This is a genomic window from Rhodoferax sp. SPJ21 (genome assembly GCF_058216335.1).
The window spans coordinates 1-56,909 of record NZ_JBYZMO010000003.1; the positions used below are offsets into that span (position 1 = coordinate 1).

A 56,909-nucleotide genomic window follows, 5' to 3' on the forward strand; every position below is an offset into this window, starting at 1 on the left:
AGAAGGCCCGAATCGGCTTCGAAGCGAGCAGTCTGACCTTCGTTGCGCGCCGAATCCTCAAAATTCCGGCAACGGCGGGGTCGGCGTGCATGTCGGTGGGCGGTATTTCAGCAGCCTGTTAAACCGCCCTATCAACACCTCAACCGGGCCAGCACCATGACCTTGTCCACCTACCTGCTCTACCTTGCCGCCGTGGCGGTGCTCGTGCTGTCTCCCGGCCCGACCATGTTGATGTGTATTACCCGCGCGCTACAGCACGGATGGGCGCGTGGCGTGGTGTCGGGTGTGGGCAGCATCACAGCGGCGCTGGGCATCATGTTGCTGTCGGCTATTGGCCTGGGTGCGGTGCTGGCAGCGTCTGAGGTCGCGTTTACCGTGCTCAAGGTCTGTGGCGCGGCCTACCTGATTTATCTGGGCATCAAGACCTGGCGCAGCCCGGCGCTGGCCTTCACGCCCGAGCGGGCCGGCTCTGTCGCCCTGCCCAGCCTGCGCGCCTGCTATGTGCAGGGCCTGATGGTGGGCGCCAGCAACCCCAAGGCGCTGCTGTTCTTCGCCGCTTTTTTCCCGCAGTTTCTGGACCCGGCAGCCGCCTGGGGCCCGCAAATGGCCATCCTGGCCAGCACCTTTATGGCGATGGAAATGTCGGTACTGACCCTGTGCTCACTGGGCACGGCGCGGGTAGCGCCATTTTTGGCATCCAGCAGCCACATCCGCTGGGTAAATCGTATCTGCGGCGGGCTGTTCGCCACCATGGGCGGCATTTTGCTGACCGTGCGTCGCCACGCCTGACGCTATACATTCAATAGCTGCCTGCGCAGGTAGTACCTGCGCCAGGGCCCTAAAACGCTTTAAATACCTGCGGGCTTCTGCATGGTGCTCATACGGTCCACGGCCTTGAGCACAATGGTCTTGATGTCGGCCCCCTGCAGCACCGTCAGCTCGATCGAGGCTTCGGGTTCGGCGTGTTCCCACAGCTTTTTGTAGAACGACTCCAGGGTCGTGACCTTGACGCCGTCCACCGCCAGTACTAGGTCCCCTGGCTGCAAGCCGGCTTGCTGGGCCGGACTTTCCTGGTTCACCCGCACGATCTGCACCCGGCCGGCTTGTTCGCTGGAACTCAACCCCACCCAGGGACGGTGGCTTTGCTGGCTGCTGCCGGTCTTTTCCATCTCGCCCAAAATAGGTTTGAGGAGGTCTACCGGCACAAACATATTGCCAGGCACGCCCCGGCTGCTGCCAAAGGCATCGCCCACAAACAGGCTGCCTATGCCCAGGAGCTCGCCCCTCTGGTTGAACACCGCCGCACCCGAGTGGTTGCTGATGGGCGGGCTGGTGAAAAGAGCCGCGTCAATGTGGTATTCCCAATAGCCGGAAAACGGCCGCTTGCTCACGGCCTGCACCATGGTGATGTCGCCACCATCGCCGCTGGGCTGCGGCCCGGTGACCGCCATCAGCGGCTCGCCGTTGCGCAATTCGCCCAAGCCGCCCAGCGGCACGGGCTGCACGCCACGCAGCGGCACCAGCGGCCGCACCAACCCGAAGCCGGTCGCCAGGTCATAGGCCACGGCCTGCGCCGGCAAGGTTTTGTTGTCCTGGGTGGTGATCTGGATGGTCTGCGCCTCCAGCATCAAATAGCCGATGGTGAGCACCAGGCCATCGTCGCCAATCACCACGCCCGAGCCGCTGCGCTGCTGCCCCAGGGTCTGGGCCGAGCGCGCGTTTTCTGCCACGCTGACCTGCACGCCCACCACGGCGGCATTCGCTTTGGTCAGCGCGGCCACCGCCGTCTGTGTGGCCGGTTGCGGCTGCTCTACCGCCGCCCATGCAGGGACCCAGAGCGCCAACAGAAGGCCCAGAGCGCACGGCGTCCGGATCAAAAACAAGTGCGTACCGATGGACATCGCGGACTCCTTGTAAACAGCCAATACTGACTTTGCAAAGAATGCGCTTAAATCAATACGGACACAACAATGGGGGTATTCACACCCCTCTTGATCCGTAAGTCAGCGGCTTGGCAGGCGCTGCTTGGCCTGGCTGGCCAGTGCTTCCAGGGCCTGCACATCGGCTGCATGGCTGAGCCGGTAGTCCCGCTCCTGCGCCTGCAGGGTGGCGATGTGGGCTTCCAGGTTGGCGGGCTGCATTTGCACGCCCCATGCCAGGTCGGGCGTGCCGTGCCCGAGTACACGGTCTAAAACTAGCCCACCCAGTGCACTCTTGAAATGGCCGGCCTCCCAGTACCACTGCATTTGGGACTTGCGGTCGCCACGCGGGGGGATGTCTTCGTTCGCATAGCGGTTGAAGCCGCTGAAGTCCCACAGTGGCACAGCCCGGCCCGGCGCGGAAGCCTGTTCCACAGTGCGCACCAACACGCGCTTCCAGTCTTCGAACACCGGCCAGTGTCCGCTGAGGCGCATGATCTGGAGCAAATGGGCGTGGTAGGGGTAGACCACCAGGTGCAGCTCTATGCCGTTCTGCTGGCACAGCTGTATGACGCGGCGCAAGTCCTCCAGCGCATAGGACGAGCGGCCACCCGCATCCAGAATGCTCTTGGGGCGGCGCAGATAGGCCTGCAGGTTGGCCACATCTTTTTGCCGGAACACGTTCCAGTAGCCCTCGTCCGCCGAGATCTTGACGTAATCCTGCATGGGGTTGAAGCCCAGCGGCGTGAGGTCGCTGGCATAGGCGTTGCGCTGGCTGGCCAGGGTCTGCACCGAGTCCAGCAAGGCGCCCATGGTCAGGGTCGATTCCGCGTAGTCGCGCAGCTGCTGGCGCCAGCGGGTCGGGTTGGCAGCGCCGTCGCCCTGCGTCAGCCAGCGCCCGCCCGAGCCCGCTCCGGCAGGGCTGGACGGCGGCGTGCGCGGGTCCACCAGGAAGTCCATGAAGTCAACGCCCCAGACCACCACCTTCGGGTGGGCACCGGGGCTGGCCAGCACATGCTGCAGGCTTTGTACGCTGGTGGAGGTGTCGGTGCCTGGCAGCGCCAGATTGAACACAGGTTGCGCGGCTGCCGGCCAGGCCGGATGCTGCGGGTCAAAGCCGACTTCGGCCCGCGAGTTGCCCAGGATCAGCGCGCCTGGCTGCACACGCAGCACCTGGTAGGCCTTGGCCATGGAGCCGTGGGCACCGGCTGCAGATTTTACCTGGTTGAACCCGGCCCGGTCCACGCCGCGAATGAGGCCGTAAGGGTCCACCACAGCATTGAATACGGCAACCACCAGCACCAGAACAGCGGTCAAGCCCAGCCAGCCGAAAAGATAACGCTTCATGGGTGCCGGGCCTTAAAACTGGAAGTACAAAAACTCGCTGGGCCGGGTCAGCAGCAGCAGGCCGCAGGCCAGTACCACCGCCATCAGCATGCCCCAGCGGCGGTTGGGCGCCCACAGCCAGCGGGTCTGCACGGCGTCGCCGCCCTGGTCCAACGCCGGTTTGAAGCGGCCCATGATCTGCTGGCTGTTGGGAGCGAAAAACACCATGGGCAGCAAAGCGATCACCCAGACAAAAGTCATCACGAAATCGCGCCCGCCGCCCGGGGTAAAGGCCACACCCTTCAGTGCCAGCCAGTTACCCAGCCCACCCAGCCGCAGGCCAATCGCGTCCGGCAAGCTGATGCCGTCGCGCCCCAGCATCGCGCCGAGCACGCGCAGCGCACCATCCAGGGTGCTGGCGCGGAAAAACACCCAGCCCACCACCACCGCCAGAAAGGTCAGCAGCACGGCCAGTGCATGGCCCGCCACCGTGCGGGGCCCGGCGTCCCAGCCGCGCTGGCGGCAAACAGCCTGCCAGCCCTGGTGCAGCACCAGATACATGCCGTGCAGGCCGCCCCAGATCACAAAGGTCCAGCCCGCGCCATGCCACAAGCCGCCCAGCAGCATGGTCGCCATCAGGTTCACGTAGCGCCAGGACACGCCCTTGCGGTTGCCGCCCAGCGGGATGTAGAGATAGTCGCGCAGAAAGCGCGACAGCGTCATGTGCCAGCGCCGCCAGAAGTCGGCAATATTGGCGGCCTTGTAGGGTGAATTGAAGTTCAGCGGCAGCCGCACGCCCAGCATGAAAGACAGGCCAATCGCCATGTCGCAATAGCCCGAAAAATCAAAATACAGCTGCAGCGTGTACGCCAGCGCACCGCCCCAGCTCTGCAGCAGGCCCAGAGCCTCGCCCTGCTCCGCCGCCTTGAACAGCAGGCTGGCGTAGGGGGCCACGCCATCGGCGAGCACCACTTTTTTGAACAGGCCCAGCGCAAACATGGTCAAGCCAGCGGTGAAATTCTCCGCGCTAAAACGGTAGGTGCTGGCCCGCGTGAACTGCGGCATCATTTCCTTGTGGTGCAGCACCGGCCCGGCGATAAGGTGCGGGAAATAGGTGACAAACAGGCTGTAGTGGATGAAGTTGAACTCCTTGGCCTTGCCCTGCGCCGCATCCACCAGAAACGCGATCTGCGTGAAGGTGAAGAACGAGATGCCCAGGGGCAACACGATGGCAGCCAGCGGGTAAGCCGTGCCCAGCGATGCATTCACGATGCCGATGCTGAAGTCTGCGTACTTGTAGTAGCCCAGCAGCGCCAGGTCGGCCCCCACCCCAAAGGCCAGCAACCACTTACGGCGGCGCGAACCGATGTCGTCGCCCTGCGCCAGGCGGTAGCCCACGGTGTAGTTGAAAACAATCGACGCCAGCAGCAGGCCCAAGTAGGCCGGGTTCCACCAAGCGTAGAAGAACAGCGAGCAAGCCGTCAGCCACGCCGCGCCAGCACGCAAGCTGTAGCGCCCCAGGCGGAAGAACACCAGCAATAAGACTGGCAGGAACAGAAACAGAAACTCGACCGAGTTAAATAGCATGGGGCACCCAGTGATTCAGACCGGCCACCGAACCAGACGGCAGCGGCAACATCATAGCTAGCAATTTAGGAGCTAGCTACGCATATTGCACCTGCGCGAGCGGCCATTTTTTCCTGAATATTTACATACCTCCGACCTATCACCACAACCGTTCGCCCTGAGCCAGTCGAAGGGCTTGCCGATAGAGCCCTTCGACAGGCTCAGGGCGAACGGGTTTTTTACATGTGTGCTTTTGATCTGAGGCATACATCTAATCAGCCATTTTTCCTCAAACTCAGACCACGCGGGTCAGCGCCTGGGCCCAGTGCCAGGCCATGGCGGGGGAATTCATACAGCTGGTGCGCTGGCCTGCGCTACACACGGCGCGCTCCATCAGCTGGATGTCGGCCTCATGCTGGCGGGCTACATGCGGGTCCTCAAAAAAGATCACCTTCTGGCAGGTGCCGTCCAGCACACGCTCGGCGATCTGCGCGTCGCCGCCCAGGGGGCCGCTGCGGTAGGGCGTGGCCCAGGGCTTGTCGCGCGGCCAGCCCCTGCTCCAGGCCAGGGCATTCAGCAGGCCGCCGGTGGTGCCGGTGGCCACGCGCTCCTGGTAGCGCGACAGCAAATCGAAATGCGTGCCGGCAAACTCCACCATCTGGGTCTTCAGTGCGTCGTGGGCGATCAGCGCCACCACCTGGGTCGGCATGGCGTCCAGCAGAGCCTTGCCGGACGTTTGGGCTGGTGCCAGGCTGGCGTGCAAACCCTCGATCTCCAGCCACTCCAGCGCGGCGGCTTCGGTGGCCAGGAACGGCTTGCCGTGGGTCACACACTGGCGCTTCAGGGCCAGAGCCTCGGGGTACATCGAGGACGGGTCTACCGGGTCGATCAGAAAAATCACGCCGTCCAGCGCATGCGCGGGGTTCACGCCGCCCACGATGTGTGAGACCAGGCGCGTCAGCCCGCCCTCAAAACCATTCGGGTAGCGCACCAGGCCGGGGAAGCTGTCCAGCAGGCCATAGCGCTCCACCGCGTCATAGGTGCCGCCGACGGCGTGCAAGCCCAGGTTGAGCCCGCGCACCGAGGGCTCGGCGGCGCGGAGCCAACGCAGCAGGCCGCTGTCGGAGCCCTGGCGGTGCAGGCGGTGGGCAATGAGTCCGAAACGCATGGTGGTCTCCTCAGATATTTTTGTAATTTACGCCAGTGTTTTACCTTGCGCGTCCAGGCGCTTGCGGGCGAAAGGCGGCAGCCCTTGCAGCAGGCGCTGGCCGTACGAAGTGTCGGACAGGCGCCGGTCGTAACAATAGACGAAGGATTTGTCCGTCTCGGTGCGGATGGCGCGGCCCGCCCACTGGGCCAGCTTGATGGCCGTGGCCGGCACCACCAGCTCCGAAAACGGGTCGCGGCCCACGCCGCGCAGCCATTCGGCCCGGGCTTCGCCCACCGGGTCGTCGGGCGGGGCGAAGGGCAGCTTGGCGATGAATACGGTCTCGCACAGCTGGCCGGGCAGGTCCAGGCCTTCGCCGAAGCTTTGCATGCCGAAGATGATGGACACCAGGCCGGCCTGCACGCGTTCACGGTGCTGCTGCATCAGGCGCATGCGCGGCAGGTCACCCTGCACCAGCACCAGGCTGCGCAGCTTATCGGGCAGGGCTAGCACCGCCTGGCGCATCTGGTCGCGCGACGTGAACAGGCACAGCGCGCCATGCTGCACGTCGGCCAGGTCGCGCACCAGGGCCAGCACCATCTCGGCGGTGAAGGCGCTGGCGTTGCGCGGGTCGGCCAGGGTCTGCACGGTGACAAACTGGCCCTGGCTGGCGTAGTCGAAGGGGCTGGCCACCTCCAGCGTGGTGGTGGCGTCGTCTTCTTTCAAACCGGTTTCGCGCAGGAAGAAATCAAACTCGCCGCAGCTGGTCAGCGTGGCCGATGTGACCACCGCCGCCCGCACGCCGGCCCACAGCTGGTTGCGCAGGGCCGAGCCGGGCAGGATGGGGCTGGCGTAGGCCTTGATATGCACCCGGCCGTCGTTGTTCGCTAGGGTGAACCATTTGGCTACTGGGGCGCGGGTGGGGCCTGAAGGGTTGGCCGGCACCTCCTGCAACAGCAGCTGCGCCGTGGCGTGCACCGATTCCAGCCGGGGCGACAGCGTGCCCAGCTGGGCATACAGCACCGATAGGCGGCGCGCCTCGTTGGGGTTGTCCTTCATCTCGGCGCGCAAGGCCTTGGCGATGGCATTCAGCACGTCCAGAAAGCTCTCGGCCAGCACGCTGACCATGCCCAGCGGCTCGACCAGCATCAGCGGCAGCTCGCCCTTGGGTAGGCGCACGCGCGGCGGGCCGTAGGCACCGGCCGGCTCGTTCAGCACCGGGGCATACAGCTCGGCCACGCTGCGGGCGATCTCCTCTAGCGTTTGCTTGAGCTGGGACGCATAGCGGCTGACTTCGGCCACCTCGGACACAGCCATCAGCGAGCCTATGCGCTTGGAGCGGCTGGCCAGGGTGTCGATCCAGCCGAGGCGGCTCAGGTCCATGGAGCAAGAGAATTTATCCAGCGCCACGGCGGGCAGGTGGTGGCCCTCGTCCAGTACCAGCAGGCAGTTGTCCAGCTCGGGCAGGGTACGCGTGCCCAGGGTGGACAGCAGCAGGTCGTGGTTGGCCACGATCACCTGGGCGCCGACCAGCTCCTTGCGTTTCTCAAAATACGTGCAGCCGTTGAACACCGGGCAATGTTTGCCGGTGCAGCTACTGGCTTCCGCGGCGATGGGCTGCCAGATGTCGGCATCGGGCTGCTGGGCCAGGTTGTCGCGGTCGCCGTCCCAGCGGGCGCTGGCCAGCTCGCGCGCAAGCTCCGAATACTGCAGCATGCGGGCCTCTTCGTCGTGGCGCACCAGCGGGGCGCCGGCGGCGGCCAGCTCATCCGCGAAAAAATCGTCTTCGTCCAGCGCGCCGCCCTCGCCTGCCAGGCGCGCCAGCTTGAGCTTGCACACATAGCGGCCCCGGCCCTTGGCCAGGCCAAAGCGAAAGGGCTCGGGCATCATGGCCGCCAACGCGGGCAGGTCCTTGGTGACCAACTGCTCCTGCAAAGCCACCGTGGCGGTGGAGATCAGCACCCGGGTCTTGCGCGACAGCGCCAGGGCAATGGCCGGCACGCAGTACGCCAGCGACTTGCCCACGCCGGTACCGGCCTGTATCACCGCGATGGAACGCTGCGGGATGGCGTCTTCGTCCTCCAGCTTGCCCAGCGTGGCCTCGGCAAAGGTCTGGGCCACGCGCTCGGCCATCAGCCGCTGGCCGGGCCGGCTGCGAAAGCTGCCCGCTGCGCCCACCACCTGGTCAAAAGCATCAAGAGCGGACTGGGCGAGGTTTTCGGGAGACATGGGCAGACAAATGCGGGGCTGTATGGGCTTACAGTTTAACGGAGCGGCTGCGCCAGCCCAGGTTTATATGAAAAATAGGGCTCTGGCGCAGGTACTACCTGCGCAAGTAGCTATCAAAATTGGAGCAATAAAAATCAGACCTGGGCCAGCTGCAGGGCCAGGCGGTTGTGCCGCTCCACCAGCGGCCCCAGGTCCACGGTGGTGAGCTGGCCCTGGCGCACCACGACGCGGCCATTGACCACGGTGTAAGCGGCCTGCGGGCTGGCGCACAGCAGCAGGCTGCCCAGCGGATCGTGCACGGCGCCACCGGCAAAGCCCAGGGTGCGCAGGTCAAACAGGGCCAGGTCCGCGCACATGCCGGGCGCCAGATGGCCGATGTCATTCCGGCCCAGCACCTGGGCACCGCCACGCGTGGCCATGGCCAGCGCGTCGCGGGCCGTCATCTCGGCCGGGCCCGTGTCACAACCGAAAGGTTCCAACGACTTGCCTACCCGCGCCAGCAGCAAGGCCTGGCGCGCTTCGGCCACCATGTGGGCACCGTCATTGCTGGCGCTGCCATCCACCCCCAGGCCTACCGGTACGCCCGCGTCCAGCAGCTTGCGGATAGGGGCGATGCCGCTGGCCAAACGCATATTGCTGCAAGGGCAATGGGCCACACCGGTACGGGTGGCGGCATACAGGCTGATGCCCTCGGCGTCCAGCTTTACGCAGTGGGCATGCCACACATCGTCGCCCAGCCAGCCCAGCTCTTGCGCATACTGGGCGGGCGTGCAGTTGAACTTTTCGCGGCTGTAGGCGATGTCGTGGTCGTTCTCGGCTAGGTGGGTGTGCATGCGCACGCCCAGGCTGCGCGCAAGAACGGCCGATTCGCGCATCAGGTCGCGGCTGACGCTGAACGGCGAGCACGGTGCCACCGCCACCTGCAGCATGGAGCCGTGGCTGGCATCGTGGTAGCGCTGCACCAGGCGCTGGGTGTCTTGCAGGATGGCGTCTTCATTTTCGACCACGCTGTCGGGCGGCAGGCCGCCCTGGGAGGCGCCCACGCTCATGCTGCCCCGGGTGGCGGTGAAGCGCATACCGATGTCAAAGGCCGCGTGGATGCTGTCGTCCAGGCGCACGCCATTCGGGTAAATGTAGAGATGGTCGCTACTGGTGGTGCAGCCGCTGAGCAGCAGCTCGGCCATGGCGACCTGGGTGGACACATGGACCATCTCGGGCGTCAGCCCGGCCCAGAGGGGGTACAGCCCGCGCAGCCAGCCAAATAACTCGGCGTTCTGCACCTGGGGAATGGCCCGCGTCAGGCTCTGGTACATGTGGTGGTGCGTGTTGACCAGGCCGGGCAGTACCAGGTGGCCGGTCGCGTCTATCACCTCATCGGCGCTGTCGGCCAAGCCGGGTGGCATGCTGGCCATGGGTCCGAGCGACTCAATGCGGCCGCCACGGATGAAAACATAGGCATTGCGCCATTCCTGGCCCTGGGCGTCCATGGTGGCCAAGCATTCGGCATTGCTTATCAGGAGAGTTTGCATAGGCCGAAGAGGATAAATGAGCGGGCAGAAAAAAACCCGCCAGAGGCGGGTTTTTTCCAAAGTCTACCCAAGAATTACTTGGCAACCGACTTCTTAGCTGGTTTCTTGCTGTGCTTTTTCTTTGCCATGATCTTCTTTCAAAGTGAAAAAATTAAAACGTCTGTCATTCAATTCACATTTACCTGCAGACACCTCTAGAACGCGGCGCTGTACGGGCGGTTGACAAGTCTTTGAAAAAACCTGCGCCTCCCCAGCGCCCTCTATTGGGTGGGAATTCTAAGGCTACGGCCTGTGGCTTTTGTGACGCCGTATGGATATATCCCGGACATGTACCATCGCCCTCCTCTATGCAAGCCCTTCTGACGCCCCGCTCCGCGCTGCCGCCCTACCAAAACCGTGACTTTTTGCGCTTTCTGGTCTGCGCTCCGTTCTTCTGGATGCTGCTGTTTCTGATGGCCGAGGCCGCACTGGCGGCCAGCACCACCTGGCTGATCATCGAAGCCGGGCGTGACGTGGTGGACAAGGTGTTTCTGGTGTCCGACTTCGTGTGGATCGTTGCCGTCCAGTCGGCGTCCTACGTGTTGGGCGCCAGCAGCTGGATTTTTGCCGAGCGCGCCGGCTTTGGCGCCTTTGGCCGCTACATGCTGCGCTTTGCGCGCGACAACCGGGGCCAGGCGAGCTTGCTGGGCGACAAGGACCAGCGTGAAGAGGTGGAGCCGTTCCTGACCAACGAGGCCTTCCACATCTTCTTCGAGCTGGTTTATGAATTGGAAGCGGACCTGAAGCTGCTGTTCGGCCTGCTGTTCAACGCCGCCGTGCTGGGCGTGGCCATTGATGGTGGGCTGCCGCTGGTCTACGCGGGGGTGTTTGCCATCTTGCTGCTAATGCAGTGGCTGCTGCGCAAACCGGTGGCATCTGCCTACCTGGCGCACCAGCGCAGCACCAACCGCATGACGGCGCACACCTACAGCGCCTGGGACAACATCTTCAGCGGCAACCGCTACAACTTTCGCCTGTGGCACGCGGGCTTCAAGACCCGGCTGCGCGACGCGCTGGCGGCGCAGATCCGGGCCATTCTGGCGCGTGAAGGCTTGGCCACCATCAATGGAATCGTCTCGCTGGCCGCCCTATTTGCCTACCTGGCCTGGGTGGCGGGCGACAACGCAGGCAATACCAGCCTGCTGGTGGCACTGGCGGCAACCCTGCCACGGCAAATCGCCCTGTCCAGCGATATGCACGACCTGGCCTCCGGCTGGAACGACCTGGCCGCCGTGTGGACGCGCATAGGCGGAGCCTGCAACGCCATGCGCCCGGCGCCCGATGCGGCCTTCACCCAGCGCATTGCCTATGACCAACTGCGCTTGCAATGGGCGACGGCCGGCGAGAGCATCGCCTGCACCACGCTGGACCAGGTACAGCAGACCGTGCAGTCCCAGCCCACCGGGCGGCTGATGGTGCGCGGTGGCAATGGCTCAGGCAAGTCCACCCTGCTGGCCGCGCTGAAAGTGGCGCTGGGCCAACAAGCCTTCTACTGGCCCACGCAGGACAAGCTAGCGTTTGCATTTACCCAGGGCAGCGAAGCAGACGATGCCGAAGAAGATGGCGATGGTGAAGAGGCGCCCAGCAGCAGCGGCTTCTCGTCCGGCGAACGCCAACTGCGCGCGCTGCAGGAGATCACAGACAAAACCCGTACCGCCGTCTACCTGCTGGACGAGTGGGACGCCAACCTGGATGCACGCAACCGCGCGGCCGCCGAAAGCCTGGTGCAGACCCTGGCCGCACGCGCTGTGGTGGTAGAGATCTCACACCGTGCCTGATGTGGCCAGCGCTACAGTTTAAATAGCTGCTTGCGCAGACGCCACCTGCGCTAGCGGCCGATTTCTTATAAACCTCAAACTTCCACGGCCACCGGCGCGTAACCCAGCCACTGGCTGGCCTCGTCCGCCGTCAGCGGCTGGGCGAACAAATAGCCCTGAAGCTCATGGCAGCCTGCGGCCCGCGCCACCACGGCCTGGGCCTCGGTTTCAATGCCTTCGGCCACCACGTTCAAGTCCAGTGCCACAGCCAGTTGGCAAACGGCACGCACCACGGCCGTGGCATCGGGTGCCGGCAGAGGTTCGATCAGGCCACGGTCTATCTTCACCGACTGCACTGGCAGACTGCGCAGCATGTTCAGTGACGAAAAGCCGGTGCCAAAGTCATCCAGCCCCACAGCCACACCCAGTGCACGCAGGCGCAAAATCTGCTCACGCACCTCGGCCGGGTTGGACACCGCCGCGCTCTCGGTCAGCTCCAGCAGCAGGGCCTTGGCCGGCAGACCATAGCTCTGCAGCAGGCCCTCCACCAGCGCAGGAAAGCCGCCACCCAGCATCTGCAGCGGCGACACATTAATGGCCACCGGCACCACATCGTCAAAGCGGTTGCGCCAGTCCGCCACTTGTGCGCAGGCCTGACCCAGCAGCAACTGGCCCAGGTCGTCGATCAAGCCGGTGCGCTCGGCCACGGCGATGAACTCCACGGGGCTGACCCAGCCGCGCGTGGGACTGTCCCAGCGGGCTAGTGCCTCGAAGCTGGTCAGCCGACCAGTGTGTGCGTCCACCTTGGGTTGGTAGAAGAGCTTGAACTCGCGCCGCTCAATGGCCGTTCGCAAAGTCTGCTCTTGCTCCAGCACATCGCTGGAGCCCTGCTCAAAGCGCGCCTCCGCCAGCGCCACCGAGGTGCCCGGCGTACGCTTGGCCACGTGCATGGCGGTGTTGGCGGCACGCAGCATGGATTCGGCGTCCTGCGCGTGCTCCGGGAAGAGAGCGATGCCCATGGACACGTCGATGAAAAAATCATGCTGCGACAGAACCAGCGGGCGCTGCAACAAAGCTTGCACCTGGCGCGCCACGGCCTGTGGGCGATTCGGATCGTCGTCGCAAGACACCACGAAGGCGAACTCGTCTGCCCCCAGGCGCATCAGGCCGCAGCCCTCGCCCATCTCGTGCAGCAGCATGGCGACCAGGACCTGCAACACCTCGTCCCCCACCGTCAGGCCATGGGCTTCGTTGAACAGCTTGAAACGGTCTATGCCCAGCAGCACCAGGCCAAAAGAAGGGCTGGTGAGGCCGCTCTGCGGCTGGTTGCCACAACGCTCACGCAGCGCCTGCAGCAGGGCCCGCCGATTCGGCAAGCCCGTCAGGTCGTCGTACATAGCTTGCAGCTGCAAGGCCTGGGTGACCTCGCGGCGCCGGGTCTGGTCTGTCACCAGAAACTGGATGGCCTTCACGTCGTCCCAGCGCGTGAGCCAGGCGGAAAAGCGCAGCCACACCGCCGAGCCATCCTGCCGGTACCGCAGGCCTTCCCACTGCACATGGTCGGCACGGCCGGAATTCAGCTGGCGCAGATGGCCGTGCACCTGCTCTACCTCGTTCGCCGGAATGCCTTGCAGCAGCGATGCGGGTGCCACTTTGGCTAGATCGGTAAAGCCGTAGATGGCCATCAAGGCGGGGTTGGCAAACAGCACACGCGGGCCGGCGCACACCATGATGCCCTGGTGCGATCGCTCCACCAGACGCTGGAAACGGTTGTGCAGACGGCGCGACTCCAGGATGGAGTGCTCCAGCGCGATATAGACGAGCACCAGACCCAGGGCCAAACGCAGCACCGAGGCCAGATTCATTTGCAGAACTGCCATACCGCCCTGCACCCATAGCGCCTGGCCTATGCCCAGAACACCCACTACCAGCATCAAGGGTCCGACGGCTCTTTCGGTGCTAGCGCTGCGGCGCAGGCCGCGACTGACCAGCAAGCCAGCCCACACTAGAAATGCCGGTACCAGCCAAGCCAGAGCCAGCTGCTGCTGGAACCCCAGCACCGCCATGTCCACCAAAAGAAATAAGGAAAGGAATATCTGCCATTCACGGCGGCTGAGCTTCCATCCGGCAAACCGCGTGCTGCCACGCAGCATCAATAGGATGTTGGCCGTCTGGCCGATAACTACCAGCGCCAAACTGGCGCCCGCCCAGGCGGGCTGGCCTCTTTGGCCAAAGATGTAGCCCCAGGGCACGAGGACCTGGGCCAACTGCGCTGCACCCATGTCACGCGCGAAAAGCTGGTTGCGATGACCCAGCCATACCCATAACAGGGCCAGGCCCATCATCAGGTTCACAGCTGCATTCACCAGAAGCGAATAAAGAACAACGTCACTGGTGTATGGCAACATGAATCGTATACAAAATAACCTTGGAAAATAGATTGCCCGCTATCGTAACCGGATGTGCTGTGTAAACCGTATCGATTTGCAATAACCCGAATTCGCGGAATAAGCAAAGCCACTTGGGCTTCTTTGTTACATTTCAGACTGGGAAATCGTCAAAATGTGGGACAGAAATACCCTGCAGCCCCACCCGCTACCACCGCCCTGCGCCCGCCCCGGCAGGGGTGTACATTGCCCCTAACGCCATGCCGCAAGACCGCCCGCCTGAGGACCACCCACTGCCGCAAGTTGTGAGCGACCTGCGCGCCTACCAGGCAGAACTGGAAAGCCAGAACAAGGTACTGCGATTCAGCCAGGCCGCAGCCGAAGCCGCGTCCGAGCGTTTTGAAACCCTGTTCTCCGGCGTACCTCTGGCCCTGATGGTGGTGGACGACCATGACATGGTGGTGCAAAGCAATGCCATGGCGCAGCGCCTGTTCCAGCCTACCGAACGCGACCGTCCGCTGCATTTTTTGATGCCCTTCGTCAGCCCCGGCTGTACCGAGCAGGTGCGCCAGGCCTTCCGCGAAGCGCGGGTGGACGGCCACTGCGAGGCCACCGAGGTGGTGTTCAACATCGGCCCCACGGGCACCATGTCGGGTGACCTGCATATTGCCCGCCTGGAAAGCGCCCAGGAATCCCTGGTCCATTACATCTGCGCGGTGGTGGACCAGGGCCCGCTGCTGGCCGAGCGCCGCGCACTGCAGCTCAGCGCCACCGCCCTGCGCCAACGCAACGGGCAGTTGCGCATGAGCGAAAGCCGGCTGGAGGCGGTGATCAACTCCGCGCTGGACGCCATCATCTGCATCGACAAAGACCAGCGCATCACCGTCTTCAACCCCACGGCGGCAGCGCTGTTTCAGTGCCCGTCCGAGCAGGCCCTGGGCAGCGCGCTGGCGCGCTTCTTCCCGGATGCCGAGCACGCCCTGGCGCTGAACCAAATTTCCACCCAGGCATTTCTGGGCGAAATGCAGGCCCTGACGGCCAGTGGCCGCACCCTGTCGGTCGAGGTCAGCGTGTCGTTCGAGCGCCATCCTACCGGTGAGACCACCACCGTTTTCGCCCGTGACCTCACCAGCCGCAAGCGCGCCGAAGCCCAGCGCGGCGTGCTCGAAGCCCAGCTGCGCGAATCGCAAAAAATGCAGGCTGTCGGCACCATGGCCGGGGGCATTGCCCACGACTTCAACAACATCCTGAGCGCCATCCTCGGCAACGTAGAGCTGGCCAAGGAAGACGCTGGCCCGAACTCACCGGCCCAGGTCAGCCTGCACGAGATCGAGAAAGCCGGTCGCCGCGCGCGCGACCTGGTGCGCCAGATTCTCACCTTCAGCCGCAATGAAGCCCCCCGGCGCAGCCCGGTGTCTCTGGCCGAGGTGGTGGTGGAAACCGAACGCCTGCTGCGCGTGACCCTGCCACCCGCAGTAGAACTGCACATGCACATCAACCCCGACACCCCGGTGGTGCTGGCCGATCCGGTGCAGGTGCAGCAGGCGGTGCTGAACCTGTGTACCAACGCCATCCAGGCATCTGTGGAACCGCGCGGCGTGGTCAGCATCGAGCTGTCCGGCGTGGTGCCCGACGCGCGGCTGTGCACACGGCTGGGGCTTACGCCCGGTCCGCACGCCGTGCTGGCCGTGCTGGACAGCGGCAAAGGCATGGACGATGTCACCCTAAGGCGCATTTTTGAACCCTTCTTCACCACCAAAGAGGTGGGCCAGGGCACGGGCCTGGGCCTGGCCGTGGTGCACGGGGTCATGCGCAGCCATGCCGGAGCCGTCGATGTGCAAAGCGCGCCCGGCCTGGGCAGCCGCTTCACCCTGTACTTCCCGGCAACGGAAACAGTCACCGCGCCGCCGCCGGTCGCCCCGAGCGCACCCGCCGCGCCCAGTGCCGGCGTGCAAGGCAAGCACGTCATGTACGTGGACGACGACCACGCGCTGGTGTTCCTGGTAGAGCGCCTGCTGCGCCGGCGTGGCCTGCGTGTGAACGGTTTTTCCGACCCCAACAAGGCGGCCGCCGAACTGCGCGCGAATGCCGCAGGGTACGACCTGCTGGTTACCGACTTCAATATGCCCGGCTACTGCGGCGTGGACCTGGTGCGAGAGGCCCTGCGCATCCGCCCGGACTTGCCCGTGGCGCTCGCGTCTGGCTACATCACCGCCGAGATCGAGCAAAGTGCTATCGCCGAGGGCGTCAAAGCCCTGATCCACAAACCCAATGACGTGGAAGAGCTGTGTGCTACCGTGCAGCGCCTGATTTTGGACAACGCCGCACCATGACCGCAGACTTCACCCCCACACCACCCCAAAGCCAAGCCCGTAACCCGCTGCATGGCTTCACGCTGGAATCCATCCTGACCCAGCTGGTCGCCGCCTATGGCTGGGAAGAGCTCGGGCGCCAAATCAACATTCGCTGCTTTACCAGCGACCCCAGCATCAACTCCAGCCTGAAATTTCTGCGCAAAACGCCCTGGGCGCGCGAAAAGGTCGAAAGCCTGTTCCTCTTCATGCAGCGCGAACAACGCCGTGGAAATCTCTGAGCCCACGGGCCTGGAAACGGTCTACGCCGATGCACACCTTGTCGTTTTCAACAAACCCAGCGGCCTGCTCTCGGTGCCAGGGCGGGGCGACGACAAGCAAGACTGCCTGAGCGCCCGCGCACAGGCCCTATTTGCCGATGCGCTGATCGTCCACCGGCTGGACATGTCCACCTCGGGCCTGATGCTGATGGCGCGCGGCATTGCCATGCAGCGCCTGCTGAACGCCGCCTTCGCAGGCCGCAGCATTTCCAAGCGCTATACCGCCGTGGTGGCGGGCGTGCTGCAGGCCGGCCACAGTGCCGATGGCTGGGGCCAAATAGATCTGGCCATCCGCCTGGACTGGCCGAACCGGCCGCTGCGCATGGTGGACCCCGCAGAAGGCAAACCCAGCTGCACCCGCTGGCAAGCCCTGTCCGCAACCGAGCACAGCACCCGGCTGCTGCTGGAGCCTGTCACCGGCCGATCCCACCAGCTGCGCGTGCACCTGGCCGCCATTGGCCACCCGATTCTGGGCGATGCGCTCTACGCCCCGCCCCCTGTGCAGGCACAGGCCCCGCGCCTGCTTCTGCATGCCAGCCGGCTGGAACTGGAGCACCCGGCGACCGGCCAAGCGCTGTGCTTCGAGAGCGTCGCACCCTTCTGAGCCCAGCTGCACACTGCTACTTTTTCAATAGCTGCTCGCGCACATCCGATAAGCGCCAGAGACGTTTTCATTCATAACTGCTAGGATAAACTGGCTGGCAAGAGGAGCATGCCCGTTCCTTTCCACCTTCTATCCAACATCAAAATGGCCATTTATGTGGTTGCGTAAGTCCCGGATCGACAACGCTGCAGATCAGGTGGCTGCTACAACCACGCCGGACAATTCGGCGCTGGACGCATCCAGCGAGCGCTCACGCATTGCCGAAACCCTGCTGGCCAGCGCGGCCCGCCTGCTGAAGGCGCGCAACGAACTGGAGATCATCAAAGGCGTCTGTGAAGCCCTGTGCAGCGTCAGCAGCCACATTCGCCTGGCGTGGACCTGGTTTGGCCCAGCCACTACCGACACCATCCGTCCGCAGGTCTACGCCGGCGCCGCGAGCGACTATGCGGCCCACATGACCATAGAACGCAACCTCATCACCGAGCTGGGCCCGGCCTTTCGCACGCTGCAGGGCGAGGCTGCGGAGGCCTTCAAGATCAGCGCCTGGTCGGTATTCGGGCCCTGGCGGGAGATTGCCCGTTCGCACGGTGTGCACAGCGTGCTGGCGGTACCGCTGCACTCCGCCCATACCGGCATGGCGGGCATCTTTGTCATCTACGCCGACCGGGAAGACTACTTCGAGCAAGTGGGCGAAGGCCTGTTCACCGCGCTGGGAGCGCTGTTTTCCTCGGTGCTCAGTGCCTCTGCCGAGCGCACCGTGCTGGAGCAGGTGGTCAACCACGATGCCTTGACCGGCCTGCTCAACCGCCGTGCGCTACCCATCGTGGAGCGGCGTGTCGCCAGACAGTCGCTGTTCGACCCCAAGTCGTTTGTGCTGGTGATCGACCTCGACCACTTCAAGAGCATCAACGACACCTACGGCCACGCTGCCGGCGATGAGGTGCTGCGGCATGCCGCCTCCATCATGCGCAAGCTGCTGCGCCGCGACGACGACCTGATGCGCTGGGGCGGAGAGGAATTTCTGGTCTGCCTGGCCAACACCTCGCAGGAGGATGCGCTCAAGGTCGCCGAAAAGCTGCGCCAAGGTATCGCATCGCTGCGCGACCCGGTGCCTGTCACCGCGTCTATCGGCGTTGCCGAAGTCATGCCACAACGCGCGCTGGCCGACGCCATACACATCGCCGACCAAGCCCTGTTCGATGCCAAAGAAGCCGGCCGCAACCAGGTTTGTATGCGCGCCTAGGACAGAATGCCACGCCCGGCCGGCGGCACCCGCAGATGGGTGTATAACCAAGCCCCCTCCCGGGCATGCAAGACGGCTTTTGAAACCGCACGCATGCCCCACCCCCTACCCGAATATCCCCGCGCAATCACGCGCAGTACAACAAGGAACAGCAAACATGGGCGCACAGTGGAAAGCAAAAGGCAAGGAACTGGCGGCGAATGCCCGCGGCCGCGCCTTCGGAAAACTGTCTAAAGACATCATGGTCGCCGCACGCAGCGGTGCCGACCCGGCAGCCAATGCCCGCCTGCGCCTGCTGGTGGAGCAGGCCCGCAAGGTCTCCATGCCCAAGGACACCCTGGACCGCGCCATCAAAAAGGGCGCCGGCCTGACCGGTGAAGCCGTCAACTTCGAACACGTGATCTACGAAGGCTTTGCCCCGCACCGCGTGCCGCTGATGGTCGAATGCCTGACCGACAACGTGAACCGCACGGCCCCCGAGATGCGCGTGCTGTTCCGCAAGGGCCAGCTGGGCACGTCCGGCTCCGTGGCTTGGGACTTTGACCATGTGGGCATGATCGAAGCCGAGCCCGCCAACAAGGATGCCGATGCCGAGCTGGCCGCCATCGAAGCCGGCGCGCAAGACTTTGAGGCCGGCGAGGACGAAGGCAACACCCTGTTTCTGACCGACCCAGCCGACCTGGACCTGGTCAGCCGCGCCCTGCCCGCCCACGGTTTTACCGTGCTGTCGGCCAAGCTGGGCTACAAGGCCAAGAACCCGATCGACCCCGCCAGCCTGAGCGCCGAGCAGATGGAAGAGGTCGAAGCCTTCCTGGCCGCCATCGACGCCAACGACGATGTGCAAAACATCTTCGCAGGCTTGGCCGGCTAATACCTCTCACTACTATTACCATAGCTGCCACCGCAGCTACCACATGCGCCGGAGCCATTTTTCATGCCCAATGATGTACCCCAACACCTCACCGTACTGACGGGTGCTTCGCGTGGCATGGGCCTGGCTATGGCGCAGCAACTGGCGCAGGCAGGGCACCACCTGGTGTGTATTGCGCGCCAGGCGAATGCCGCGTTGGCATCGCATGCGGCGGTAGCGCAGTGGCAACATGACCTGATCGATGCCGCACCCGTGGCGGCCCGCCTGGGGGCATGGCTGCAACAGCACGACGGCGCGCAGTGGGCTTCGGTCACGCTGATCAATAACGCTGGCGCACTGGCCCAGCTCACGCCCCTGCAAGACGCCGAGTCGGCAGACCTGGCGCAGGCACTGCGCGTGGGGCTAGAAGCACCTATGCTGCTGACCGCCGCCTTCTTGGGCGCTACCCGCCACTGGCCAGGCCGGCGCCGGGTGCTGAATATTTCATCTGGTTTGGGCCAACGCGCCATGGCTTCGTCCGCAGCCTATTGCGCGGCCAAGGCGGGGCTGGACCACTTCACCCGCTGTGTGGTGCTGGAAGAAGCCCGCCTGCCGAATGGCGCCAAGCTGTGCTCGCTGGCGCCCGGCGTGATCGATACCGACATGCAAGCCCAGCTGCGCGGCGCCGATGCCCACAGCTTTGCCGACCAGGCGTCTTTTGAACGCCTGCACAGCCAGGGCCAGCTGACCTCACCGCAGGACGCAGCTGCCCGCGTGCTGGCCTATCTGGATCGGCCCGACTTTGGCAGCCAGCCGGTAGCCGACGTGCGGACTTGATTGCTATTTATTCAGTAGCTGCCTGCGCAGGATATATCTGCGCCAGCGAAGTAATTAAGCGTTAAATACATCATCCAGGGATACCGTGGAACCGGCTTTGCCGGGCCACAGGTATCGCCCCCTGCATGTCGTATTGGCTTTTCAAGCCAATACGAGGGGGGTTGGCGTAGCGACACGAAGTGCGCGCAGCCTGGGGTGTTCAATAAATTTCCGGTACCACGATCTCGTTGGGCACAGCCTGGCGGATGTAGTCGTCGTGGCGTTCGCGCTCGGGCAGGTGGATGGCCGGGTGCGGCACTTCCTGGTAAGGCATTTGCTGCAGCAGGTGGTGGATGCAGTTCAGCCGGGCCTTCTTTTTGTCCACCGCCTGCACCACCCACCAAGGCGCCTCGGGAATGTGGGTGCGCTCAAGCATCACTTCCTTGGCCTTGGTGTATTCCTCCCAGCGGCGGCGCGACTCCAGGTCCATGGGACTGAGCTTCCACTGCTTCAGCGGGTCGTGGATGCGGCCCAGGAAGCGCAGGTGCTGCTCCTGATCGGAAATCGAGAACCAGTACTTCACCAGCTGGATGCCGCTGCGCACCAGCATGCGCTCGAACTCTGGCACGGTGCGGAAGAACTCTTCGTACTGGTCGTCGGTGCAAAAGCCCATCACCTTTTCCACACCGGCTCGGTTGTACCAGCTACGGTCAAACAGCACGATCTCGCCGGCCGCCGGCAGGTGGGACACATAGCGCTGGAAGTACCACTGCGTGCGTTCGCGGTCGTTCGGTGCGGGCAGCGCCGCCACGCGGCAAACGCGCGGGTTCAGGCGCTGGGTGATGCGCTTGATCACACCACCCTTGCCGGCAGCGTCCCGGCCTTCAAACAAGATCACCACCTTGTGCCCGGTGGCAACCACCCAGTCTTGCAGCTTGACCAGTTCGGCCTGCAGGCGGAACAGCTCGCGGAAATACTGGCGGCGGGCTTCCTTGTCGGAGGGGCTCTCATCCTCCACCGGCATGCCGTCCAGGCCAACCAACTGGCGGTCTTCAATCTCCATCTCCAGCTCTTCGTCATAGCTGTCTAGCAGGTCGCGGTGCACGCGTTGCATCATTTCATCGGTATAGGCGTTCAAGGCGTTCTCCATGGATCTAGGCTAGGTACTAGCCAAGACGTTAGCCTTGATCTATGTCAACTATGTGACAAAACCGTGTAAGCCTGGTGCAGGGGAACAGGCACCATACTCGGCTTTTTACATTCAAAAAGGAGACTCCCATGCCCCGTGAAGTTGTTGTGGTCAGCGGTGTGCGCACCGCCATTGGTACCTTTGGCGGCAGCCTGAAAGACCAGGCACCCAGCGCCCTGGGCGGCCAGGTGCTGCGTGAAGCACTGCTGCGCGCTGGCGTGGACGGTGCCGATGTAGGCCACGTGGTGTTCGGCCATGTGGTCAACACCGAGCCCAAAGACATGTATCTGTCGCGCGTGGCGGCCATTCAGGGCGGCTGCAGCCAGGAGACGCCGGCTTTCAACGTGAACCGCCTGTGCGGCTCTGGCCTGCAAGCCATCATCTCCGCAGCCCAAAGCATTTTGCTGGGGGATGCCGACATCGCTATCGGCGGCGGCGCCGAGAGCATGAGCCGCGCACCCTATGCATCCCTGAACACACGCTGGGGCGCACGCATGGGCGACACGCAGTTGGTGGACATGATGGTCGGCGCGCTGCACGACCCGTTCCAGAACATCCACATGGGCGTGACCGCCGAGAACATCGCCAAGAAATGGGGCATCAGCCGCGAGACGCAGGATGCACTGGCCGTGGAAAGCCATAACCGCGCCGAACGCGCCACGCAGGCCGGCTACTTCAAAGAGCAGATCCTGCCAATCATCCTGAAAAGCAAGAAGGGCGACGTAGCTTTTGCCGCCGACGAGCACTTCCGCCCGAACTGCACCCTGGCCGACATGACCAAGCTCAAGCCGGTCTTCATCAAGGAGAACGGCACCGTCACTGCGGGCAACGCCTCCGGTCTGAACGACGCCGCTGCTGCCGTACTGCTGATGGAAAAGTCCCAGGCCGAAGCGCGTGGCCTGAAGCCCCTGGCCCGGCTGGTGGCGTATGCGCACGCAGGCGTGGACCCACAGTACATGGGCATAGGCCCGGTGCCAGCCAGCCAGAAGGCATTGAAGCTGGCCGGGCTGACGGTGCAAGACCTGGATGTGATCGAAGCCAACGAAGCCTTTGCCGCCCAGGCCTGTGCGGTGACCCAGGACCTGGGGCTGGACCCGGCCAAGGTAAACCCGAACGGATCGGGCATCTCGCTAGGCCATCCCATCGGCGCCACCGGCGCGGTGATCACCGTGAAAGCGCTGTACGAGCTGCAACGCATCCAGGGTCGGTATGCGCTGGTAACCATGTGCATAGGCGGCGGCCAGGGCATTGCGGCGATCTTTGAACGGATGTAGCGCCAGGCTTGGATACACCTCCGAACTTAGACCTAAATTTGGTCGAAGTTAGAGCTTGATGGGCTGAAGTGTCCGTCCTACCATGCGCTACCGCCTGCCGCACACACCTGTGTGGCTGGACAGGCGGACGCATAAAAGGAGACACACTTTGGCACTTTGGGACCGCTTGTCCTCGGTGGAAACCGCGCTGCTGCACACCATCTTCTGGTTGGCGGGGGCTTCGCGCTGGGACCTGGCCGAACGCCTGGGTTATTCCAAAAGCAAAACCAATAGCCTGGTCGCGTCCCTGCTGGACGTCGGCCTACTGGAAGAAACCGGCCTCGCCGGCTCCACCGGCGGCCGCCGGCCCGAAACCGTACAGCTGAACCAGCGCCTGGGCGTGCTGATTGGCGCCGACCTGGGCGCCACCAGCCTGGACTTGGCGATTCTGCGCCCCGACCTCAGCGTGCTGGCCCGCCGCACAGAAGCCGCCGACGTGCGCGCCGGCCCCGGCGTGGTGATGGCCCGCGTCCGGGTGCTGATGCGCGAGCTACTGGCCGAATGCGGCGCCACGCCGCAGCAGGTGATTGGCATCGGCATGGGCGTCCCCGGCCCGGTGGACTTTGAAAGCGGCCAGCTGGTGAACCCGCCGCTGATGCCGCACTGGGACAGCTTCTCGATCCGCGACTATCTGCGCGAGGAATACGCCGCCCCGGTGTTTGTCGACAACGACGTGAACCTGATGGCGCTGGGCGAGCTTTGGCGGCTGCAGCGCAGCCTGCAGAACTTTTTGGTCATCAAGGTGGGCACCGGCATTGGCTGCGGCATCGTCTGCCATGGCGAGGTGTACCGCGGCGCGAACGGATCGGCCGGTGATGTGGGCCACATCTGCGTAGACACCGCCGGCCCGCGCTGCCACTGCGGCAACCTGGGCTGCGTAGAAACCATGGCTGCCGGCCCGGCTATCACCCGTATGGCCACCGAGGCTGCTGAATCCGGCGAAAGCGCTCTGCTGGCCGCAGTGCTGGCGGAAAAAGGCACGCTGACCCCGGAAGACGTGGGCCAGGCCAGCCGCAACGGCGACGCGGCCGCGAACCGCATCATCCAGCAAACCGGCAATCTGATCGGCCAGATGCTGGCCTCGGTGGTCAACTTTTTCAACCCCTCGCATGTCTTCATCGGCGGCGGCATCACCCGCATTGGCCCGCTGTTCCTGGCCTCGGTGCGGCAAAGCATTTACCAGCGCTCGCTAGCGCTATCGACCCGGCACCTGGAGATCCAGTACACGCCGCTGGCCGAGCAGGCAGGCCTGGTCGGCGCGGGCGTGCTGGCGATGCAAGAGACCTTGAAAAGCAAAGGAAAGCCGCGATGAGCGTGAACGTAGAGTTTGACGGCATCGTCAAGGAATTTGGCCCTGTGCGCGTGCTGCACGGCGTCAGCTTTGCGCTGCAGGCGGGCCGCACTGTAGGCCTGCTGGGCGAAAACGGCGCGGGCAAGTCCACGCTGATGAAGATCCTGGCCGGCTTTGAGACCGCCACCGGCGGCACGCTGCGCATCAACGGCCAGCCCATGCAGTTCAGCCGCTCACGCCAGGCCGAAGACCAGGGCATTGTGCTGATCCACCAGGAATTCAGCCTGGCCGAAGACCTGACCATCGCACAAAACCTGTTCCTCGGTCACGAGAAGAAAAAGGGCTGGCTGCTCGACGATGCCACCATGCAGATAGAGGCCGCCAAAGCCATCGCCCAAGTCGGACTCAAAGCCGATGTGAACACCCGGGTCAAGCAGCTGATCGTGGCCGAAAAGCAGCTGGTGGAAATTGCCCGCGCGCTGTTACGCAAAGCCCGGCTGCTGATCATGGACGAGCCTACCGCCACCTTGACCCCCGGCGAAACCAAACGTCTGTTCGCACTGATGGCGCAGCTGAAGGCCGACGGCGTGACCCTGGTCTACATCTCGCACAAGCTCGATGAGGTGGAACAGGTGACGGATGAGGTCATCGTCATGCGCGACGGCCGCTTTGTGGCCCGCGAAGACACCAAGAACCTGAGCCGCCAGCAAATGGCCAGCCTGATGGTCGGGCGCGAACTCACCGACCTGTACCCTCCCAAAGCCCCCCACGCCGAGGCTGCCTCGCCAATGTTGAAGGTCACCGGGCTGACCGTGCCCGGCTGGGCCGAAGACGTGGGCTTCGAGGTCCGCGCCGGCGAGATTCTGGGTTTTGCGGGCCTGGTCGGCGCGGGCCGCACCGAGCTGTTTGAAGGCCTGCTCGGCCTGCGCCCGCGCAGCACTGGCCAGGTCGAGCTGGAGGGCAAGGTAGTCGATTTGAAAAGCCCGCGCGCCGCCGCCCAGCAGGGCCTGACCTACCTCAGCGAAGACCGCAAGGGCAAAGGCCTGCACGTCAATTTCGGCCTGCGCGAGAACCTGACGCTGATGGCGCTGGAACGCTACACCCATCCCTTCCTCGACCCGCAGGCAGAAGCCACCGCATTGAAGACGGCGGTCAACGATTACGGCATCCGCACCGGCGATCTGCACAGCAAAGCATCCAGCCTGTCCGGCGGGAACCAGCAAAAACTCGCGTTGGCCAAGGTTCTGCACCCCCAACCCAAGGTGGTGGTGCTGGACGAACCCACTCGCGGCGTGGACGTAGGCGCCAAGCGCGACATCTACTTTCTGGTGCAGCGCCTGGCCCGCGAAGGCCTGGCCGTGGTCGTCATCTCCAGCGAGCTGATGGAGCTGATCGGCCTGTGCCACCGCGTGGCGGTGATGCGCGGCGGCCGACTGCAAACCGTTTTAGAAGAACACCAATTGACCGAACAGGAGCTGATTTCACATGCCACCGGAACACACTAAAACGCCCCGCAGTGCAGCCCACTGGATGGGCCGCCTGCACGGCATGGGTCCCATCATCGGCCTGGTCGTACTGCTGGTCGCCGGCACCTTGCTGAACAGCAATTTCGCCACCTTGGACAACGCGATGAACGTGCTGACCCGCACCGCCTTCATCGGCATCATCGCGGTCGGCATGTGCTTTGTGATCGTCTCCGGCGGCATCGATTTGTCGGTGGGGTCGATGGCGGCGCTGATCGCTGGCAGCGTCATCATGCTGATGAACGCACTGGGGCCGATGCTGGCCTCACCGGTGCTGGTGGTGGCGTTGGGCATGGCGCTGGCGCTGGTGCTGGGCGCAGCCTTCGGCCTGGCGCACGGCCTGCTGATCACCAAAGGGCGCATCGAACCCTTTATCGTGACGCTGGGCACCTTGGGCATCTTCCGCGCCTATCTGACCTACTTTGCCAACGGCGGCGCGATCACGCTGGACAACGACCTGAGCGATGTCTACAGCCCGGTGTACTACGCCAACCTACTGGGTGTGCCCATCCCGGTGTGGGTGTTTCTGGCGGTAGCGCTGCTCGGCGGCGTGATCCTGAACCGCACGGCCTTTGGCCGCTATGTGCAGGCGATTGGCTCCAACGAACAGGTGGCGCGCTACGCCGCCGTCGATGTGGACCGCATCAAGATCCTGACCTATGTGCTGCTGGGCGTGTGCGTGGGAATCGCCACCCTGCTCTACGTGCCGCGCCTGGGCTCGGCCTCGCCGACCACCGGCCTGCTGTGGGAGCTGGAGGCGATTGCCGCCGTGATCGTAGGCGGTACAGCGCTGAAGGGTGGCGCTGGCAGCATCACCGGCACCGTGGTCGGCGCCATCCTGCTGTCCGTCATCAGCAACATCCTGAACCTGACCAGCATCATCAGCGTGTACCTGAACGCGGCCGTGCAGGGCTTTGTGATCATCGGCGTGGCATTCATGCAGCGCAGCAAGAGATAACTTTCCAACCCGGTAGCCACAAGCTACTTTTTACCCACCTGTAGGAGACAACTGAAATGAAAAAAATCACCCGTAGATTGGCCCTCACCGCCGTCGCTGTTGCGGCACTGGCAAGCGCCCCGAGCTTTGCGCAGGAGAAGGTTGTTTTGGGCGTCGCCATCCCGGCCGCCACCCACGGCTTCACCGGCGGCATCGTGTTCTGGGCGAACCAGGCCAAGAAGGACCTGGAAAAGGCGCACCCCGGCCTGCAGGTCATCGTCAAAACCGCATCTGGCGCACCCGAGCAGGCCAACCAGCTGCAGGACCTGCAGACGGTCAACAAGATCAATGCCCTGGTGATCTTCCCGTTTGAATCGGCATCTCTCACCAAGCCCGTGGCGCAAGTGAAAAGCAAGGGCGTGTACGTCACCGTGGTGGACCGCGGCCTGACCGACACCAGCGCGCAAGATGCGTATATCTCGGGCGACAACACCGCGTTTGGCAAGATCCCCGGCGACTACCTGGTCAAGGCCATGGGCGGCAAGGGCAATATCGTCGCCATGCGCGGTATCGCCACCACCCTGGACAACGAACGTATGGACGCGTTCAACGCGGCCATCAAAGGCAGCGACATCAAGCTGCTGGACGCCAAGTACGCCAACTGGAACCGCGACGACGCCTTCAAGGTGATGCAGGACTACCTGACGCGCTTCAAGCAGATCGACGCCGTCTGGGCTGCCGATGACGACATGGCCGTGGGCGTACTCAAGGCCATCGACCAGGCCAAGCGCACCGACATCAGAATAGTCTTCGGTGGCGCTGGCGCCAAGGGCATGATCAAGACCCTGATGGACGGTAAGGACCCGCGCATCCAGGCCAATGTGTCGTACTCGCCCAAGTTCATCTACGACGCGATCAAGCTGACCGCCGAGGCGCGGCTGAAGGACGAGAAGCTGCCAGCGACCTACATCATTCCGTCGGTGCTGATCACCAAAGAGAACGCCAGCCAGTTCTACTTCCCCGACTCTCCTTTCTAAATTTATAGAAAACAGGGCTCTAGCGCATATATCACCTGCGCTAGCAGCTATGTAAACCATAGCATCCGGGAGCTACCCTATGGCGAGATCTGTCACCTTGTTCACCGGCCAGTGGGCCGATATTCCGCTCAAAGAACTCGCGCCGCTGGCCAAAAGCATGGGCTATGACGGCCTGGAGCTGGCCTGCTGGGGCGACCATTTCAATGTGCAGGAGGCATTGGCCTCCAGCAGCTACGTGCAAGATAAAAACGCCCTGCTCGCCAGCCACGGCCTGCGCTGCTATGCCATCGGCAACCACCTGGTCGGCCAGGCGGTGTGCGACCTGATCGACGAGCGGCATCAATCGATTCTGCCCAGCCACGTCTGGGGTGATGGCGACCCCGAGGGCGTGCGCCAGCGCGCAGCCGCCGAGTTGCAAGATACGGCACGCGCCGCAGCGAAGTTCGGCGTGAAGACCGTGACCGGCTTCACCGGCTCGTCGATCTGGCACGCCACCTACGCCTTCCCACCAACCTCGCAGGCCTTCTGGGACAAGGGCTTTGCCGATTTCGGGAAACGATTCACCCCCATCCTCGACACCTTCGAGCGCGAGGACGTGAACTTTGCGCTGGAAGTACACCCGACCGAAATCGCCTTCGACACCGCCACCAGCCAGCGCGCGATCCAGGCGGTCTACGGCCACCGCCGCTTTGGCTTCAATTTCGACCCCAGCCACCTGGCCTACCAGGGTGTGGACTATGTGAAGTTTCTGCGCACCTTTTCTGAGCGCATCTACAACGTGCACATGAAAGACGTGTGGTGGGGCAAGGGCGACGGCACGGTGGGCACCTTCGGCGGCCACACCAGCTTTGGCGATGCCCGGCGCAACTGGGACTTCCGCAGCGTCGGCCGTGGCATGGTCGACTTTGAATCCATCATCGTGGCACTGAACGACATAGCCTACGCCGGCCCGCTGAGCGTGGAATGGGAAGACAGCCGCATGGACCGCATCCATGGCGCAACCGAGAGCGCCGCCTTCTGCAAGCGGCTGGACTTCAAACCCGCCTCCAGCGCCTTCGACGCGGTATTTGCCAAAGACAAACAATGAACTCTCTGCACCCATCCTCCCGAAAGCTCCGCTACGCCATGGTCGGCGGCGGCCGCGACGCATTCATCGGCGCGGTGCACCGCAAGGCCGCCGCACTCGACGGCCAGATCGAGCTGGTGGCCGGCGCCCTTTCCGCGAATCCCGACAAAGCCCGCGCTTCCGGGCGCGACCTGTTCCTGGCCGACGACCGCAACCACGGCAGCTGGCAAGAGCTGCTGGCCGACGAACTGAAACGCCCGGCGCACGAGCGCATCGATTTCGTCAGCATCGTCACGCCCAACCACCTGCACTTCCCGGTGGCCCAAGCCTTTGTCGAAGCTGGTTTCCACGTGGTCTGCGACAAGCCACTGGTGCATACCAGCACGCAGGCGCTGGCGCTGGTAGCTGCCGTGCAGCGCCAGGGCACGGTGTTTGGGGTGACGCACAACTACACCGGCTACCCGCTGGTGCGGCAGATGCGCGAGATGGTGCGCAGCGGCGTGGTCGGCACCATCCGCAAGGTCATCGTCGAATACCACCAAGGCTGGCTGGCGACCGCCGTCGAAGCCACCGACAACAAGCAGGCCGCCTGGCGCATGGACCCCGCGCAAAGCGGGCTGGCCGGCGCCATGGGCGACATAGGCTCGCATGCCGAGAACCTGCTGACCACCGTGACCGGGCTGGAGATCGAGGCCATCTGCGCCGACCTCAGCGCCATGGGCGCCGGCCGCACGCTGGACGACAACGCCGATATGCTGCTGCGCTTAAAAGGCGGCGCGCGCGGTGCGCTGCTGGCATCGCAGATCTGCGTAGGCAGCGAAAACGATTTGCGCCTGCGCGTGTTCGGCACCAAAGGCACGCTGGACTGGAGCCAGGAGAACCCGAACCGGCTGGTCCACACCCCGCTGAACGAGGCGCCTCGCACCATGACGCGCGGCGGCCCGGGCCTGTGCGAGGCGGCCATCCGCGCCTCGCGCCTGCCATCCGGCCACCCTGAGGGCTTCATCGAAGCCTTTGCCAATATCTACCTGGGCGTGGCCGCCGACATCCGCGCCCGGCTAGCCGGCGTGGTGCCCGATGCGATCGCCGCCGACTATCCGCGCGTGGAAGATGGAGCCCGTGGCGTGCGCTTCATCGAGAAAGTGCTGGAGTCGTCGCGCAGCACGCAGAAGTGGACCGCGCTAAATTAGGCAAGAGGCCGCTGGCCCCAACTTTTAGAACGTGTTTACGATCTCAGGGTGCAATCAGCATCTGGTAGATGTCGTCCTTGATCTTCAGCCGCTTTTTCTTCAAGTCTTCCATGGCGACATCGGAGATGGCGCCGCCGTCTTGCTCCAGCTGTGTCACAGCGTGGTTCACCTCGTCGTAGGCTTCAAACAGATGCTGGAAACGCACACTGCTGAGCTTCAGGCTGCGGATCTTGCCCACCAGTTGAGGGTATTCGTGGGCCAGGTCATGGTTGAGAAGTTGCATTTTGTCTCCTGGTTATTGTGGGAATGCACCTTAGCTACTCTGGAACTTGCGGGCCCTGAAGGTCAGGACCAGCGTGTCCCGGTAGCCGCCCGGTGCCAGGGGCTGGATGGGGGTGGACTCGTGCACCACACGTGCATCATCCAAAAACAGCAGGCTCCAGGGCTCTGTCAGCGTGAAACGCTGGCCGTTCGGGCCGTCGGCCTCGAAAACCCGGGTTTCACCGCCCTTGATGCCCGAGCGGCCCACCAGCAGCACCGCCACAAAGTCCACGCCGTCACGGTGCGCCCCTTCCGGGGTGGGTCGGCCTATGCCGTCGGTGGTGTCGATGCGGAACTGGTGGGCTTCCACATACCAGGGCGGTGGTCCGCCGGCCTGTGCGCCGCCACGTAAGGCGGTACAGGCGCGGCCCAGGGCCAGCAGCAACTGCGACCACACGGGCTGGGCTACGTCGGCGTCCAGCATGGGGGCAAACCAACGCTCCATGCCACCGTGCAGGGCGTTGTATTCCACGGGCTGCCAGTGTGCGCGGTGCGGCACCTGCTGCACTGTATCGGCCTCCAGCACAAAGCAGGAATGGCGCCGGCGGCGGTAGCGGCCTCCGTCCTTCAAATATTCGTCGGGCGGCAAATCGTTCCAGCTGGGGCACAGCGCCAGCAGATCATCGAGCTTACAGCCGGCCAGCGCGGCCAGACCCGCCGGGTCCAGCGTGGCATAGGCCTGGCGCTTCACCACATCTACAAACTGCGCCACCGGGGTGAATGGCGCGGATAACAGCGTCGTGCTCATGCTTCTATCTTCACGCCTTTCCAGAAGGCGACGCGGTCCGTAACCTCTTCGGCACCGGACTTGGGGTTGGCGTAGTACCAGGCGGCGTCGGTATTCATTTCGCCGTTGACCATCAGCGAGTAGTAGCTGGCCTGGCCCTTCCAGGCGCAGGTGGTCTTGTGGTTGCTGAAGCTGACGAACTCGCGGTTCAGCGAGCTCAGCGGAAAATAGTGGTTGCCTTCAACCACGGCGATGTCGTCGCTTTCGGCGATCACGGCGCCGTTCCAGATGGCTTTCATGGGGATTCCTTGTGGTAAACACGTTTTAATGGCTCAAGCAGCCGTCGGACAGCTCGCAGGATAACCACTGGCGCACCCACCCGCAAAGACCGTAGGCCTGAAATTACTATTGAAAATATAGCACCTGGCGCAGGCGAAATCTGCGCTAGACGTGTTTTTACTATGAATGCAAGCCAGGTCGTATGATTTCGGTCAAGCGGCGCAGAACTCTGCGCCCAAAGGGCTCCATGGACACGCATTACCTGACATCACTCTTCTCACCCGAATCCATCGTGGTGTTCGCCAGCCCCGGGCTGCAGGCCCTGCCCAACGCGCTGCGGGCGCAGCGTTTCAGCGGCCGGCTGAGCTTTCTGGACATCCACACCACCGGCACGCTGGCCGACCTGGCGCAGACCCGGGCTGACCTGGCCGTCATCGCCCTGCCACCCGAGGACATGGCCGCCGCACTAGAGGTGGCCGGGCGTATCAAATGCCGCTCGGCGCTGGTGGTGTCCAGCGGCGTACCGGCCAGTTTGGCGGACGAGTTGCACCGCGTGGCGCGCCGCCACGGCATGCATTTGATGGGGCCGAACTGCCTGGGCTTCCAGCGCCCGCAGCTGGGGCTGAACGCCAGCCTGGCCGGCGCACTGGCCGCACCTGGCCCGCTGGCCCTGGTGTCGCAGTCGGGTGCGCTAACGGCCTCGATACTGGACTGGGCGCGGCAAAACGCTGTGGGCTTTTCCAACGTGGTGTCGCTGGGGCCGAATGCGGCGGTGGACATCGCGCAGGTGCTGGACTTTCTGGCCTCTGACCCGCAAACGCACAGCATCGTGGTCTGCATGGAAGGTATTGGCAACGCCCGCAGCTTCATGAGCGCACTGCGCGCAGCAGCCAACGCCAAGCCGGTAGTGGTACTCAAAGCCGGGCGCAAGTCGGCCGGCAACACGGCGGCGCATACCCATTCGGGCACGATCGTCGGCAGCGACGATGTGTTCGATGCAGCGCTGCGGCGCGCGGGCGCAGTGCGCGTGCGCTCGTTTGTGCAGCTATTTTCTGCGGCCAAGTGCCTGGCATCTCGCTACCGCGCCGTGGGTAAACGCCTGGCCATCGTCACCAACGGTGGCGGGCCGGGTGTGCTGGCCGCCGACTGGATCACTGAAATTGACCTGCAGCTGGGCCTGCTCAGCCCCGCCACCCAGGCCGCGCTGGCCCCCCAACTGCCAGCCCAGGCATCGTTGAGCGACCTGGTGGACTTGTCTGAAGAAGCCAGCCCGGCCCACTACCGCGCTGCCGTAGAAGCCGCCAGCCACGACAGCCAGGTGGATGGCGTGCTGGTCATCCATTCGCCCAAGGCCGGCTGTGATGCCACCGGCGTGGCCCAGGCACTGGCCGATTTCAAACCCCAACTGTCCAAACCGCTGCTGACCTGCTGGATGGGCGACGCCTCGGTCGGTGAGGCGCGCACCGCGCTGAACGCGGCGGCCATCCCCACATTCCGCACACCGGAAGCGGCGGTGGGCGCATTTGGCAATATCGCGTCCTTCTACCAAAACCAGCAGTTGCTGCAGCAAACACCACCGCCGCTGTCGGCCCTGGCCAAGCCGGATGTGGAGGGCGCGCGCCTGCTGATCGAAGGCGTGCTGGCCGAGCGCCGCAAAGTGCTGACGGAGATGGAGTCCAAGGCCCTGCTGGCGGCCTTCCACATTCCGGTGACGCAGACCGTGCTGGCCCGCAGCGCTAACGAGGCGATGATGATCGCCACCCAGCTGGGCTACCCGGTGGCGCTGAAAATCGACTCACCCGACATCAGCCACAAGTCGGATGTAGACGGCGTAGCCCTGAACGTTATGAACGCCGTGGGCGTGCGCGACACCTACAACGACATGGTGCAGCTGGTGGCGCAACAAATGCCCGAGGCGCGCATCCACGGCGTCACGGTGCAGAACATGGCGCGCCACAAGCGGGGCCGTGAGATCTGCATAGGTCTGGTGACCGACGACCCGTTTGGCCCGGTGATCGCATTTGGCGCGGGCGGCACCATGATTGAGCTGATCAACGACCGCGCCATGGAGCTGCCGCCGCTCAACCAGTTCCTGGCACGGCGGCTGATAGACCGCTCTCGCGTCAGCGAGACCCTGGGCGAGTGGCGCGGCGCCAACGCGGTAGACATGGATGCGCTGGAACGGGTGCTGATGCGCGTGTCCGAAATGGTGTGCGAACTACCCCAGCTGCGCGAGATGGACATCAACCCCATCATCGTGGACGCCTCTGGCGCCGTGGCGGTGGACGCGCGCATCGTCATCGATAGCGCATCCCCCGCTGGCAGCGGGCGCGGCCCGGAATATCAACATCTGGCGATACTGCCCTACCCCGCCCGCTACGAGCAGGTCTGGCCCCTGCGCGGCGGCGGGCAGACCACACTGCGCCCAATACGCCCGGACGACGGCGAGATGCTGCAGGACATGGTGCGCGGCCTGTCGGCCGAGAGCCGCTACTTCCGCTATGTGTCCATGTTGTCCGAGCTACCGCCCAGCATGCTGTCGCGCTTCGCGCTGATCGACTACGACCGCGAAATGGCCCTGGTGGCCGTTCACAAGCAGCGCAGCCCCGACGCGACTGGCGAGATGCAGGAAACGGAACGCATCATCGGCGTGTCGCGCTTCATCACCAACCCCGACAACACCAGCTGCGAATTTGCGCTGGTGGTCGCAGATGATTTCGGTGGCCGGGGCCTGGGCACACGCCTGATGCTAAGCATCATGGATGTGGCCCGCGAAAAAGGCCTGAGCGAAATCCACGGCCTGGTGCTGGCCAACAACCCCGGCATGCTCAAACTGATGCGCGGCCTGGGTTACACCATCCAGCCCTTCGCCGAAGACCCCGACTTCCGGCTGGTGACGCACGCACTTTGAATGCGAAATGCTATGGATTAAATAGCTGCCAGCGCAGGTAAATACTGCGCCAGCGGCCTTTTTACCCCAACTGCTTCCAGCCGATCACACCCGGACGGCTGGCATAGCGCACCAACGCGTCCAGCGCCTCCACCTGCACACGGGCGGCCCGGCCCCGGTAGACCTCGGCGGCCAGCCATTCGCCTTCGGCCTGCAGTGCAGCTTCGTCGGCCAGGCGGGTGTGCCAGACTTTTTGGGTAGCGTCCCAGCGGTAGCCGCGCTCTTTCAGCGCGTCCTTGGCGTCGAACGGGGCACCGGTAGCCTGCAGGCGATAGCGCGTGGCTTTAGACGCCTGAAGTAGCCGGGCCAGCCCGCTGCCACCCGAGGTAGGCAATACGGCTTGCAGCACGGCCAGCAGCGCGTGGCAGTCCATCTCGGCGCGGTGGGCGTCATAAAACCAGCCTAGCTCCAAGGCCAGGGCAGAGAGCTTGGCGGATTCGCGGCCCTCGGCCTTCCAGTCGATATCGGCAAACGAGCATGCCCAGGCCTTGGCGGCGAAAGCTGGAAAACGTGCTTCGACAAAAGGCCGGTCAAACGCCGCGTTGTGCGCCACCACCAAGTCCACGCCGTCGAGCAACTCGGCGACCCTGGCCTCGTCCAGATGCTGGCCCTGCACCATGCTGTCGTCTATGCCGGTCACCTTACGGGCGATGTCGGGGATGGGCATGCCCGGGTCTTCCAGTCCGTCATACACCTGCACCGTGCCGCAAGGCAAGCCGGTGGCGGTGTCGAGGTCCACGCGCAGCAGTGCCAGCTCGATGATCTTGTCGCGGCTGTGCTCCAGGCCGGTGGTCTCGGTGTCCAACACCAACAGGCGCAACACGCCGGATGCGGCTACAGGTGTTGCGGCAAACTCCAGCTGCGGCACCAGGCGGCGCAACACGCGGTAGTCGGCATGCTGCTCCAGCAGCGCAGCCATGTCTTCCATGCTTTGCGGGTTAGACGGCACAGCCACCGCCGCCAACGGGACCGCAGCCGGTTTGGGCGCCGGAACGGCGCGGACGGGTGCCGGCTTTTCGGCAGGCAGCACGGGGGCTACAAAGAAATCATCGGTAAAGCCCAGACTGAGCTGCTGCGAAGGGTCCACCACGGCTTTGCGGGCACGTGGCGTGCGGGTCACGGGACCCGGGGAGGTAGAGGGCATCAGACGAGAGGAATTACACAGGGGGCGCCGAGTGTACGCCGCCCCTGCTCTCCCGCCGATGGCCTCGTGCCCTCAGGTGCGGCCCGCCAGCACAATGGCGTCGCGCGAGAGTCCGTCGATCTTGCCGGTGATGCCCGTCAGCACATTCGCCACCACTGCAAACTCGCGGCCAAAACTACCGGCGCGTGCAGCGATGACCAGCGCGTTGAAGCTGACCACCTTGGCCTCGCGCGCTACGTTCTGGATGTCGCTGACGATGCCGGTCAGCTCGCGCTTCATGCTGTCGGACTTGGACCTGCTGATGTCGTCAAACGCCGTGGTGGCTTTGTTCAGGGCGTCCAACACCACGTCGGTCTGCCCCACCAGTTGGGCCACCGATGCGGCCTGGCGGTCATCCCGCTGGGCTATCTGTGCCAAAGCGGTGCGCACCAAGCTGGTGAACTCCTGGATAGTGATGTCCACACCATGGTCGCCGTGGTAGACCGCGTCCAGCTTGCGGGCATTGGCCAGGTCCAAGGTTCTAGAAAACTCCAGCAGCTGGGCCTGGCTTTCAGAGAACAGTGCCAGGGTCCGCTCGGCCGCAAGGCGTTTCTCCTTGTCCCCCTGTGAAGCCAGCACGGTTTGCAAAATCATGCGCTGCGACAGCATACGCTGGCGCGCCGCCAAGTTGACGATAGAAATACCGGCAGAGCTGGCGGCCGGGGCGACTGCGGAGCGGGGGCTTGTATGCATCAGGTCTCCAGAAATCGACTAGGGGAAAGTCCCCGCTGTCAATGCAGCAAACCCTGTGCCACTACCTCACCAAGAGGCATCAAAACTCTTCAGTATCCACGTCGGCCTGGCTGGCCGAGTTGTAGCGTGCAGCTGTGACGGTGCGCTGATTGATCAGTGCGTCCAAGCGGGCCAGCAGTGCGGGCGACAAGCGTACATCGGCCGCGCCCAGGTCTTCATCCAAGTGGTCCACACGGGTGGTGCCTGGGATGGGGATGATGTGCTCGCCCTGCTGCAGCAACCAGGCCAGGGCCAACTGGGCCTGGGTGCAGCCAGCTTCGCGGGCAATGGCGGCGTAACCGTCGAGCAGGCGCAGATTGGCCGCGTAGTTGTCGGGTGCAAAGCGGGGCATGCCACGGCGGATGTCCTTGGCGTCCAGCGTGTTCACGTCTTGCAGCGCACCGGTCAGAAAACCACGCGCCACCGGGCTGAAAGCGACAAAGGCAGTGCCCAGTTCCTTGCAGGCCTGCAGCACCGCGATCTCGGGGTTGCGCGTCCACAGCGAGTACTCGGTTTGCAGCGCGGTGATGGGGTGCACGGCATGGGCTTTGCGCAGCGTGCTGGCCGATACCTCAGACAAACCGATGGTCTGGATCTTGCCCTCGCGCACCAGGTCGGACAGCGCGCCCACGCTGTCTTCGATGGGCACGGTCTTGTCCCAGCGGTGCAGGTAATACAGGTCGATGACCTCGGTGCGCAGGCGCTTCAGCGCCTCTTCACAGGTGCGCTTCAGGGTGGCCGGACGGCCATCGATCACGCGCTTGCCATCCACGCCGGTCATGCCGCATTTGCTGGCCAGGGTGAACTTGCTGCGGTGCTTCGACAGAGTACGCCCCACCAGCTCTTCATTGCTGCCAAAACCGTACAGCGCAGCGGTGTCAAACAGGGTTACGCCGCGGTCCAGCGCATGCAGCAAGACGGACTCGCCCTGCTCTGCCGTGACCGGGGCGCCATAGGCATGGCTCACGTTCATGCAACCTAGGCCGATGGCGGAAACTTGGAAGGGGCCAAGTGCGCGGTTTTGCATAGCTTTCAATTCTCCATAAAAAATGCTGCTAGCGCAGATATTGCCTGCGCCAGCAGCTATATATTCAATAGCAATTCGTTAGAGCATCAATGCGCGGACCCGGGTCCGGTCAGGATGATCTCGGGCGTGGTCACCGGGCCGGTGCCGCTGAAGCGTTCCAGGGCCAGGTAGATCACCGGCGTGATGAACAACGTAATGGCCTGGGAAAACACCAGCCCGCCGACCACGGCCAGGCCCAGGGGCTGGCGCAGCTCGGCGCCCGCGCCCAGCCCCAAGGCAATCGGCAAGGCACCCATCAGAGCGGCCAACGTGGTCATCATGATGGGGCGGAAACGCAGTATGCAGGCCTCACGGATGGCCTCGGCCGGCGTCATGCCCCGGTGGCGCTGCGCCTCCAGCGCGAAGTCGATCATCATGATGGCGTTCTTCTTCACGATACCGATCAGCAGCACGATACCGATGGTGGCGATCAGCGTCAGGTCCTGGCCGAACAGCATTAGCGTGGCCAGTGCCCCCACGGCGGCGGACGGCAGGCCTGCCAGAATCGTCAGTGGGTGGATGTAGCTCTCGTAAAGCACGCCCAGCAACACGTAGATCACCAGTAAGGCCGCCACCACCAGAATCGCCTGGCTGCCCTGCGAGCTTTGGAACACCGCCGCATCACCGCCATAGCTGGTGATGATGCTGGACGGCATGCCTATGGCCGTGCTGGCCGCGTCGATCTTGGCCGTGGCGTCGCCCAGGGCCGCGCCGGGCGCCAGGTTGAACGACACCGTGACCGCCTGCAGTTGGCCCGCATGGTTGATGGCTGTGGGGCCTACTGTGCGTTCCACCGTGGTGAAGCTGGACATGGGCACCAAGGTGCCGTTGGACGAGCGCACGTAAATGCCGTTCAGTGCGCGTTCATCCAGCTTGGCCTCGGGCGCCACTTCCATGATCACCTGGTAGCTGTCGGTGGGAAGGTAAATGGTGGACACCTGGCGCTCGCCGAAGGCGCTGAACAAGGCGGTGCGTATGGTGTCGATCGACACGCCCAGGGTGTTCGCATTGTCCCGGTTGATCTTCAGCTGGGCTTGCAGGCCGCGCAGCTGCGAGTCGCTGGTCACGTCACGGAAGATAGGGTCGGCGCGCAGTTGCTCCTGCAGCTTGTTGGCCCAGGTGTTGAGCTCATCGGCCTTGATGCTTTGCAGGATGTACTGGTACTGGGCTTTGCTCTGGCGGCCACCCAGCTGCAGGTTCTGCACTGGACGCATAAAGACGTTGATACCGGCCACGGCACGCAGCTTCTTGCGCAGGCCTTCAACCACCTTCTTCATGGGCAGGCGTTCGCCTTGCGCCTTGAGGTTGATGAACATGCGCCCGGAGTTCTGCGCGTTGTTGCCACCGGTGAAGGAGCTGACCGTAGCCACGTTCTCGTCTGCCCGGAAGATCGTCGCAGCACGTTCCTGCAGCTTGACCATTTCCGGGAAGGACACGTCTTCTGCAGCCTCGGTGGTGACCTGGATCTGGCCTATGTCTTCCTCAGGGAAAAAGCCCTTGGGGATGATGTAGGCCAGCCAGAACGTGGCAGCAAACGTGCCCGCCGCCACCAGCAGCACCACCTTGCGGTGGCGCAGCGCCATGTCCAGCATCTTGGTGTAGCCGGCCAGCACCGCATTGAAACCCGTTTCAAACGAACGCACCACACGGCCAGGCGCCTTCATGTGCTTTTCGTCGGTCAGGAAGCGGCTTGCCAGCATGGGCACCAGGGTCAGCGACACAAAAGCCGACACCACGATGGACAAACCCACCACCACGGCAAATTCGTGGAACAACAAGCCGATCACGCCGGGCATGAAGAAGATGGGGATGAACACCGCGATCAGCGAGGTGGACATGGAAACGATGGTGAAGCCCACCTCCCGCGCCGCGCGCAGCGACGCCTGGAAAGGGTCTTCGCCGTTTTCGACGTGGCGGATGATGTCCTCCAGCACCACGATGGCGTCGTCCACCACCAGGCCCACGGCCAGCGTGAGGCCCAGCAGGGAAATGTTGTCCAGGCTGTAATTCAAGCCCCATAGCAGCGCCACGGCACCCACCAAGGAAACGGGCAAGGACAAGGCCGGTATGAGGGTGGCGATGAAGCGCCGCAGGAACAGGAAGATCACCAGCACCACCAGCGCAATCGTGCCCATCAGGGTCAGCGACACATCGTGCAAGGCCTCGCGCACGGACTTGGATCGGTCGTTCACCGGCGTCATGGAGACCGACTGCGGCATCTGGCTTTGCAGCCTGGGCAACGCGGCGCGGATGGAGTCCACCACCTTCACCGTGTTGGCACCGGGCTGGCGCTGGATGGCCAGGGTGATGGAGTTCTCGCCGTCCAGGGTGGCCCAGCTCTTCAGCGTTTCCAGGCTGTCTTCCACGCTGGCCACGTCTTTCAGGCGCACAGGGTTGCCGCCCCGGGTGCTGACGATCAGGTCCGAGAAGTCGGCGGCGTTGCGCAGCTGGCGGTTCGCCTGCAGCACCAAGGTTTGGCGCGGCCCTTCCAGAGTGCCCACGGGGGTATTCACGTTGGCTGACTTCAACGCACTGCTCAACTCGTCCAGGCCGATATTGCGCACCGCCAGGGCCTGCGGGTTCACGCGCACACGCACGGCATAGCGCTTGGCGCCAAAGATGTTGACCTGCGCCACGCCGTCGATGGTGGACAGCGTCGGTGAAATCAAATGCTCCGCAAAGTCTTGCAGGTCGGCCGGGGCCAATGAAGGCGAGGTCATGGCCACCAGCAGCACCGGTGCGTCCGCCGGGTTCACCTTGCGGTAAGACGGCGGGTTGGTCATATCGGTGGGCAGGGAGCGCTGCGCACGCAACAAGGCCGCCTGCACGTCCACCGAAGCGGCGTCGATGTTTCGGCCTTCGTCAAACTCCAGCGTCAGCGAGGTGCTGCCCAGGATGCTGGTGGAGCTGATGGTCTTCAGGCCGGGCACGGTCTGGAACTGCTTTTCCAGAATCAGTGCCACCGAACTGGCCATGGTCTCGGGGTTGGCCCCCGGCAAGGTGGCCGACACATTGATCACCGGCGTGTCGTAGCTGGGCAGGGCCGCTACCGGAATCTTCTGGAAACCAATGACGCCGGCCATGACCACCGCTGCGTTGAGCAGCACCGTCATCACCGGACGGCGGATGAAAATCTCAGAAAAGCTCATGGTGCGGCAGGCCGAGGTGTGTTGGCGGAATCGGCGCTGGCGCTCTTGGCGGCTTGGCTGGCGGCGTCAGTTGCAGCGGGGCTGCTCGCGGCGGGTTTGGCGTCACGGGCGCGCTCGACCACGCGGGAACCGGGGCGCACGTTCTGCTTGCCGTCCACCACGATGGCGTCACCGGCATTCACGCCCGTGACAGCAGCCTCTGTCCCCTGGGCATACACCAGCTGGATGGGCTTGGACACCGCCTTGCCCTCTTCCACCGTGTAGACGATATTGCCGCGCGCGCCTTGGATGATGGCAGCCTGGGGCACCACCACCGCGCCTTTCAAGGTGTTGAAGGTCTGGGAGACCTCGACAAAGGCCCCAGGCCACAGCTTGCCCTCTTTGTTGGCAAACTCTGCCTTGGCCTTGACCGAGCCTGAGCTAGCATCCACCGCGTTGTCGACAAACTGCAAGCGGCCCGTAAATGAACCGCCGCCATCGCCCAGGGTTGCAGTCACCGGTGCGCCACCGCCCTTCAATGCCGCCAGGGCGTTGGGAAGATTGCGCTGCGGCAGGCTGAAGCCCACGGAGATCGGGTCCAACTGGGTAATCGTCACCAGGGTGGTGACATTGGCCTGCACCACGCTGCCCGTAGACACCGGCACCTGGCCTGCGCGGCCAGTATTGGGCGCGGCAATGCGGTCAAACGACAGCGCAACCTTGGCCGCGTCTATCGCTGCCTGGTCGGCCGCCACGGTGGCGGCCAGGGCATCGACCTGGGCCTGTGCGGTATCCAGAGCGCCCTGGGAAATGAAGTTTTGGCGGAACAGCTCCTGGCTGCGCGCGAACTGCCGTTTGGCATCGGCCAGGGAGGCGTTGTCCTTGGCCAGCTGGGCACGGGCCTTGGCCAGGTTGGCTTCGTCTGTACGCGAATCCAGTGTGAACATCAACTCACCGGCCTTCACGAACTGCCCTTCCTGGATATGCACCTTGGCCACCACACTGGTGACCTGGGCCTTTACGTCCACACTGGTGATAGGCGTAACCGTACCCGTAGCCTTCAGCACCACGGGGAAGTCCTTGGACTGCGCCTTGACCGTCGTGATGGTGACCGGTGGCGTGGCCGACGAAGCCCCACCAGATGGTGCGGCGGCAGCGCTGGCGCCGCCTGCAGGGGGCGCCACATCGGCCTTGCCGGAACAGCCCGCCAGGGCCAGCACCAACGCGCCGCAAACAGTATTCAAAAGAATGGGAACAGTCTTCATGGGGTTTCTAGGTCGGGTCGAAAAGTGCGCCAAAGAATGGCCAATCCTGCTTGCAGGTCGCGTAGCTCTTTGCCGGTACAAGCCGTCAAAGCACGTTCTAAATCAGCCTGCGCATCCGTCTGTATGTGCGCAAGCTGTGCCAGCCCGGCGTGGGTGGGCTGTAGTTGGGTACGCCGCCTGTCGTCGCTGGCGGTTTGGGGTGATACCAGGCCGCTCTGCACCAGGCGGTCCGTCATGGCCGAAGCCGTGGGCATGGTCACGCCCAAAAAGGCCGCGACTTCGCCAATCGAGCAATCCGGCTTGCGCGCAATAAAGTTCAAACAACGGAACTGCGGCACAGACAAATGGGCACCCGCACCGATCCGCATCGCCTGGCGGATGGAATCCATCACAGCAGGCACCACCTCCATCACCATGGCGGCGTGTTTTTGTACAGATGGTGAAGTGGGCAAGGCAGATAATTGGTTAGCTAAACTAAGTGAAATCATATGCTGCCCAGAGAGGCCGGATTCCGGCACAGGGTCTGTTGCATATCGTCACGAGGTAAAGAATTGCAAAATTGTGGGCGGATTATCGGTATTCGCTGTGACAACTACCCGGAAACTTATGCTGACCCTTCACCACCTGAACAACTCCCGTTCGCAGCGCGTGCTGTGGCTGCTGGAAGAGCTGGGCCTCGACTATCAGATCCAGCGCTACCAACGCGACGCCACGACCATGTTGGCACCGGCCAGCCTGCGCGCAGTGCACCCCCTGGGAAAATCACCGGTGCTGACCGACGGCGACATGGTGTTGGCCGAATCGGGCGCGATTGTGGAGGCCGTGATCGAACAGCATGGCCAGGGCCGGCTCGCCCCGGCGCTGGGCACATCGGAGAGGCTGCGCTACCGCTACTGGCTGCACTACGCCGAAGGCTCGGCCATGCCGCCCCTGTTGCTCAAGCTCATCTTCGACAAGATCGAGAACACCAAAATGCCGTTCTTCGTGAAGCCCATCGCCAAGGCCATCAGCGGGAACGTGAAAAAAAGCTTCATCCTGCCGCAGCTCAAAACCCACCTGGACTTCATGGAGGCGGAGCTGGGCAAAAGTCTGTGGTTTGCGGGCGACGAGTTCAGCGGAGCCGACATCCAGATGAGCTTCCCCATTGAGGCCGCGCAAGCCCGTGGTGGCCTAGACAGCAGCCGCCCCAATCTAATGGCCTACCTGGCCCGCATACGCGAACGGCCCGCCTACCAGCGTGCGCTGGAAAAAGGCGGGCCGTTCAAGCTCGGGTGATCAGGCCGCGTTCAGCTGTTGCTCCAGCTTGTGTAGCACCTGGTAGCACGGCAGCACCTTGGCCACGCTGCTGTTGGGTTCGCGGCCTTCGCGGATGGCAGCGAAGAACTCGCGGTCTTGCAGCTCAATGCCGTTCATGGACACGGCCACCTGGCTCACGTCGATCTTTTCATCCTTGCCGGTGAACAGATCGTCGTAACGGGCGATGTAGGTTGCGCTGTCACCGATGTAGCGGAAGAAGGTGCCCAGCGGGCCGTCGTTGTTGAAGCTCAGCGACAGCGTGCAGATCGCACCGTTGGCGGCCTTCAGCTGGATGGACATGTCCATCGCAATACCCAGCACCGGGTGGATCGGCCCCTGGATGGCGTTGGCCTGCACGATGGGACTGCCGCACTGGTAGGCAAACAAGTCCACCGTGTGGGCAGCGTGGTGCCACAACAAGTGGTCGGTCCAGCTACGCGCCTGGCCCAGCGCATTGGTGTTGGTGCGGCGGAAGAAATAGGTCTGCACATCCATTTGCTGGATGTTGAACTTGCCGGCTGCAATTTGCTGGTTGACGTACTGGTGGCTGGGGTTGAAGCGGCGGGTATGTCCCACCATGGCTACCAAGCCGGTCTTCTTTTGCAGGGCCACGACTTCTTCGGCACCTGCCAGGCTGTCAGCCAGAGGGATTTCCACCTGCACGTGCTTGCCCGCTTGCAGACACTGGATGGTCTGGGCGGCATGCATTTGCGTGGGCGTGCACAGAATCACGGCATCCAGCTCGGGCAAGGCCAGGCTTTCAGCCAGGTCGTCCGTCACGTGGGCTATGCCGTACTTGGCAGCGACTTCACGGGTTTTTTCCATATCGCGGCCGATGACCGAAATGGCCTCCACGCCGTCGATCAGCTTGATTGCGTCCAGATGCTTGGTACCGAATGCACCAGCGCCCGCCAGGGCGACTTTGAGAGTCTTAGTCATTTAGTTGTTCTCCAGAATCAGGTGGCCGACGGCCGTGTTGGATGCAGGCACATGGAAGAAGCGGTGCTTCAAGGTGGGCGCCGCACCGCCGGCCACATCGGCCATGGCGCCACGGGCAATCAGCCACATCACTAGCTCGATACCTTCTGAGCCGGCTTCGCGCACATAGTCGATGTGCGGCACGCTGGCCAGACCATCCGGATCGGCAATCAGGCGGTCCAGAAAGGCGTTGTCCCATTCCTTGTTGATCAGGCCGGCGCGTGCGCCCTGCAGTTGGTGGCTCATGCCACCCGTGCCCCAGATCTGCACTTTCAGCGGCTTGTCGAAGGATTCGATCGCCTTGCGGATCGCCTTACCCAGCTCGAAGCAGCGGCGGCCCGATGGCACGGGGTACTGCACCACGTTGACCGCGAACGGAATCACCGGGCAGGGCCATGCCTCGGGCTCTCCACACATCAGACTCAGGGGCACGGTCAAACCGTGGTCCACGTCCATCTTGTTGACGATGGTCAGGTCAAAGTCCTGCTGGATCACCGACTGCGCAATGTGCGCGGCCAGTTCGGGGTGGCCGATCACCTTGGGCACGGGGCGCGGGCCCCAGCCTTCATCGGCAGGCTGGTATTCCGCAGCGGTGCCGATGGCGAAGGTCGGGATCATGTCCAGGCTGAAAGCCGTGGCGTGGTCGTTGTAGACCAGAAAGATCACGTCGGGCGTGTTGTCCTTCATCCATTGCTTGGAATATTCATAGCCCTTGAACAAGGGTTGCCAGTAAGGCTCGGTCGTTTTCCCCAAATCGATGGCCGCGCCGATGGCGGGGACGTGCGAGGTGTAAACGCTGGCGGTAATTTTGGCCATATCAGTTGTTTCCTTTTTTGCCCGCAGAACCCTGCGGTTGGCGGTGCGCCTGGGCGTCGCCGTCTTCACCGACCACGCGGTTGCCCTGCACGGAGCGGCCACCGCCGACCATCATGTTGCGGTACTCTTCTTCGGTCATACCGGTCATGCTGCCGGCCATCTGCTGGAAGCTCTTGCCGTCCGTGGCGCCGATCTTGGCCAGGAAGTAGATGTTGCCGCCCAGGGAGATGCAGCGGTTCAGATCACGGGCCAGCACGGCCAGCTTCTGGTCCTCGGTCATGGCCCAGCCGTCCAGGTAAGCGCGCTCGTCGGCCTTGAACTTTTCACGGTTCTCGGCCTTCATCAGCGACATGCAGAACTGGTTCAAGTGGTAGCCCATGCGGCTCTGCTCGGCATCAAAAATGGTGGTGCCGGGCACATCCAGATAGGGTTTGTCTAAGGACATTTCAGCTCCAGTACAGACGGTTGGGGTTGTCCACCAGCAGCTTGCGCTGCAACTCGGCGGTGGGTGCAATCTGGGGGATGTAGTCCACCAGCAAGCCGTCATCAGGCATGTGGTCCTTCAAGTTCGGATGTGGCCAGTCGGTGCCCCACAGCACGCGGTCGGGGAAGGTTTCCACCAGGTGCTTGGCGAAAGGCACCACGTCCTGGTAAGCGTGTTGCTCGCCATTCAAGGCCTTGGGGCCGCTGACGCTCAGGCGCTCGGGGCAGCTGACCTTGCTCCAGATGTTGCTGTGCTCGCGCATCATCTTCACGAACAGGGCGAACTCGGGGCCGTCCACCGGCTTGGTGACGTCCGGGCGGCCCATATGGTCCACCACCACCGTGGTCGGCAGGCTGGTGAAGAAGTCGTAGTACTCGGGCAAATCGACTGCCTCGAAATAGATCACCACATGCCAGCCCAGCGGCGCGATGCGGGCAGCGATTTCACGCAGTACCTCGCGCGGCGTGGAGTCGGCCAGGCGCTTGACGAAGTTGAAGCGGGTGCCGCGCACACCAGCGGCATGCATCTCCTGCAATTCGGCATCCGTCACCAGTTCATTGACCGTGGCCACGCCCATGGCCTTGCCATTGGACGCCTTGAGCGCATCCACCAGGGCGCGGTTGTCGCTGCCGTGGCAGGTGGCCTGCACGATCACGTTCTTGTCGAAGCCCAGGTGGTCACGCAGGGCAAACAGCTGTTCCTTGGACGCATCGCAGGGCGTGTACTTGCGTTCGGGCGCGTAGGGGAACTTGTCACCGGGGCCAAATACATGGCAGTGCGCGTCTACCGCGCCAGCTGGCAGCTGAAAGCGTGGTTTGCTGGGGCCGGTGTACCAGTCCAGCCAGCCGGGGGTTTTGGTGAATTCCATATATATCCTTGTTTGCTATGCAATCAATAGCTGCTGGCGCAGGTATTACCTGCGCTACAGGCCTATTTGATGCTTGATTTAGTCGATATAGCGCAGGCCGGCTTTTTCCAAGGGCTCGCGCATCTTGTACATGTCCAGGCCCAGCACGCCAGCGGCCAGCTTGGCGCGCTTCTCGCCTTCGAAGCTCTCGCGGTGCTCGGCGGCGTCGGCCACCTGGGCAGCGATGGCAGCGGGCACGACCACCACGCCATCAACGTCAGCAATCACCACGTCGCCGGGGTTCACGATGGCGCCAGCACAGACGACCTGCACATTCACCGAACCCAGCGTGGCCTTGATGGTGCCCTTGGAGTTGATGGCCTTGCTGAACACCGGGAAGCCCATTTTTTCCAGGTCCGCCACATCGCGCACGCCGCCGTCGATGATCAGACCCTTGGCGCCGCGCGCCTGGAAGCTGGTGGCCAGCAGGTCGCCAAAAAAGCCGTCTTCGTTGTCGGTGGTGCAGGCGGCTACGGCCACGTCACCGGGCTGCAACTGCTCGGCAGCTACGTGCATCATCCAGTTGTCGCCGGGCTGCAGCAGCACGGTCACGGCGGTGCCGCAGATCTTGGCACCGTTGTAGATGGGGCGCATATAGGGCTTCATCAGGCCCACGCGGCCCATGGCTTCGTGGATGGTAGCCACGCCCAGCTTGGACAGGCGCTCTACCGCAGCCTTGTCGGCACGCACGATGTTGCGTTTGACGATGCCTAGGTTGTTCATATCCATATTTATCTCCAATCAATGTTGACGCTTGCCGTACAAGCGCATGCTTGTGAATAACACTTCCAGAAATACCGCAGAACCGGCTTTGCCGGGCTGCTGGTATTGCCCCCTGCAAGGGGGTTGGCGGCCACACGCAGTGGGCAAGCCTGGGGGTGTGCAAATTTATTGGTTTTTAGCTTTGAGGGCGGCGTCCAGGCGCGGGAACACCCGGCGGGCGTTGCCTTCGTAGATCTGGAAGCGGTCTTCGCTGCTTAGGATCTTGCTCGCTTCGATGTAGCGCTTGGTGTCGTCGTAGTAGTGGCCGGTTTGCGGGTCGATACCGCGCACCGCACCGATCATTTCGCTGGCGAACAGGACGTTCTTCACCGGGATCACGGTGTTCAGCAGGTCGATGCCGGGCTGGTGGTAGACGCAGGTGTCAAAGAAGATGTTGTTCAGCAGATGCTCTTCCAGCAGCGGCTTCTTCAGCTCTTGCGCCAGGCCACGGAAACGGCCCCAGTGGTAAGGCACGGCACCGCCGCCGTGCGGAATCAGGAAGCGCAGCGTGGGGAAGTCCTTGAACAGATCGCTAGTCAGGCACTGCATAAAGGCCGTGGTGTCGGCGTTCAGGTAGTGCGCGCCCGTGGTGTGGAAGCAGGCGTTGCAGCTGGTAGACACGTGGATCATGGCGGGGATGTCGTACTCCACCATCTTCTCGTAGATGGGGTACCAGTGCTTGTCGCTCAGAGGGGGCGAATTCCAGTGGCCGCCGCTGGGGTCAGGGTTCAGGTTGATGCCGACATTGCCGTATTCCTTGACGCACTTTTCCAGCTCGGGGATGCAAGTCGCCGGGTCCACGCCCGGGCTTTGCGGCAGCATGGCCGCAGGAATGAAGTTGTCGGGGAACAGCTGGCTGACGCGGTAGCAGAGCTCGTTGCAGATCGCCGCCCAGGTGCTGGACACATTGAAGTCGCCAATGTGGTGGGCCATGAAGCTGGCGCGCGGGCTGAAGATGGTCAGGTCACTGCCGCGCTCGCGCATCAGGCGCAGCTGGTTGGCTTCGATGGTCTCGATCAGCTCGTCGTCACTGATCTTCAGGTCGGACACTTTGGGCATCAGAGCCGGGTCTTTGATGCCAGCAATTTGCTGGTTGCGCCAGTTTTCCAGCGATTTAGGAGCCGTGGTGTAGTGGCCGTGGCAATCGATGATGAGAGGTTTTTTCATGTTATGTCGTCCTTAATTCAAATATCAAACCACGGCTAGTGCGCAGCCGCGTGGGTAGGCGCTTTGCCTGCAGGGTCTTCTGGGTGGGCCCACTGCTTGACCAGCAAGGCCACAGCCGCGATTACGCTGGGAATCGCCACCACCGTGAAGATGTCGGCAAAGCCCATCTGGCGGCTGGCCAGCGTGGCCACCAGGAACGAGCCAGCAATGCCGCCAAACCGGCCAATACCCAGCATCCACGCAACGCCAGTGGCGCGGCCACGGGTCGGGTAGAAGGCGGCCGCCAGGGCTGGCAAGGAAGATTGCGAAGTGTTCATGATGGCACCCGCCAGAAACACGATCAAGACCAGGGCGCCGACCTGCCCAACCATCTGACCGATAGCCCAGATCGCCACCGCCGTCAGGCCGTAGCCCACGGCAATGATGCGGTTGGCGTTGAAGCGGTCCATCAGCCAGCCAAAGTACACCGCGCCCACGCCCCCCAGAGGGAACAGCGCAGAGATCAGGGTGGCGGTCTTAGGGTCAATACCCGCGTCCTTGAACAGCACCGGCATCCAGTTGATCAGCGCATAAAAGATCACCAAGCCCATGAAGTACGCCAGCCACAGCATGAAGGTACCCAGACGGTAGGCTGGCGACAGCACCACGCCCAGGCCACTCTTTGCGTCAGACGCCGGGGCGCTTTCGGTCAGCACAAAGCGGCTGGCAAGCTCCACCTTGGCAGCACCGGCGATGCGTGCCAGCACCGCGCGCACGCGCTCCACGGGCTGGGCCTGGGCCACCATATAGCGCACTGATTCCGGCAGAAATAGCACCAGCAGAATCACCAGTACCAGGGGCGTAATGCCGCCCAGCACCAGCACACTGCGCCAGCCAAAATTCGGGATCATCCAGGCCGCCAGAAAACCGCCAAACGCCGCGCCCAGCGGAAAGCCGCAGAACATCGCATTGGTCAGGGTGGCACGGCGCTGGTCCGGGCAAAATTCACTCATCAGCGTCACGGCGTTCGGCATGGCGGCGCCCAGGCCTACACCTGTCAAAAAGCGCAGCACGCTCAGCTCAGTCAGGTCGCGCGCAAAAGACGAGGCCAGGCAGGCCACGCCAAACACCAGCACCGAGCCCACCAGCACGCGCTTGCGACCCAGGCGGTCGGCCAGTGGACCGGCCGACAAAGCACCAGCGGCCAGGCCGAACAAGGCGGCGCTTAACACGGGGGCCAGGGCGGCCTTGCTGGCACCCCACTCCTTGATCAGCGATGGCGCTATAAAACCAATAGCAGCGGTATCAAAGCCGTCAAGCAGCACGATGAAAAAGCACAGCGCAAAAATAAGCCACTGAAATGGCGAAAAGGGATGCTCGTTGAGCAATGTCTGTACGTTGACGGGCCGGGCCGATGCAGTCATGGATGTCTCTAGTTATTAAAAAATCATCTGAAGCTCAGGCGGGTTCCATGCCTTGGCGGCGCTTGGCCTCGTCGGCTTGCGGGGAAGACATAAAGGCCAGCAGATCACGCACAGCCTGCGCATGGGACGAGCCGGTGCACACGCCGGCAGAAAAGGTGGTCGTAATCTGTATCGCTGGCGGCAGCGGGCCGACTACGGTGATGCCATCCAGATTGATCAGCTCGCTGAGTTGTTGAAAACCCAGCTCCACCTCGCCGCCTGCCACCAGAGCACCCACGGGCACACCGGGTGGCGCCTGGACGATACGGTCGGCAATGGCTGCGGCAATGCCCCAGCGTTCAAATAGTTTGACCAGGGCTACGCCGCTGGGTCCAGTCGAATAGCTTATGCTCCGCGCGGCCAACACGGCGGTGCGCACCGAGTCTTCACTGGAGATATCGGGCTGGTTTGCACCCGCCCGCACGGCTACAGCCACACCGGAGTGCACCAGATTCACCTTGCTCTGTGCATCAATGTGACCGGCGGCGATCAGCTTGTCGATGGCGTCGGACGCCAGAAACACCGCGTCAAACGCCTCGCCGGCCTGTACCCGCTTGGCGGCATCAACTCCGCCTACGGACTCGATGGCGATGCGTACGTCCGACTGCTGGGCATACAGGGCCAGCAAGTCCGCCAGTACCTGGCGGGTGGCCATGGAGGAGATGCCGCGCAGCGCCGGCACTGGGAAATCGATGGAAGCGATGGGCTTGGTCTGGCTTTGCATGCCGGGCATTCTGTACCCGTACCAAGCCTTTGATAAGACAGGCCGTCCACTATCAGTTATCTCAAAACGGCATAATAGAAGATCAGCTATACACAGAAGTAGCAGCGACATGGACTTAAAACAGATCGAATACTTTGTGCGCGTGGCCGAGCTGGGTAGCTTTACCCGTGCCTCGACCGCGCTGAGCATTGCCCAGCCCGCACTCAGCCGGCAGATACGTCTGCTGGAGGTGGAGCTGCGCCAGACGCTGCTGGTGCGCAATGGGCGCGGCGCGGCGCCCACCGAGGCTGGCAAGCTGCTGCTGGAGCATGGGCGCGGCATCCTGCACCAGGTGCAGCGTGCCCGGGAAGAGTTGGGCCGGGTACGCGGCTCGCTGGCTGGGCGCGTGGCGATCGGCCTGCCCAGCAGCCTGGCCCGCATGGTGACCGTACCCCTGACCCGGGCCTTCCGCCAGCAAATGCCGGACGCAGCCCTGTCCATACGCGAAGGCTTGTCGGTCGCCATGCACGAGTCGCTGTTGGCCGGCCGGCTGGACATTGCCGTCCTCTATAACGCCCAGTCCAGCGCCGACGTCGATATCAGCCCGCTGATGGAAGAAGAGCTGCTGCTGGTGCAGGCCCGCCCGCCCGGCCTACCCGAAGACCCACCGCCCACCGCCATCACGCTGCGCGAGGTGGCCGCCCTGCCCCTGGTCATCCCTAGCCGGCCGAATGCCATTCGCATGCATGTGGAGGCAGAAATGGCGAATATCGACTGCCGTCCGCAGGTGGTGCTGGAAATCGACGGCGTGGCCGCCATCTTGGACCTGGTGGCCGATGGCGTGGGCTGCGCCGTGCTGTCGCGCAACGCGGTGGCCAGCTCCATCCGCCCCTCGGCCTTTACCGTCCGCAGCATCCAGCAGCCGGCCCTGCGCACCAAGCTGGCCCTGGCCACCAGCTCGCTGCGCCCTTCCACGCTGACGCAGCAGGCCGCGCTAGAGCTACTGCGGCGCACCGTGGAACAGGTCAACGCGCAGCATTGAGCGTCTCGGGCATATGCATGTGCCAGGCGAGCCTGGCAACCCACGCATAATCCAGCCCTTGTCTAAAACCCAAGTCCGCCCAGCGTGCGGCCCTTATTTCCTTTATTCCATGTCCTACAAGCGCCAATTCCTCCAAACCGTCGCAGCCCTGTCCGTGGGCCTGTTTCTCAGCGCTTGTCAAAAGTCGACCCCGGCGCCCGAAGCAGCGGCACCGGCCGCGCCCGCTGCCAGCAGCCCGGCACCTGCAGCCCGCGTGCTGACCGTAGGCACCGACCCCACCTACGCGCCGTTTGAATTCCAGAACGAAAAAGGCGACATCGTCGGCTTCGACATGGATGTGACCACCGCCGCTGCCAAGAAGGCCGGCCTGGAAGTCAAGTTCGTCAGCACGCCGTGGGAAGGCGCTTTCAACGCCCTGGCGCAAGGCGACCGCGATGTGCTGGTATCGGCCATCACCATCACCGACGAGCGCAAGCAAACCATGGACTTCTCTGAGCCCTACTTCGAAGCCAGCCAGCTGATTGCCGTGAACGAGTCCTCCAAGATCACCAAGCTGGACGACCTGAAGAAGAGCAAGATCGGCGTGCAGACCTCCACCACAGGCGAGGAAGTCGTGGTCAAGCTGCTGGGCAAGACCAGCCCCAACATCAAGCGTTTTGAATCTACCCCCCTGGCCCTGGCCGAACTGGCGGCTGGCGGCGTGGACGCCGTAGTGGCCGACAACGGCGTGGTCATCCACTACCTGGCCAACAACCCCAACGCCAAGTTCAAGTCGGTCAGCGACGCCAGCTTCGCGCCCGAGTTCTATGGTCTGGCCTTCAAGAAGGGCAACACCGAACTGGCAAGCCAGTTCAACAAGGGCCTGGCCGACATCAAGGCCGACGGCAGCTACCAGAAGATTTACGAGCAGTACTTCAAGTCTGCCGCCAAGTAAGCGGGCCCAAATAGACAAGGAGCGCGCAGTGCAGTTTCGCTGGGAAATTCTGGCCGGCTACGGCCCCCTGTTCGCAGAAGGCCTGTGGATGACGGTGCAACTCACCGTACTGGCCACGGCGGCTGGCATGCTGCTGGGGGCGGCGGTGGGTCTGGTCAACACCAACAGCCTGCTGCCGGCCAGCCCACCCTGGCCGCTGGCCTGGTGCCTGAAACTGCTGCGCGGGTTGACCACCGCCTACGTCACCTTCTTTCGCGGTACGCCGCTGTTCGTGCAGATTCTGCTGGTGCACTTTGCGCTGATGCCGGTGCTGGTGCACCCGGATGGCGGCTGGCTGCTCAGCGGCGATGCGGCGCGTGAGTTCCGGCAAAACCACGGCGCATTTTTGTCGGGTGCCCTGGCGCTGACGCTGAATGCCGGGGCCTATATTTCGGAAATCTTCCGCGCCGGCATCCAGAGCATCCACACTGGCCAGACCGCAGCCGCGCAAAGCCTGGGCATGACGCCCTGGCAGAGCATGCGCTACATCGTCATGCCCCAGGCCTTCCGGCGCATGGTGCCCGCGCTGGTGAATGAAAGTGTGGCCCTGATCAAGGACACCTCGCTGGTGTCCGCCATCGGCCTGCTGGAGTTGGCCATGGCCGCCCGCACTGTGGCCGGTGCCTATTCCCGCTACTGGGAACCCTATCTGGCCATTTCGGCCATGTACCTGGTACTGACCTGGACCCTGTCCAAACTGGCCAAGAAACTTGAAGTGCCCGAGCATGCGCGCGGGCGCTGAACATTCGCAGACCACCATGCAAACCTCTCCTCTTGACGACTTCTTTGCCCGGCGTGCGCTGGTCATACTCGACGGCGCGCTGGCCACCGAACTGGAGCGCCGTGGCGCCGACCTGAACGACCCGCTGTGGTCCGCCAAGCTGCTGATCGAAAAGCCCGAGCTGATACGCCAGGTGCACCTGGACTACTTTGTGTCCGGTGCCGACGTGGCTACCACCTCCAGCTACCAAGCCACGTTTGAAGCGTTTGCCAAGCGCGGCTTTGACGCGGCGGCCTCAGCCCAGCTGATGCGCGACTCGGTACGCCTGGCCGTGGAAGCGCGTGACGCCTTCTGGGCCGAGCCCGCAAACCGCGTGGGCCGCATAAAGCCGCTGATTGCCGCCTCTGTCGGCCCCTATGGCGCCATGCTGGCCGATGGCTCCGAATACCGCGGCCACTACGGCCTGAGCGAAGAGCAACTGATGGACTTCCACCGCCCGCGCCTGCAGGTGCTTGTGGACTCGGGCGCCGACCTGCTGGCCTGCGAAACCATTCCCTGCCTGGCCGAAGCCCGCGCCATTGCCCGACTGTTGCCCGAATTCCCGGGTGCGGCAGCCTGGATCAGCTTCTCCTGCCGCGACGGCCTGCACACCAGCGAAGGCGAGCTGCTGGGCGACTGCGTGGCTGCGCTGGAAGGCTTTGACCAGGTGGTCGCCGTGGGTGTGAACTGCACCGCCCCCGAGCACATTGCCTCGCTGGTGGACCAGATGCATGCCCGCACCCGCAAGCCCATCCTGGTGTACCCCAACTCTGGCGAGCACTACGACGCTGCCCACAAGCAGTGGCACGGCAACCCCAGCGCCTCACACTTCGCCGAGCAGGCGCGGGGCTGGCATGCGCGGGGCGCACGCTTGATTGGTGGCTGCTGCCGCACCACGCCGGACGACATCGCAGCCGTGCAACACTGGGCCGACACGGCCTTGCCCACCACCCTGTGAACCGGCTAGCCAAACACATGCTGGCCGCAGCGCTCACATGCGCGGCGGCCGGGGCCCAGGCCGCTGACTTCGAGCAGGTCCAGCGTATCAAGACAGAGAAAGCCATCCCCCGCTGGCGCGAAGCCGCTGCCCAGGCCCGCGCCCAGCGCGACGATCCACCTAACGCCGCGACCCAGGCCATCTGGCAGGGGTTGGATCAGCAGACCGATGCCGCCACTGGCAAAGCACCCTTGCCGCAGATCATGGGCGCACCCGACACCCGTAATCCTCGCCAATTGCTGGCACATTCCATCTGGCTGCGCTGGCGCATCCTGTCTGAAAACGCAGACGCCCGCTATTCATTTGCCTACGCGTACAAGCTCAGCCATATGCGCGACAAGGATGGCGACTTTGGCCAGGAAGCGGTGATATTCTTCCTGCATGCCAAGCTGGCGTTGACGCTGGACGGCAACCGCTGCACCGACCGCAGCAAGGTCGAGCACCTGATGGACTGGTACCCCGCCCAGGCCTATCTGCAACCCCTGCTGGCCAAGATCGACAGCATGAGCCCGCAAGACAAATCCATCGCCATGATGGAGGCCATCTCCCTGGAAGAAATGCGTGGTGAGCGCCCGCCCATGCGCTGGCTATGCCCCAGTGCCAACCCGTCAGAAACGCCAGGCGCCGATGCAGACGTAGACTTGCTGGGCACCCAGCCCCGCTTCGTGCGTGATGCGCGCTGGCGCAAATACCGCAGCGATCTGCTGGAACAGCTAACCCGCGTGGCAGCACGCGACCTCTGAAATTTATAAGATTTATGGCTGCAGCGCATATAAAACCTACGCAAGCAGCTCTTAATTCAATAGCAAACCAGGAGCCTAAGCCATGCGCAAGTCCCCTCTCCTGCTGGCCTGCACGGCCATGGCTGTGGCCCTATCGAGCGCAGTGGCCCAGACGGCGCCGCAGATCACACCCCGTATCGCACCCAGCAGCCCTGTCTGGAGCAGCGACCCGGCTTTTGCATTTGACCTGCCCAAGAAGAAGGCAGTTAAAACCCGCCAGTCCCTCAGCGGCATCGCCTGCAGCCTGAATGCCGCACAGGAACGTGTGTGCCTGATGGCGTTTGACGAAGGCGAGCAGGCACGCTTTGCCAAACTGGGCAGCAACAGCCTGCAGCCCCTGCCCGAATCCGTGGTGCTGCGCAGCGGCGATGGCGAGCTGGACGCCGAAGGCGCCGCCACCGATGGCCAGTACTTCTACGTCACAGGCTCGCACTCGGCCAAGCGCTCCAGCTGCAAAAGCAACCCCGACAGCCGCCACGTGCTGCGCTTCCAACGCGACCCCGCCACCGGCCTGACCCTGCGCACCGCCGATGGAGCGCTGGCTGGCTATGCCGACAGCGGCCGCCTGTGGGACATTCTGCAGGCCCAGCCAGCCCTGGCACCCCATGTAGGCGAACGCAAATGCCTGGGTGCCGAGCCGCCGCCCGATGCGCCCGCGCTGCAAGGCCAGCGCGGCATCAACATCGAAGGCCTGGCGGTGCGCGCCGGGCGTTTGTATTTCGGCTTTCGCGGGCCGGCCCAGGACGGCCAGGCGGGCGTATTGGCCGTCGATGCGCAGGCGCTGTTCCAGGGCGGCGACAGCCACCCTGCGCTCACACAGCTGGTGCTGGGCAGCGGCCGGGGCGTACGCGACATGCTGGCCGTCAGCGACGGATTTCTGGTCTTGGCCGGCCCGGACGACGACCCCAGCCACCAAAACAGCGTGGACTGGACCGTCTCCTGGTGGGATGGCCAGTCCAGCAAAAGCCCAGTGACGCCCCGTGTCCTGGCCACACTGGACCTGCACCCCGTCAAGCTGCGCAGCTGTGACAAGGAGCTCAAGCCCGAAGCCATCACCCTGCTGGCCGAGACACCGCAGGCCTACCAGCTGCTGATACTGTCCGACGGCATGTGCGATGGCGGGGCGCTGACGTTTAGCGTGCCGCGCTAGCTTTGGATTGGGCCGGGCTGAGCCGGTAGAAGCGCTCTGCCGTGCCCGCCCACACCGCCTGCGCCGAGGCAGGGTCCAGCCGCTGTAGCAGCTGCTCGCTGCAGGCCACCCAGGCCGGGTAGTCTGCGGCCAGGTTCAGCACCGGCCAGTCGCTGCCCCACATCAGCCGCTGCGGGCCAAACAGCTCCAGCACCGTATCGACATAGGGGCTGAGCATGTCGGGCTGCCAGCCGGTGCCCGCCTCTGTCACCAGGCCGGACAACTTGCAGCAGACCTGGGGCAACTGCGCCAGCGCCGCCATGCCGTCGCGCCATTGCGCAAACTCCGCATGGCCCGGCCCGCGCAACACCACCGGCTTGGCGCAGTGGTCCATCACGATGGGTAGCGCCGGGTAGCGTTGGGCAAAACGCAGCAAATAGGGCAAATGTGCGGTCTTGACCAGCGCATCCAGCGACAGGCCCAGGCGCAACATGGCTTGCACCGCAGCGTCTATGGGCGCGCTGGCGATCCAGTCGGCGTCCGGCAGGTCCTGCAGCATGGGCCGCACGCCCTTGAATATGGAGTTGGCGGCCAGGCGCTCCAGCTCGACTGGGGCACTGGCGGCCTCCATATCCACCCAGCCCACCACGCCCTGCACAAAGTGGTGCTGCGCGGCCAGGGCCAGCATGTAGTCGGTCTCGGCCACCGTGGGCGCAGCCTGGACCAGCACGGTGCGCGACACCTGCTGCTGGGACAACAAGGGCTGCAAATCGGCCGGCTGGAAGTCGCGGTAAATGGGGCCCAGTGCAGGGGTCAGCCAGCCGTAGTCGGGCCGCGCCAGGGTCCAGAAATGCTGGTGCGCGTCGATTCTCATGCGGCGGCTCCAGACAGAAGCGCAGTGCTTGGACAAGGTGTGGGCGTGGCGGTGAAAGCAGTCGTCATGGCGATGTCTTGGGAGGGAGTATTGGCCTAGTGGTAAGACCAATTTGCATGGTTGCCCGTATTGTTGGTTTTGGGGCCCAAGCCTGCCAACCGGGTATTCCCCAGGCCAGGAAGCCAGCCAGCGTAGCTAGCAAAAAATTTATATAAAAACAGGCTCTAGTGCAGGTTGCACCTGCACCGGAAGCTACTATTTAAATAGCAAATCGAACTAATGCCAAACCTGTTGTGCCACGCGCAGCATGTTGCCGCCCATGACCAAGGCGGCCTCATCGCTACGCATACCCTGGTCCTGCAGAGCCTGGGCCAGCTCCTGCCAAGCACCAACCGGAACATAACTGGCGCGGGTGATGGCACGGTCATAGCCGATGGACGCCGGCCACCAGTAGCTGGGGTCGTAGTCGCCAGGTGGGTCGTCATTCAGCTCGGGCTGGCGAAAGCTGATGTCCAGCCCTATGCCAGCGTGCTGCACCCCCACCAGATTCGCCACG

The 56,909-nt window shown here is 63.7% G+C and carries 50 protein-coding genes (1 of these 50 running past the window's edge); 23 read left to right on the forward strand and 27 right to left on the reverse strand.

The features are described 5' to 3' along the window. The first annotated feature begins 156 nt into the window (after positions 1–156). Complete coding sequence (locus AC4BBN_RS15425; protein ID WP_490592891.1) at positions 157–789, forward strand: LysE family translocator; 633 nt, start codon at positions 157–159, stop codon at positions 787–789. A 59-nt stretch (positions 790–848) separates the two neighbouring features. Here the strand turns inward: AC4BBN_RS15425 and AC4BBN_RS15430 are convergent, their stop codons facing one another. From AC4BBN_RS15430 to AC4BBN_RS15455, 6 genes are all read right to left on the reverse strand, one after another. Then, positions 849–1,901 carry a S1C family serine protease gene (locus tag AC4BBN_RS15430; RefSeq protein ID WP_490592892.1) on the reverse strand — a complete coding sequence of 351 codons (1,053 nt, stop codon included), beginning with the start codon at positions 1,899–1,901 and terminating at the stop codon, positions 849–851. 102 nt (positions 1,902–2,003) lie between these two features. After that, the gene (locus AC4BBN_RS15435) at positions 2,004–3,266 is read right to left on the reverse strand and encodes a hypothetical protein (protein WP_490592893.1); all 1,263 of its coding nucleotides are present in this window, start codon (positions 3,264–3,266) and stop codon (positions 2,004–2,006) included. A gap of 12 nt (positions 3,267–3,278) precedes the next feature. Continuing rightward, positions 3,279–4,832 carry an MBOAT family O-acyltransferase gene (locus AC4BBN_RS15440; protein ID WP_490592894.1) on the reverse strand — a complete coding sequence of 518 codons (1,554 nt, stop codon included), beginning with the start codon at positions 4,830–4,832 and terminating at the stop codon, positions 3,279–3,281. 274 nt (positions 4,833–5,106) lie between these two features. Beyond that, the gene (locus AC4BBN_RS15445) at positions 5,107–5,979 is read right to left on the reverse strand and encodes a methylglyoxal synthase (protein WP_490592895.1); all 873 of its coding nucleotides are present in this window, start codon (positions 5,977–5,979) and stop codon (positions 5,107–5,109) included. 27 nt (positions 5,980–6,006) lie between these two features. Then, entirely contained in the window at positions 6,007–8,187 is a 2,181-nt protein-coding gene (gene dinG, locus AC4BBN_RS15450; protein ID WP_490592896.1) for an ATP-dependent DNA helicase DinG, read from the reverse strand. 134 nt (positions 8,188–8,321) lie between these two features. Next, positions 8,322–9,716 carry an 8-oxoguanine deaminase gene (locus AC4BBN_RS15455; RefSeq protein ID WP_490592897.1) on the reverse strand — a complete coding sequence of 465 codons (1,395 nt, stop codon included), beginning with the start codon at positions 9,714–9,716 and terminating at the stop codon, positions 8,322–8,324. Positions 9,717–10,063: 347 nt separating this feature from the next. Between AC4BBN_RS15455 and AC4BBN_RS15460 the strand changes: the two genes are divergently transcribed. Then, on the forward strand, positions 10,064–11,533 hold the full coding sequence (locus AC4BBN_RS15460) for a hypothetical protein (protein WP_490592898.1): 1,470 nt from the start codon (positions 10,064–10,066) through the stop codon (positions 11,531–11,533). A gap of 74 nt (positions 11,534–11,607) precedes the next feature. Here AC4BBN_RS15460 and AC4BBN_RS15465 read toward each other — a convergent pair whose 3' ends face one another. Next, complete coding sequence (locus AC4BBN_RS15465) at positions 11,608–13,857, reverse strand: putative bifunctional diguanylate cyclase/phosphodiesterase (RefSeq protein WP_490593633.1); 2,250 nt, start codon at positions 13,855–13,857, stop codon at positions 11,608–11,610. Positions 13,858–14,159: 302 nt separating this feature from the next. On the opposite strand from AC4BBN_RS15465, the gene AC4BBN_RS15470 reads away from it, so the two are divergent. The 6 genes from AC4BBN_RS15470 (at position 14,160) to AC4BBN_RS15495 (ending at position 20,065) form a co-directional block, all read left to right on the forward strand. After that, positions 14,160–16,232 carry a PAS domain-containing hybrid sensor histidine kinase/response regulator gene (locus tag AC4BBN_RS15470; protein ID WP_490592899.1) on the forward strand — a complete coding sequence of 691 codons (2,073 nt, stop codon included), beginning with the start codon at positions 14,160–14,162 and terminating at the stop codon, positions 16,230–16,232. Continuing rightward, a complete protein-coding gene (locus tag AC4BBN_RS15475) occupies positions 16,229–16,492 on the forward strand; it encodes a VF530 family protein (RefSeq protein WP_490592900.1) in 264 nt (87 codons plus the stop codon). The genes AC4BBN_RS15470 and AC4BBN_RS15475 overlap by 4 nt, the downstream gene beginning before the upstream one ends. Next, a complete protein-coding gene (locus AC4BBN_RS15480) occupies positions 16,479–17,135 on the forward strand; it encodes an RluA family pseudouridine synthase (RefSeq protein WP_490592901.1) in 657 nt (218 codons plus the stop codon). Before AC4BBN_RS15475 ends, AC4BBN_RS15480 begins: the two co-directional genes overlap by 14 nt. A gap of 196 nt (positions 17,136–17,331) precedes the next feature. Then, positions 17,332–18,378: a GGDEF domain-containing protein gene (locus AC4BBN_RS15485; RefSeq protein WP_490592902.1), complete on the forward strand. Its 1,047-nt coding sequence runs from the start codon at positions 17,332–17,334 to the stop codon at positions 18,376–18,378. A gap of 157 nt (positions 18,379–18,535) precedes the next feature. Beyond that, positions 18,536–19,249 (forward strand): YebC/PmpR family DNA-binding transcriptional regulator, encoded by a 714-nt coding sequence (locus AC4BBN_RS15490; RefSeq protein ID WP_490592903.1) that lies wholly within the window; start codon positions 18,536–18,538, stop codon positions 19,247–19,249. Positions 19,250–19,312: 63 nt separating this feature from the next. After that, positions 19,313–20,065, forward strand: coding sequence for an SDR family NAD(P)-dependent oxidoreductase (locus AC4BBN_RS15495; RefSeq protein WP_490592904.1), 753 nt, complete (start codon positions 19,313–19,315; stop codon positions 20,063–20,065). A 199-nt stretch (positions 20,066–20,264) separates the two neighbouring features. Here AC4BBN_RS15495 and ppk2 read toward each other — a convergent pair whose 3' ends face one another. Beyond that, positions 20,265–21,194, reverse strand: coding sequence for a polyphosphate kinase 2 (gene ppk2 / locus AC4BBN_RS15500; protein ID WP_490592905.1), 930 nt, complete (start codon positions 21,192–21,194; stop codon positions 20,265–20,267). A gap of 128 nt (positions 21,195–21,322) precedes the next feature. On the opposite strand from ppk2, the gene bktB reads away from it, so the two are divergent. The 7 genes from bktB to AC4BBN_RS15535 all read left to right on the forward strand — a co-directional run bounded on the left by bktB (position 21,323) and on the right by AC4BBN_RS15535 (position 29,590). Then, entirely contained in the window at positions 21,323–22,507 is a 1,185-nt protein-coding gene (gene bktB, locus AC4BBN_RS15505; protein WP_490592906.1) for a beta-ketothiolase BktB, read from the forward strand. A gap of 148 nt (positions 22,508–22,655) precedes the next feature. After that, the gene (locus AC4BBN_RS15510) at positions 22,656–23,858 is read left to right on the forward strand and encodes an ROK family transcriptional regulator (protein ID WP_490592907.1); all 1,203 of its coding nucleotides are present in this window, start codon (positions 22,656–22,658) and stop codon (positions 23,856–23,858) included. Then, positions 23,855–25,342, forward strand: coding sequence for a sugar ABC transporter ATP-binding protein (locus tag AC4BBN_RS15515; RefSeq protein WP_490592908.1), 1,488 nt, complete (start codon positions 23,855–23,857; stop codon positions 25,340–25,342). The genes AC4BBN_RS15510 and AC4BBN_RS15515 overlap by 4 nt, the downstream gene beginning before the upstream one ends. After that, on the forward strand, positions 25,323–26,318 hold the full coding sequence (locus AC4BBN_RS15520) for an ABC transporter permease (RefSeq protein ID WP_490592909.1): 996 nt from the start codon (positions 25,323–25,325) through the stop codon (positions 26,316–26,318). Before AC4BBN_RS15515 ends, AC4BBN_RS15520 begins: the two co-directional genes overlap by 20 nt. Positions 26,319–26,374: 56 nt before the next feature. Next, positions 26,375–27,334 (forward strand): substrate-binding domain-containing protein, encoded by a 960-nt coding sequence (locus AC4BBN_RS15525; protein WP_490592910.1) that lies wholly within the window; start codon positions 26,375–26,377, stop codon positions 27,332–27,334. 79 nt (positions 27,335–27,413) lie between these two features. Continuing rightward, positions 27,414–28,421 (forward strand): sugar phosphate isomerase/epimerase family protein, encoded by a 1,008-nt coding sequence (locus tag AC4BBN_RS15530; RefSeq protein ID WP_490592911.1) that lies wholly within the window; start codon positions 27,414–27,416, stop codon positions 28,419–28,421. Beyond that, positions 28,418–29,590: a Gfo/Idh/MocA family protein gene (locus AC4BBN_RS15535; protein ID WP_490592912.1), complete on the forward strand. Its 1,173-nt coding sequence runs from the start codon at positions 28,418–28,420 to the stop codon at positions 29,588–29,590. Before AC4BBN_RS15530 ends, AC4BBN_RS15535 begins: the two co-directional genes overlap by 4 nt. A gap of 43 nt (positions 29,591–29,633) precedes the next feature. Here AC4BBN_RS15535 and AC4BBN_RS15540 read toward each other — a convergent pair whose 3' ends face one another. From AC4BBN_RS15540 to AC4BBN_RS15550, 3 genes are read right to left on the reverse strand one after another with little or no spacing between them, the layout of a single operon-like run. Further along, complete coding sequence (locus AC4BBN_RS15540; RefSeq protein WP_490592913.1) at positions 29,634–29,873, reverse strand: HP1242/YdcH family protein; 240 nt, start codon at positions 29,871–29,873, stop codon at positions 29,634–29,636. Positions 29,874–29,903: 30 nt separating this feature from the next. Beyond that, positions 29,904–30,659, reverse strand: coding sequence for a 2OG-Fe dioxygenase family protein (locus AC4BBN_RS15545; RefSeq protein WP_490592914.1), 756 nt, complete (start codon positions 30,657–30,659; stop codon positions 29,904–29,906). Then, positions 30,656–30,937 carry a DUF427 domain-containing protein gene (locus AC4BBN_RS15550; protein ID WP_490592915.1) on the reverse strand — a complete coding sequence of 94 codons (282 nt, stop codon included), beginning with the start codon at positions 30,935–30,937 and terminating at the stop codon, positions 30,656–30,658. The genes AC4BBN_RS15545 and AC4BBN_RS15550 overlap by 4 nt, the downstream gene beginning before the upstream one ends. A gap of 227 nt (positions 30,938–31,164) precedes the next feature. Between AC4BBN_RS15550 and AC4BBN_RS15555 the strand changes: the two genes are divergently transcribed. Next, a complete protein-coding gene (locus tag AC4BBN_RS15555; protein ID WP_490592916.1) occupies positions 31,165–33,828 on the forward strand; it encodes a bifunctional acetate--CoA ligase family protein/GNAT family N-acetyltransferase in 2,664 nt (887 codons plus the stop codon). Positions 33,829–33,889: 61 nt separating this feature from the next. Here AC4BBN_RS15555 and AC4BBN_RS15560 read toward each other — a convergent pair whose 3' ends face one another. The 6 genes from AC4BBN_RS15560 to AC4BBN_RS15585 all read right to left on the reverse strand — a co-directional run bounded on the left by AC4BBN_RS15560 (position 33,890) and on the right by AC4BBN_RS15585 (position 41,693). Next, a complete protein-coding gene (locus AC4BBN_RS15560; RefSeq protein WP_490592917.1) occupies positions 33,890–35,011 on the reverse strand; it encodes a 3'-5' exonuclease in 1,122 nt (373 codons plus the stop codon). Positions 35,012–35,083: 72 nt separating this feature from the next. After that, the gene (locus tag AC4BBN_RS15565; protein ID WP_490592918.1) at positions 35,084–35,743 is read right to left on the reverse strand and encodes a methyl-accepting chemotaxis protein; all 660 of its coding nucleotides are present in this window, start codon (positions 35,741–35,743) and stop codon (positions 35,084–35,086) included. 79 nt (positions 35,744–35,822) lie between these two features. After that, the gene (locus tag AC4BBN_RS15570) at positions 35,823–36,809 is read right to left on the reverse strand and encodes an aldo/keto reductase (protein ID WP_490592919.1); all 987 of its coding nucleotides are present in this window, start codon (positions 36,807–36,809) and stop codon (positions 35,823–35,825) included. Positions 36,810–36,895: 86 nt separating this feature from the next. After that, on the reverse strand, positions 36,896–39,997 hold the full coding sequence (locus AC4BBN_RS15575; RefSeq protein ID WP_490592920.1) for an efflux RND transporter permease subunit: 3,102 nt from the start codon (positions 39,995–39,997) through the stop codon (positions 36,896–36,898). Next, positions 39,994–41,241 carry an efflux RND transporter periplasmic adaptor subunit gene (locus tag AC4BBN_RS15580; RefSeq protein ID WP_490592921.1) on the reverse strand — a complete coding sequence of 416 codons (1,248 nt, stop codon included), beginning with the start codon at positions 41,239–41,241 and terminating at the stop codon, positions 39,994–39,996. The genes AC4BBN_RS15575 and AC4BBN_RS15580 overlap by 4 nt, the downstream gene beginning before the upstream one ends. Beyond that, entirely contained in the window at positions 41,238–41,693 is a 456-nt protein-coding gene (locus tag AC4BBN_RS15585) for a MarR family winged helix-turn-helix transcriptional regulator (protein ID WP_490592922.1), read from the reverse strand. The genes AC4BBN_RS15580 and AC4BBN_RS15585 overlap by 4 nt, the downstream gene beginning before the upstream one ends. 154 nt (positions 41,694–41,847) lie before the next feature. Here AC4BBN_RS15585 and AC4BBN_RS15590 point away from each other — a divergent pair, with 154 nt between their 5' ends. Then, positions 41,848–42,516: a glutathione S-transferase gene (locus tag AC4BBN_RS15590; protein ID WP_490592923.1), complete on the forward strand. Its 669-nt coding sequence runs from the start codon at positions 41,848–41,850 to the stop codon at positions 42,514–42,516. Here the strand turns inward: AC4BBN_RS15590 and AC4BBN_RS15595 are convergent, their stop codons facing one another. From AC4BBN_RS15595 to AC4BBN_RS15630, 8 genes are all read right to left on the reverse strand, one after another. Then, a complete protein-coding gene (locus tag AC4BBN_RS15595) occupies positions 42,517–43,476 on the reverse strand; it encodes a Gfo/Idh/MocA family oxidoreductase (protein ID WP_490592924.1) in 960 nt (319 codons plus the stop codon). Then, on the reverse strand, positions 43,477–44,331 hold the full coding sequence (locus AC4BBN_RS15600) for a class III extradiol dioxygenase subunit beta (RefSeq protein ID WP_490592925.1): 855 nt from the start codon (positions 44,329–44,331) through the stop codon (positions 43,477–43,479). 1 nt (position 44,332) lies between these two features. Beyond that, the gene (ligA, locus tag AC4BBN_RS15605) at positions 44,333–44,776 is read right to left on the reverse strand and encodes a protocatechuate 4,5-dioxygenase subunit alpha (protein ID WP_490592926.1); all 444 of its coding nucleotides are present in this window, start codon (positions 44,774–44,776) and stop codon (positions 44,333–44,335) included. 1 nt (position 44,777) lies between these two features. Continuing rightward, a complete protein-coding gene (locus AC4BBN_RS15610) occupies positions 44,778–45,683 on the reverse strand; it encodes an amidohydrolase family protein (protein WP_490592927.1) in 906 nt (301 codons plus the stop codon). 78 nt (positions 45,684–45,761) lie between these two features. Then, positions 45,762–46,445, reverse strand: coding sequence for a 4-carboxy-4-hydroxy-2-oxoadipate aldolase/oxaloacetate decarboxylase (gene ligK, locus AC4BBN_RS15615; RefSeq protein ID WP_490593634.1), 684 nt, complete (start codon positions 46,443–46,445; stop codon positions 45,762–45,764). 165 nt (positions 46,446–46,610) lie between these two features. After that, complete coding sequence (locus AC4BBN_RS15620; RefSeq protein ID WP_490592928.1) at positions 46,611–47,651, reverse strand: amidohydrolase family protein; 1,041 nt, start codon at positions 47,649–47,651, stop codon at positions 46,611–46,613. Between the two features lie 35 nt (positions 47,652–47,686). Next, on the reverse strand, positions 47,687–49,054 hold the full coding sequence (locus AC4BBN_RS15625) for an MFS transporter (RefSeq protein WP_490592929.1): 1,368 nt from the start codon (positions 49,052–49,054) through the stop codon (positions 47,687–47,689). A 34-nt stretch (positions 49,055–49,088) separates the two neighbouring features. After that, on the reverse strand, positions 49,089–49,748 hold the full coding sequence (locus tag AC4BBN_RS15630) for a substrate-binding domain-containing protein (protein WP_490593635.1): 660 nt from the start codon (positions 49,746–49,748) through the stop codon (positions 49,089–49,091). 178 nt (positions 49,749–49,926) lie between these two features. Here AC4BBN_RS15630 and AC4BBN_RS15635 point away from each other — a divergent pair, with 178 nt between their 5' ends. The 6 genes from AC4BBN_RS15635 to AC4BBN_RS15660 all read left to right on the forward strand — a co-directional run bounded on the left by AC4BBN_RS15635 (position 49,927) and on the right by AC4BBN_RS15660 (position 55,500). After that, entirely contained in the window at positions 49,927–50,838 is a 912-nt protein-coding gene (locus tag AC4BBN_RS15635) for a LysR substrate-binding domain-containing protein (RefSeq protein WP_490592930.1), read from the forward strand. A 109-nt stretch (positions 50,839–50,947) separates the two neighbouring features. Beyond that, positions 50,948–51,772 carry a basic amino acid ABC transporter substrate-binding protein gene (locus AC4BBN_RS15640; protein WP_490592931.1) on the forward strand — a complete coding sequence of 275 codons (825 nt, stop codon included), beginning with the start codon at positions 50,948–50,950 and terminating at the stop codon, positions 51,770–51,772. Positions 51,773–51,800: 28 nt separating this feature from the next. Beyond that, the gene (locus AC4BBN_RS15645; RefSeq protein ID WP_490592932.1) at positions 51,801–52,553 is read left to right on the forward strand and encodes an amino acid ABC transporter permease; all 753 of its coding nucleotides are present in this window, start codon (positions 51,801–51,803) and stop codon (positions 52,551–52,553) included. A gap of 16 nt (positions 52,554–52,569) precedes the next feature. After that, positions 52,570–53,529 carry a homocysteine S-methyltransferase gene (mmuM, locus tag AC4BBN_RS15650; RefSeq protein WP_490592933.1) on the forward strand — a complete coding sequence of 320 codons (960 nt, stop codon included), beginning with the start codon at positions 52,570–52,572 and terminating at the stop codon, positions 53,527–53,529. Beyond that, positions 53,526–54,311 carry a hypothetical protein gene (locus AC4BBN_RS15655; RefSeq protein WP_490592934.1) on the forward strand — a complete coding sequence of 262 codons (786 nt, stop codon included), beginning with the start codon at positions 53,526–53,528 and terminating at the stop codon, positions 54,309–54,311. The genes mmuM and AC4BBN_RS15655 overlap by 4 nt, the downstream gene beginning before the upstream one ends. Positions 54,312–54,393: 82 nt before the next feature. Continuing rightward, a complete protein-coding gene (locus AC4BBN_RS15660; RefSeq protein ID WP_490592935.1) occupies positions 54,394–55,500 on the forward strand; it encodes a DUF3616 domain-containing protein in 1,107 nt (368 codons plus the stop codon). Here the strand turns inward: AC4BBN_RS15660 and AC4BBN_RS15665 are convergent. Together AC4BBN_RS15665 and AC4BBN_RS15670 are read right to left on the reverse strand one after the other, a co-directional pair. After that, positions 55,484–56,353, reverse strand: a complete 870-nt coding sequence (locus AC4BBN_RS15665; RefSeq protein ID WP_490592936.1) for an amidohydrolase family protein — start codon at positions 56,351–56,353, stop codon at positions 55,484–55,486. The genes AC4BBN_RS15660 and AC4BBN_RS15665 overlap by 17 nt on opposite strands. Positions 56,354–56,629: 276 nt before the next feature. Next, positions 56,630–56,909, reverse strand: the final stretch of a protein-coding gene (locus AC4BBN_RS15670) for a dipeptidase (RefSeq protein WP_490592937.1). It continues 686 nt past the right edge of the window; 280 of the gene's 966 nt are visible here — the last part of the coding sequence; the start codon falls outside the window, past its right edge — the gene reads right to left on this strand; it ends in the stop codon at positions 56,630–56,632.

Excerpts from the sequence above, each read along its gene's own strand:
- ligK (WP_490593634.1), bottom strand. The coding sequence starts at position 46,445 with ATGAACAACCTAGGCATCGTCAAACGCAACATCGTGCGTGCCGACAAG.
- AC4BBN_RS15550 (WP_490592915.1), bottom strand. The coding sequence starts at position 30,937 with ATGAAAGCCATCTGGAACGGCGCCGTGATCGCCGAAAGCGACGACATC.
- AC4BBN_RS15565 (WP_490592918.1), bottom strand. The coding sequence starts at position 35,743 with ATGCATACAAGCCCCCGCTCCGCAGTCGCCCCGGCCGCCAGCTCTGCC.
- AC4BBN_RS15660 (WP_490592935.1), top strand. The coding sequence starts at position 54,394 with ATGCGCAAGTCCCCTCTCCTGCTGGCCTGCACGGCCATGGCTGTGGCC.
- ppk2 (WP_490592905.1), bottom strand. The coding sequence starts at position 21,194 with ATGGAGAACGCCTTGAACGCCTATACCGATGAAATGATGCAACGCGTG.
- AC4BBN_RS15570 (WP_490592919.1), bottom strand. The coding sequence starts at position 36,809 with ATGCAAAACCGCGCACTTGGCCCCTTCCAAGTTTCCGCCATCGGCCTA.
- AC4BBN_RS15635 (WP_490592930.1), top strand. The coding sequence starts at position 49,927 with ATGGACTTAAAACAGATCGAATACTTTGTGCGCGTGGCCGAGCTGGGT.
- AC4BBN_RS15425 (WP_490592891.1), top strand. The coding sequence starts at position 157 with ATGACCTTGTCCACCTACCTGCTCTACCTTGCCGCCGTGGCGGTGCTC.
- AC4BBN_RS15515 (WP_490592908.1), top strand. The coding sequence starts at position 23,855 with ATGAGCGTGAACGTAGAGTTTGACGGCATCGTCAAGGAATTTGGCCCT.
- AC4BBN_RS15465 (WP_490593633.1), bottom strand. The coding sequence starts at position 13,857 with ATGATGGGCCTGGCCCTGTTATGGGTATGGCTGGGTCATCGCAACCAG.
- AC4BBN_RS15440 (WP_490592894.1), bottom strand. The coding sequence starts at position 4,832 with ATGCTATTTAACTCGGTCGAGTTTCTGTTTCTGTTCCTGCCAGTCTTA.
- AC4BBN_RS15490 (WP_490592903.1), top strand. The coding sequence starts at position 18,536 with ATGGGCGCACAGTGGAAAGCAAAAGGCAAGGAACTGGCGGCGAATGCC.
- AC4BBN_RS15535 (WP_490592912.1), top strand. The coding sequence starts at position 28,418 with ATGAACTCTCTGCACCCATCCTCCCGAAAGCTCCGCTACGCCATGGTC.
- AC4BBN_RS15555 (WP_490592916.1), top strand. The coding sequence starts at position 31,165 with ATGGACACGCATTACCTGACATCACTCTTCTCACCCGAATCCATCGTG.
- AC4BBN_RS15435 (WP_490592893.1), bottom strand. The coding sequence starts at position 3,266 with ATGAAGCGTTATCTTTTCGGCTGGCTGGGCTTGACCGCTGTTCTGGTG.
- AC4BBN_RS15610 (WP_490592927.1), bottom strand. The coding sequence starts at position 45,683 with ATGGAATTCACCAAAACCCCCGGCTGGCTGGACTGGTACACCGGCCCC.
- AC4BBN_RS15530 (WP_490592911.1), top strand. The coding sequence starts at position 27,414 with ATGGCGAGATCTGTCACCTTGTTCACCGGCCAGTGGGCCGATATTCCG.
- AC4BBN_RS15430 (WP_490592892.1), bottom strand. The coding sequence starts at position 1,901 with ATGTCCATCGGTACGCACTTGTTTTTGATCCGGACGCCGTGCGCTCTG.
- AC4BBN_RS15540 (WP_490592913.1), bottom strand. The coding sequence starts at position 29,873 with ATGCAACTTCTCAACCATGACCTGGCCCACGAATACCCTCAACTGGTG.
- AC4BBN_RS15495 (WP_490592904.1), top strand. The coding sequence starts at position 19,313 with ATGCCCAATGATGTACCCCAACACCTCACCGTACTGACGGGTGCTTCG.
- AC4BBN_RS15545 (WP_490592914.1), bottom strand. The coding sequence starts at position 30,659 with ATGAGCACGACGCTGTTATCCGCGCCATTCACCCCGGTGGCGCAGTTT.
- AC4BBN_RS15595 (WP_490592924.1), bottom strand. The coding sequence starts at position 43,476 with ATGACTAAGACTCTCAAAGTCGCCCTGGCGGGCGCTGGTGCATTCGGT.
- AC4BBN_RS15665 (WP_490592936.1), bottom strand. The coding sequence starts at position 56,353 with ATGAGAATCGACGCGCACCAGCATTTCTGGACCCTGGCGCGGCCCGAC.
- AC4BBN_RS15625 (WP_490592929.1), bottom strand. The coding sequence starts at position 49,054 with ATGACTGCATCGGCCCGGCCCGTCAACGTACAGACATTGCTCAACGAG.
- AC4BBN_RS15470 (WP_490592899.1), top strand. The coding sequence starts at position 14,160 with ATGCCGCAAGACCGCCCGCCTGAGGACCACCCACTGCCGCAAGTTGTG.
- AC4BBN_RS15575 (WP_490592920.1), bottom strand. The coding sequence starts at position 39,997 with ATGAGCTTTTCTGAGATTTTCATCCGCCGTCCGGTGATGACGGTGCTG.
- dinG (WP_490592896.1), bottom strand. The coding sequence starts at position 8,187 with ATGTCTCCCGAAAACCTCGCCCAGTCCGCTCTTGATGCTTTTGACCAG.
- AC4BBN_RS15460 (WP_490592898.1), top strand. The coding sequence starts at position 10,064 with ATGCAAGCCCTTCTGACGCCCCGCTCCGCGCTGCCGCCCTACCAAAAC.
- AC4BBN_RS15560 (WP_490592917.1), bottom strand. The coding sequence starts at position 35,011 with ATGCCCTCTACCTCCCCGGGTCCCGTGACCCGCACGCCACGTGCCCGC.
- AC4BBN_RS15445 (WP_490592895.1), bottom strand. The coding sequence starts at position 5,979 with ATGCGTTTCGGACTCATTGCCCACCGCCTGCACCGCCAGGGCTCCGAC.
- AC4BBN_RS15590 (WP_490592923.1), top strand. The coding sequence starts at position 41,848 with ATGCTGACCCTTCACCACCTGAACAACTCCCGTTCGCAGCGCGTGCTG.
- bktB (WP_490592906.1), top strand. The coding sequence starts at position 21,323 with ATGCCCCGTGAAGTTGTTGTGGTCAGCGGTGTGCGCACCGCCATTGGT.
- mmuM (WP_490592933.1), top strand. The coding sequence starts at position 52,570 with ATGCAAACCTCTCCTCTTGACGACTTCTTTGCCCGGCGTGCGCTGGTC.
- AC4BBN_RS15455 (WP_490592897.1), bottom strand. The coding sequence starts at position 9,716 with ATGCAAACTCTCCTGATAAGCAATGCCGAATGCTTGGCCACCATGGAC.
- AC4BBN_RS15475 (WP_490592900.1), top strand. The coding sequence starts at position 16,229 with ATGACCGCAGACTTCACCCCCACACCACCCCAAAGCCAAGCCCGTAAC.
- AC4BBN_RS15630 (WP_490593635.1), bottom strand. The coding sequence starts at position 49,748 with ATGGCCACCCGCCAGGTACTGGCGGACTTGCTGGCCCTGTATGCCCAG.
- AC4BBN_RS15620 (WP_490592928.1), bottom strand. The coding sequence starts at position 47,651 with ATGAAAAAACCTCTCATCATCGATTGCCACGGCCACTACACCACGGCT.
- AC4BBN_RS15520 (WP_490592909.1), top strand. The coding sequence starts at position 25,323 with ATGCCACCGGAACACACTAAAACGCCCCGCAGTGCAGCCCACTGGATG.
- ligA (WP_490592926.1), bottom strand. The coding sequence starts at position 44,776 with ATGTCCTTAGACAAACCCTATCTGGATGTGCCCGGCACCACCATTTTT.
- AC4BBN_RS15580 (WP_490592921.1), bottom strand. The coding sequence starts at position 41,241 with ATGAAGACTGTTCCCATTCTTTTGAATACTGTTTGCGGCGCGTTGGTG.
- AC4BBN_RS15640 (WP_490592931.1), top strand. The coding sequence starts at position 50,948 with ATGTCCTACAAGCGCCAATTCCTCCAAACCGTCGCAGCCCTGTCCGTG.
- AC4BBN_RS15525 (WP_490592910.1), top strand. The coding sequence starts at position 26,375 with ATGAAAAAAATCACCCGTAGATTGGCCCTCACCGCCGTCGCTGTTGCG.
- AC4BBN_RS15600 (WP_490592925.1), bottom strand. The coding sequence starts at position 44,331 with ATGGCCAAAATTACCGCCAGCGTTTACACCTCGCACGTCCCCGCCATC.